At 71.8% G+C, this 54,535-nt stretch carries 59 protein-coding genes, 1 pseudogene and 1 riboswitch (2 of these 61 only partly in view); of the genes and pseudogenes, 32 read left to right on the top strand and 28 right to left on the bottom strand.

The annotated features are described in order from the left end of the window. Positions 1-274, top strand: the end of a protein-coding gene (locus tag HHX40_RS14245) for an MFS transporter (RefSeq protein ID WP_182880965.1). The gene continues 1,112 nt to the left of window position 1, outside the view; 274 of the gene's 1,386 nt are visible here — the last part of the coding sequence; its start codon lies off the left edge, out of view; its stop codon occupies positions 272-274. Between the two features lie 4 nt (positions 275-278). Further along, complete coding sequence (locus tag HHX40_RS14250; RefSeq protein WP_310738096.1) at positions 279-1,661, top strand: serine hydrolase domain-containing protein; 1,383 nt, start codon at positions 279-281, stop codon at positions 1,659-1,661. Between the two features lie 25 nt (positions 1,662-1,686). Here HHX40_RS14250 and HHX40_RS14255 read toward each other — a convergent pair whose 3' ends face one another. The 4 genes from HHX40_RS14255 to HHX40_RS14270 are packed head-to-tail and all read right to left on the bottom strand — an operon-like array spanning position 1,687 to position 5,268. Next, a complete protein-coding gene (locus HHX40_RS14255; protein ID WP_111697781.1) occupies positions 1,687-2,895 on the bottom strand; it encodes an ABC transporter permease in 1,209 nt (402 codons plus the stop codon). Further along, a complete protein-coding gene (locus HHX40_RS14260) occupies positions 2,892-3,656 on the bottom strand; it encodes an ABC transporter ATP-binding protein (RefSeq protein WP_310738097.1) in 765 nt (254 codons plus the stop codon). Before HHX40_RS14260 ends, HHX40_RS14255 begins: the two co-directional genes overlap by 4 nt. Then, entirely contained in the window at positions 3,653-4,741 is a 1,089-nt protein-coding gene (locus HHX40_RS14265) for an efflux RND transporter periplasmic adaptor subunit (protein WP_310738098.1), read from the bottom strand. Before HHX40_RS14265 ends, HHX40_RS14260 begins: the two co-directional genes overlap by 4 nt. After that, the gene (locus tag HHX40_RS14270) at positions 4,738-5,268 is read right to left on the bottom strand and encodes a hypothetical protein (protein ID WP_138460697.1); all 531 of its coding nucleotides are present in this window, start codon (positions 5,266-5,268) and stop codon (positions 4,738-4,740) included. Before HHX40_RS14270 ends, HHX40_RS14265 begins: the two co-directional genes overlap by 4 nt. Positions 5,269-5,431: 163 nt before the next feature. Between HHX40_RS14270 and HHX40_RS14275 the strand changes: the two genes are divergently transcribed. From HHX40_RS14275 to HHX40_RS14305, 7 genes are all read left to right on the top strand, one after another. Next, positions 5,432-6,085, top strand: coding sequence for a response regulator transcription factor (locus tag HHX40_RS14275; protein ID WP_182880966.1), 654 nt, complete (start codon positions 5,432-5,434; stop codon positions 6,083-6,085). Further along, positions 6,082-7,314 (top strand): HAMP domain-containing sensor histidine kinase, encoded by a 1,233-nt coding sequence (locus HHX40_RS14280; protein WP_310738099.1) that lies wholly within the window; start codon positions 6,082-6,084, stop codon positions 7,312-7,314. The genes HHX40_RS14275 and HHX40_RS14280 overlap by 4 nt, the downstream gene beginning before the upstream one ends. Positions 7,315-7,855: 541 nt before the next feature. After that, positions 7,856-9,064, top strand: coding sequence for a hypothetical protein (locus tag HHX40_RS14285; RefSeq protein ID WP_182880967.1), 1,209 nt, complete (start codon positions 7,856-7,858; stop codon positions 9,062-9,064). Between the two features lie 575 nt (positions 9,065-9,639). Continuing rightward, positions 9,640-9,774: riboswitch (cyclic di-AMP (ydaO/yuaA leader) on the top strand. Positions 9,775-9,787: 13 nt separating this feature from the next. Further along, positions 9,788-10,462: a CHAP domain-containing protein gene (locus tag HHX40_RS14290; protein ID WP_182880968.1), complete on the top strand. Its 675-nt coding sequence runs from the start codon at positions 9,788-9,790 to the stop codon at positions 10,460-10,462. Between the two features lie 168 nt (positions 10,463-10,630). Beyond that, on the top strand, positions 10,631-11,047 hold the full coding sequence (locus HHX40_RS14295; RefSeq protein ID WP_220499112.1) for a hypothetical protein: 417 nt from the start codon (positions 10,631-10,633) through the stop codon (positions 11,045-11,047). 85 nt (positions 11,048-11,132) lie between these two features. Next, on the top strand, positions 11,133-11,972 hold the full coding sequence (locus HHX40_RS37685) for a helix-turn-helix domain-containing protein (RefSeq protein WP_220499113.1): 840 nt from the start codon (positions 11,133-11,135) through the stop codon (positions 11,970-11,972). Between the two features lie 65 nt (positions 11,973-12,037). Continuing rightward, positions 12,038-12,619: a dihydrofolate reductase family protein gene (locus HHX40_RS14305; protein WP_182880970.1), complete on the top strand. Its 582-nt coding sequence runs from the start codon at positions 12,038-12,040 to the stop codon at positions 12,617-12,619. Between the two features lie 109 nt (positions 12,620-12,728). Here HHX40_RS14305 and HHX40_RS14310 read toward each other — a convergent pair whose 3' ends face one another. The 3 genes from HHX40_RS14310 to HHX40_RS14320 all read right to left on the bottom strand — a co-directional run bounded on the left by HHX40_RS14310 (position 12,729) and on the right by HHX40_RS14320 (position 15,748). Then, on the bottom strand, positions 12,729-13,475 hold the full coding sequence (locus HHX40_RS14310; protein WP_220499114.1) for a class I SAM-dependent methyltransferase: 747 nt from the start codon (positions 13,473-13,475) through the stop codon (positions 12,729-12,731). 19 nt (positions 13,476-13,494) lie between these two features. Continuing rightward, the gene (locus HHX40_RS14315; RefSeq protein WP_259403588.1) at positions 13,495-14,070 is read right to left on the bottom strand and encodes a TetR/AcrR family transcriptional regulator; all 576 of its coding nucleotides are present in this window, start codon (positions 14,068-14,070) and stop codon (positions 13,495-13,497) included. A gap of 262 nt (positions 14,071-14,332) precedes the next feature. Further along, entirely contained in the window at positions 14,333-15,748 is a 1,416-nt protein-coding gene (locus HHX40_RS14320) for an FAD-binding oxidoreductase (RefSeq protein ID WP_182880972.1), read from the bottom strand. A gap of 137 nt (positions 15,749-15,885) precedes the next feature. Between HHX40_RS14320 and HHX40_RS14325 the strand changes: the two genes are divergently transcribed. Then, positions 15,886-16,347, top strand: coding sequence for a MarR family winged helix-turn-helix transcriptional regulator (locus HHX40_RS14325; RefSeq protein WP_182880973.1), 462 nt, complete (start codon positions 15,886-15,888; stop codon positions 16,345-16,347). A 350-nt stretch (positions 16,348-16,697) separates the two neighbouring features. Here the strand turns inward: HHX40_RS14325 and HHX40_RS36640 are convergent, their stop codons facing one another. Then, positions 16,698-17,795, bottom strand: a complete 1,098-nt coding sequence (locus HHX40_RS36640) for an SRPBCC domain-containing protein (protein ID WP_182880974.1) — start codon at positions 17,793-17,795, stop codon at positions 16,698-16,700. Next, the gene (locus tag HHX40_RS14335) at positions 17,792-18,136 is read right to left on the bottom strand and encodes an ArsR/SmtB family transcription factor (RefSeq protein ID WP_111697771.1); all 345 of its coding nucleotides are present in this window, start codon (positions 18,134-18,136) and stop codon (positions 17,792-17,794) included. The genes HHX40_RS36640 and HHX40_RS14335 overlap by 4 nt, the downstream gene beginning before the upstream one ends. 187 nt (positions 18,137-18,323) lie before the next feature. Here HHX40_RS14335 and HHX40_RS14340 point away from each other — a divergent pair, with 187 nt between their 5' ends. Continuing rightward, a complete protein-coding gene (locus HHX40_RS14340) occupies positions 18,324-20,429 on the top strand; it encodes a HelD family protein (protein WP_259403589.1) in 2,106 nt (701 codons plus the stop codon). Position 20,430: 1 nt separating this feature from the next. On the opposite strand, the gene helR is transcribed toward HHX40_RS14340, so the two are convergent. Together helR and HHX40_RS14350 are read right to left on the bottom strand one after the other, a co-directional pair. Continuing rightward, a complete protein-coding gene (gene helR / locus HHX40_RS14345; RefSeq protein ID WP_182880975.1) occupies positions 20,431-22,578 on the bottom strand; it encodes an RNA polymerase recycling motor ATPase HelR in 2,148 nt (715 codons plus the stop codon). A 231-nt stretch (positions 22,579-22,809) separates the two neighbouring features. After that, positions 22,810-23,460 (bottom strand): TetR/AcrR family transcriptional regulator, encoded by a 651-nt coding sequence (locus tag HHX40_RS14350; RefSeq protein ID WP_310738100.1) that lies wholly within the window; start codon positions 23,458-23,460, stop codon positions 22,810-22,812. A gap of 210 nt (positions 23,461-23,670) precedes the next feature. Here HHX40_RS14350 and HHX40_RS14355 point away from each other — a divergent pair, with 210 nt between their 5' ends. After that, positions 23,671-25,350 (top strand): ABC-F family ATP-binding cassette domain-containing protein, encoded by a 1,680-nt coding sequence (locus tag HHX40_RS14355; RefSeq protein WP_182880976.1) that lies wholly within the window; start codon positions 23,671-23,673, stop codon positions 25,348-25,350. 10 nt (positions 25,351-25,360) lie between these two features. Here HHX40_RS14355 and HHX40_RS14360 read toward each other — a convergent pair whose 3' ends face one another. Next, positions 25,361-26,560 (bottom strand): hypothetical protein, encoded by a 1,200-nt coding sequence (locus HHX40_RS14360; RefSeq protein WP_182880977.1) that lies wholly within the window; start codon positions 26,558-26,560, stop codon positions 25,361-25,363. A gap of 150 nt (positions 26,561-26,710) precedes the next feature. Continuing rightward, complete coding sequence (locus HHX40_RS14365) at positions 26,711-27,856, bottom strand: FAD-dependent monooxygenase (RefSeq protein ID WP_182880978.1); 1,146 nt, start codon at positions 27,854-27,856, stop codon at positions 26,711-26,713. A gap of 86 nt (positions 27,857-27,942) precedes the next feature. On the opposite strand from HHX40_RS14365, the gene HHX40_RS14370 reads away from it, so the two are divergent. The 3 genes and pseudogenes from HHX40_RS14370 to HHX40_RS14375 all read left to right on the top strand — a co-directional run bounded on the left by HHX40_RS14370 (position 27,943) and on the right by HHX40_RS14375 (position 29,481). Further along, complete coding sequence (locus tag HHX40_RS14370) at positions 27,943-28,479, top strand: TetR family transcriptional regulator (protein ID WP_182880979.1); 537 nt, start codon at positions 27,943-27,945, stop codon at positions 28,477-28,479. Positions 28,480-28,534: 55 nt separating this feature from the next. Next, positions 28,535-28,648, top strand: a pseudogene (locus HHX40_RS36645) (VOC family protein); the annotation flags it as partial. 293 nt (positions 28,649-28,941) lie between these two features. Beyond that, positions 28,942-29,481 carry a DUF1062 domain-containing protein gene (locus HHX40_RS14375; protein WP_310738101.1) on the top strand — a complete coding sequence of 180 codons (540 nt, stop codon included), beginning with the start codon at positions 28,942-28,944 and terminating at the stop codon, positions 29,479-29,481. A 39-nt stretch (positions 29,482-29,520) separates the two neighbouring features. On the opposite strand, the gene HHX40_RS14380 is transcribed toward HHX40_RS14375, so the two are convergent. After that, positions 29,521-30,081, bottom strand: a complete 561-nt coding sequence (locus HHX40_RS14380) for a hypothetical protein (protein WP_182880981.1) — start codon at positions 30,079-30,081, stop codon at positions 29,521-29,523. A 177-nt stretch (positions 30,082-30,258) separates the two neighbouring features. Here HHX40_RS14380 and HHX40_RS14385 point away from each other — a divergent pair, with 177 nt between their 5' ends. Together HHX40_RS14385 and rox are read left to right on the top strand one after the other, a co-directional pair. Beyond that, entirely contained in the window at positions 30,259-30,867 is a 609-nt protein-coding gene (locus HHX40_RS14385; RefSeq protein ID WP_182880982.1) for a TetR/AcrR family transcriptional regulator, read from the top strand. A 315-nt stretch (positions 30,868-31,182) separates the two neighbouring features. Further along, complete coding sequence (gene rox, locus HHX40_RS14390; protein ID WP_220499172.1) at positions 31,183-32,607, top strand: rifampin monooxygenase; 1,425 nt, start codon at positions 31,183-31,185, stop codon at positions 32,605-32,607. Between the two features lie 46 nt (positions 32,608-32,653). On the opposite strand, the gene HHX40_RS36650 is transcribed toward rox, so the two are convergent. Continuing rightward, entirely contained in the window at positions 32,654-32,776 is a 123-nt protein-coding gene (locus HHX40_RS36650) for a hypothetical protein (protein WP_259403591.1), read from the bottom strand. A gap of 19 nt (positions 32,777-32,795) precedes the next feature. Continuing rightward, on the bottom strand, positions 32,796-33,218 hold the full coding sequence (locus HHX40_RS14395) for a VOC family protein (RefSeq protein ID WP_182880983.1): 423 nt from the start codon (positions 33,216-33,218) through the stop codon (positions 32,796-32,798). Positions 33,219-33,320: 102 nt separating this feature from the next. Here HHX40_RS14395 and HHX40_RS14400 point away from each other — a divergent pair, with 102 nt between their 5' ends. Continuing rightward, a complete protein-coding gene (locus HHX40_RS14400) occupies positions 33,321-34,274 on the top strand; it encodes a helix-turn-helix transcriptional regulator (protein ID WP_182880984.1) in 954 nt (317 codons plus the stop codon). A gap of 51 nt (positions 34,275-34,325) precedes the next feature. Here the strand turns inward: HHX40_RS14400 and HHX40_RS14405 are convergent, their stop codons facing one another. Next, the gene (locus HHX40_RS14405; RefSeq protein WP_182880985.1) at positions 34,326-35,252 is read right to left on the bottom strand and encodes a quinone oxidoreductase family protein; all 927 of its coding nucleotides are present in this window, start codon (positions 35,250-35,252) and stop codon (positions 34,326-34,328) included. A 165-nt stretch (positions 35,253-35,417) separates the two neighbouring features. On the opposite strand from HHX40_RS14405, the gene HHX40_RS14410 reads away from it, so the two are divergent. Together HHX40_RS14410 and HHX40_RS14415 are read left to right on the top strand one after the other, a co-directional pair. Next, positions 35,418-35,831, top strand: a complete 414-nt coding sequence (locus tag HHX40_RS14410; RefSeq protein ID WP_111699630.1) for a MarR family winged helix-turn-helix transcriptional regulator — start codon at positions 35,418-35,420, stop codon at positions 35,829-35,831. A 237-nt stretch (positions 35,832-36,068) separates the two neighbouring features. After that, a complete protein-coding gene (locus tag HHX40_RS14415; RefSeq protein ID WP_182880986.1) occupies positions 36,069-36,452 on the top strand; it encodes a TIGR03618 family F420-dependent PPOX class oxidoreductase in 384 nt (127 codons plus the stop codon). Here the strand turns inward: HHX40_RS14415 and HHX40_RS14420 are convergent. Continuing rightward, a complete protein-coding gene (locus tag HHX40_RS14420; RefSeq protein WP_182880987.1) occupies positions 36,445-37,215 on the bottom strand; it encodes an alpha/beta fold hydrolase in 771 nt (256 codons plus the stop codon). The genes HHX40_RS14415 and HHX40_RS14420 overlap by 8 nt on opposite strands. Before the next feature lie 50 nt (positions 37,216-37,265). Between HHX40_RS14420 and HHX40_RS14425 the strand changes: the two genes are divergently transcribed. The 4 genes from HHX40_RS14425 (at position 37,266) to HHX40_RS14440 (ending at position 40,662) form a co-directional block, all read left to right on the top strand. Further along, the gene (locus tag HHX40_RS14425; RefSeq protein WP_182880988.1) at positions 37,266-37,643 is read left to right on the top strand and encodes a winged helix-turn-helix transcriptional regulator; all 378 of its coding nucleotides are present in this window, start codon (positions 37,266-37,268) and stop codon (positions 37,641-37,643) included. 225 nt (positions 37,644-37,868) lie between these two features. Further along, positions 37,869-39,074 carry a tryptophan synthase subunit beta gene (gene trpB, locus HHX40_RS14430; protein WP_182880989.1) on the top strand — a complete coding sequence of 402 codons (1,206 nt, stop codon included), beginning with the start codon at positions 37,869-37,871 and terminating at the stop codon, positions 39,072-39,074. Beyond that, positions 39,071-39,898, top strand: a complete 828-nt coding sequence (gene trpA / locus HHX40_RS14435; protein WP_182880990.1) for a tryptophan synthase subunit alpha — start codon at positions 39,071-39,073, stop codon at positions 39,896-39,898. Before trpB ends, trpA begins: the two co-directional genes overlap by 4 nt. Then, positions 39,895-40,662 carry a GntR family transcriptional regulator gene (locus HHX40_RS14440; protein ID WP_182880991.1) on the top strand — a complete coding sequence of 256 codons (768 nt, stop codon included), beginning with the start codon at positions 39,895-39,897 and terminating at the stop codon, positions 40,660-40,662. Before trpA ends, HHX40_RS14440 begins: the two co-directional genes overlap by 4 nt. 22 nt (positions 40,663-40,684) lie before the next feature. Here the strand turns inward: HHX40_RS14440 and HHX40_RS14445 are convergent, their stop codons facing one another. The 5 genes from HHX40_RS14445 to HHX40_RS38195 all read right to left on the bottom strand — a co-directional run bounded on the left by HHX40_RS14445 (position 40,685) and on the right by HHX40_RS38195 (position 42,736). Continuing rightward, on the bottom strand, positions 40,685-41,770 hold the full coding sequence (locus tag HHX40_RS14445) for a hypothetical protein (RefSeq protein WP_182880992.1): 1,086 nt from the start codon (positions 41,768-41,770) through the stop codon (positions 40,685-40,687). 64 nt (positions 41,771-41,834) lie between these two features. Further along, on the bottom strand, positions 41,835-42,023 hold the full coding sequence (locus HHX40_RS37690) for a helix-turn-helix domain-containing protein (RefSeq protein ID WP_310738102.1): 189 nt from the start codon (positions 42,021-42,023) through the stop codon (positions 41,835-41,837). Next, positions 42,011-42,223: a hypothetical protein gene (locus tag HHX40_RS37695; protein ID WP_310738103.1), complete on the bottom strand. Its 213-nt coding sequence runs from the start codon at positions 42,221-42,223 to the stop codon at positions 42,011-42,013. Before HHX40_RS37695 ends, HHX40_RS37690 begins: the two co-directional genes overlap by 13 nt. Beyond that, positions 42,220-42,429, bottom strand: a complete 210-nt coding sequence (locus HHX40_RS38190) for an ATP-binding protein (RefSeq protein WP_396787891.1) — start codon at positions 42,427-42,429, stop codon at positions 42,220-42,222. The genes HHX40_RS37695 and HHX40_RS38190 overlap by 4 nt, the downstream gene beginning before the upstream one ends. After that, on the bottom strand, positions 42,395-42,736 hold the full coding sequence (locus HHX40_RS38195) for a histidine kinase (RefSeq protein WP_396787892.1): 342 nt from the start codon (positions 42,734-42,736) through the stop codon (positions 42,395-42,397). Before HHX40_RS38195 ends, HHX40_RS38190 begins: the two co-directional genes overlap by 35 nt. Positions 42,737-42,858: 122 nt before the next feature. Here HHX40_RS38195 and HHX40_RS14460 point away from each other — a divergent pair, with 122 nt between their 5' ends. From HHX40_RS14460 to HHX40_RS14470, 3 genes are read left to right on the top strand one after another with little or no spacing between them, the layout of a single operon-like run. Next, on the top strand, positions 42,859-43,185 hold the full coding sequence (locus tag HHX40_RS14460) for a PadR family transcriptional regulator (protein ID WP_111699650.1): 327 nt from the start codon (positions 42,859-42,861) through the stop codon (positions 43,183-43,185). Next, on the top strand, positions 43,182-43,538 hold the full coding sequence (locus HHX40_RS14465; protein ID WP_182880993.1) for a DUF1048 domain-containing protein: 357 nt from the start codon (positions 43,182-43,184) through the stop codon (positions 43,536-43,538). The genes HHX40_RS14460 and HHX40_RS14465 overlap by 4 nt, the downstream gene beginning before the upstream one ends. 1 nt (position 43,539) lies before the next feature. After that, positions 43,540-43,866 carry a DUF1048 domain-containing protein gene (locus HHX40_RS14470; RefSeq protein WP_138460728.1) on the top strand — a complete coding sequence of 109 codons (327 nt, stop codon included), beginning with the start codon at positions 43,540-43,542 and terminating at the stop codon, positions 43,864-43,866. Here HHX40_RS14470 and HHX40_RS14475 read toward each other — a convergent pair. After that, positions 43,835-44,842, bottom strand: a complete 1,008-nt coding sequence (locus HHX40_RS14475; RefSeq protein ID WP_182880994.1) for a hypothetical protein — start codon at positions 44,840-44,842, stop codon at positions 43,835-43,837. The genes HHX40_RS14470 and HHX40_RS14475 overlap by 32 nt on opposite strands. Before the next feature lie 132 nt (positions 44,843-44,974). Here HHX40_RS14475 and HHX40_RS37700 point away from each other — a divergent pair, with 132 nt between their 5' ends. The 3 genes from HHX40_RS37700 (at position 44,975) to HHX40_RS14490 (ending at position 47,680) form a co-directional block, all read left to right on the top strand. Next, entirely contained in the window at positions 44,975-46,129 is a 1,155-nt protein-coding gene (locus HHX40_RS37700) for a sensor histidine kinase (RefSeq protein ID WP_182880995.1), read from the top strand. Beyond that, the gene (locus HHX40_RS14485) at positions 46,117-46,779 is read left to right on the top strand and encodes a response regulator transcription factor (protein WP_182880996.1); all 663 of its coding nucleotides are present in this window, start codon (positions 46,117-46,119) and stop codon (positions 46,777-46,779) included. Before HHX40_RS37700 ends, HHX40_RS14485 begins: the two co-directional genes overlap by 13 nt. An 82-nt stretch (positions 46,780-46,861) precedes the next feature. Then, complete coding sequence (locus tag HHX40_RS14490) at positions 46,862-47,680, top strand: FCD domain-containing protein (RefSeq protein ID WP_182886858.1); 819 nt, start codon at positions 46,862-46,864, stop codon at positions 47,678-47,680. Here HHX40_RS14490 and HHX40_RS14495 read toward each other — a convergent pair. Continuing rightward, positions 47,664-48,356, bottom strand: a complete 693-nt coding sequence (locus HHX40_RS14495; protein ID WP_182880998.1) for an isochorismatase family protein — start codon at positions 48,354-48,356, stop codon at positions 47,664-47,666. The two genes, HHX40_RS14490 and HHX40_RS14495, sit on opposite strands and share 17 nt — an antisense overlap. Before the next feature lie 140 nt (positions 48,357-48,496). On the opposite strand from HHX40_RS14495, the gene hydA reads away from it, so the two are divergent. Continuing rightward, a complete protein-coding gene (gene hydA, locus HHX40_RS14500) occupies positions 48,497-49,912 on the top strand; it encodes a dihydropyrimidinase (protein ID WP_182880999.1) in 1,416 nt (471 codons plus the stop codon). A 112-nt stretch (positions 49,913-50,024) separates the two neighbouring features. Here hydA and HHX40_RS14505 read toward each other — a convergent pair whose 3' ends face one another. The 3 genes from HHX40_RS14505 to HHX40_RS14515 all read right to left on the bottom strand — a co-directional run bounded on the left by HHX40_RS14505 (position 50,025) and on the right by HHX40_RS14515 (position 53,598). Continuing rightward, complete coding sequence (locus tag HHX40_RS14505) at positions 50,025-51,455, bottom strand: amidohydrolase family protein (protein WP_182873395.1); 1,431 nt, start codon at positions 51,453-51,455, stop codon at positions 50,025-50,027. A 34-nt stretch (positions 51,456-51,489) separates the two neighbouring features. Further along, positions 51,490-52,272, bottom strand: coding sequence for an FCD domain-containing protein (locus tag HHX40_RS14510; RefSeq protein ID WP_182881000.1), 783 nt, complete (start codon positions 52,270-52,272; stop codon positions 51,490-51,492). A 114-nt stretch (positions 52,273-52,386) separates the two neighbouring features. Then, entirely contained in the window at positions 52,387-53,598 is a 1,212-nt protein-coding gene (locus HHX40_RS14515) for an MFS transporter (RefSeq protein WP_182881001.1), read from the bottom strand. A 133-nt stretch (positions 53,599-53,731) separates the two neighbouring features. Here HHX40_RS14515 and HHX40_RS14520 point away from each other — a divergent pair, with 133 nt between their 5' ends. Further along, positions 53,732-54,535, top strand: partial view of an Lrp/AsnC family transcriptional regulator gene (locus tag HHX40_RS14520; protein WP_182881002.1) — the 5' portion only. It continues 138 nt past the right edge of the window; only the first 804 of its 942 coding nucleotides appear in the window; it begins with the start codon at positions 53,732-53,734; the stop codon falls past the right edge of the window.

Below are 54,535 nucleotides of genomic sequence, written 5' to 3' on the forward strand. Positions count from 1 at the left end.
CGAGCGGGTGCCGCGCGCCCTGCTGGGCCGGGTCAACGGGCTGGGCGACGCGCTGGCGTGGGCGGGCATCCCCATCGGCGGGCTGGTCGCCGGGGCGGCGGTGGCCGCCTTCGGCCTTGCCCCGGCGCTGGTGGCGGGCGGCGTCGCGTACTTCCTGACCACCAACCTGGCCGGGCTGCGCCCCGAGTGGCGCGAGATGGACCGCTCACGGAGGCCTGGTTTCCGGCCGGTGGCCTGCGCCGATGCGGAGGCCGCGCGGGCGGTGGAGCGCTAGCCTGGTGCCGATCACGGAGCGGGAGGGGTGGGGCATGGTTTCGGAGGGGACGGCCCGGGCGCTGCTGGCGAAGCTGGCGGCCGAGCAGGCGGAGTCACGGGTGCCGTCGCTGGTGGCGGCGATCGTGCGGGGCGGCGTGGTCGCCTGGTTCGGGGCGCGCGGCCGGGTCGGCGACGAGCCGCCCACTCCGGACACCCAGTATCGCATCGGCTCCATCACCAAGACCTTCGTCGCGACCGCCGTCATGCGGCTGCGCGACGAGGGCCGGCTCGACCTGCTGGACCCCCTCGGCAAGCATGTGCCGGGCACCCCGCTGGGTGACGTGACGGTCGCGCAACTGCTGTCGCACACCGGAGGGCTGACGGCCGAGTCGCCCGGCCAGTGGTGGGAGCGCACGCCGGGGACGCCGGCGGCCGACCTGCTCGCCGCGCTCGGCCCGGAGACCGCGCGGCACCGGCCCGGCCGCCGCTACCACTACTCCAACCTCGGGTACGCCCTGCTCGGCGAGCTGGTCGCGCGCAAGCGGTCGGCGCCGTGGGAGCAGGTGGTGCGTGAGGAGATCCTGCTGCCGCTCGGCATGCGCGACACCACCCCCCGGCCGAGGCCGCCGCACGCGACCGGGTACGCCGTGCATCCGTGGGCCGACGTGCTGCTGCCCGAGCCGGAGAACGACCACGGCGCCATGGCCCCCGCCGGGCAGATGTGGTCCACCCCCGCCGACCTGGCCCGCTGGGCGGCGTTCGTCGCCGGTGACACCGGCGAGGTGCTGCGCCCGGCCACGCTGGCGGAGATGCGCGAGCCGGCCACGGTGGAGGACGGCGACGCCTGGGCCCGCGGCTACGGCCTGGGCCTGCAGCTCGCCCGGCACACCGGGCCCGGCGGGCCGCGGCGGCTGGCCGGGCACACCGGGTCGATGCCCGGCTTCCTGGCCACGGTGTGGGCCGATCCCGCCGACGGAGTGGCGGTGCTGTGGATGGCCAACACCACCTCCGGGGTGCGCCCCCTCGACACCGCGCTGCTGGACATCCTGGCCGAGCACGAGCCGCCGCTGCCCGCCGAGTGGCGGCCGTCGCCGGTGGACGAGGACCTGCTGGAGCTGACCGGGCCGTGGTACTGGGGGCCCGCGCCGTACGTGCTGCGGGTCCTGCCGCGGCGGGGCCTGTCGCTCGGCCCGGTCAACGGGCGGGGCCGGGCGTCCCGGTTCGCGCCCAACGCCGACGGCACCTGGGTCGGGCTCGACGGCTACTACGCCGGGGAGACCCTGCGGGTGGTCCGCTCCCCCGGCGGCGTCACGCATCTCGACCTCAACACCTTCGTCTTCACCCGTGAGCCGTACGACCCGGCGGCCCCGGTGCCGGGCGGGGTCGACCCCGACGGCTGGCGGTGACCCCACCCGGCCAGGTGGCCGGTCATCAGGTGGCCGACAGCGCGGCCGTCGGCGGCAGCCGGGCGGCGCGCATCGCCGGGTAGAGACCGGCGATCGTGCCGATGACCAGCGCGGCGCCGGCGGCCCCTGCGAACGCCCAGGGCGGCACCACCGGCGGCCAGCCCCGGGCCAGCGCGTAGGCGATGGTCGCGAGGCCGCCGAGCACCGTCCCCGCCAGCCCGCCGAGGGCCGACAGCAGCAGCGACTCGGTGAGGAACTGCAGGCGCACCTGCCCGCGGGTGGCGCCGAGCGAGCGGCGCAGGCCGATCTCCCTGCGCCGCTCCAGCACCGAGATCACCATGGTGTTGGCGACGCCGACCCCGCCGACGAGCAGGGCCACCGCGCCGAGGCCCAGCAGCAGGCCGGTGAAGGCGCTCGCGGCGGCCGCCCGGGCGGCGAGCGCGTCCGAGGGCCTGCTCACCGTCACCTCCTCCGGGTTCTCCGGGTTGACCGTGCGCGGCAGCACGGCCCGTACGGCCTCCACCGACTCCTCGGCCGACCGTTCGTAGATCGTCGTCGGGTGGCCGTCGAAGCCCAGGTAGTCGGCGGCGGCGGGGAAGCCGACCAGCGCCGAGCGTTCGATCTCGGGGGCGAGCGGCATCGGGCCGAGGATGCCGACGACGGTGAACCACCGCTCGCCCATCCAGACCCGTACGCCGGTCCGGGTGACGCCGAGGCGTTCGGCGGCCCTGGCGCCCAGCACGACGGCGGGCCGCGTCTCGGTGGCGGCGTTCAGCCAGGTGCCCGCGGTCACCCGGCCCTCCAGGGTGGCGAGCAGGCCGGACGTGGCGGCCTGGACGGCGATGCCGCCGGTCACCGCCTCGGGGATGTGGTTGGTGCGCCGGATCGTCGTGTCGACCACCCCGGTCGCCGACGCCGTGCGGACCGGTCCGATGCGCCGGACCATGCGCAGCGCCTCCTCCGGCAGCTTCGCCTGCTCGCCGAACAGCGTGCGGCCCGGCGAGACGGTCAGCAGGTTGGTGCCGAGCCGGTCGAGGCGGCGCAGCAGCTCCTCCCGGGAGGAGGCCGACACGCCCAGCACGGCGATCATGGTCGCGATGCCGATGGCGATGCCGAGCGCGGACAGGATCACCCGGGCGGGGCGGGTGCGCAGCCCGGCCATACCGGTCCGCAGGACGTCGGAGGGCCCGAGCCGGGCGGGGACGAGCCGCCCGCCGGTCGTCTCGCCGGTCATCGTGCTGCTCCCTTCGCGGTCGCGGGGACGGGCCCGGGCGGGCGGCGGCCCGTTCCCGGGCCGTCGTCGCCGGCGATCCGCCCGTCGCGGACGCGCACCTGGCGCGGGCACCACGCCGCGATCTCCGCGTCGTGGGTGATGACCAGGATCGTGGTGCCGGAGGCGTGCAGGTCCCGCAGGACGGCCAGCACCTCGGTCCCGGCCGCCGAGTCGAGGTTGCCCGTCGGTTCGTCGGCGAGCAGCAGCGGCGGATCGCCCGCCACCGCGCGGGCCACCGCCACGCGTTGCTGCTCGCCGCCCGACAGCTGGTGGGGACGGTGGCCGAGGCGGTGGCCGAGGCCCACGCGTTCCAGCGCCGCGGCGGCCTTCTCGCGCCGGGCCCGCGGCGGGACGCCCATGTAGAGGAGCCCGTCGGCGACGTTGTCCAGCGCGGCGACCCCGGGCGCGAGGTGGAACTGCTGGAAGACGAACCCCAGGTGGCGGGCGCGCAGCGCGGACAGCTCACGGTCCGACAGCCCCGGCACGTCGTGCCCGGCGATCCGCACGGTGCCGGTGGTGGGCCGGTCGAGCGTGCCGATCAGGTGGAGCATGGTCGACTTCCCCGACCCGGACGGCCCGGCGACGGCCACCAGCTCGCCCCGCTCGACGAGCAGGTCCACTCCGCGCAGCGCCCGCACGCCGCCGTAGGTCCGGGTCACCTCGCGCAGTTCCACGACGTACGGCCCGCCGGTGCGGGTGGGCTCGTTCGGTGGCCGGTTCACGGGGCGGGCACCCCGACCTTCATGCCCTCGGCGAGCCCGGCGCCGGTGATCTCGACCATACCGCCGCCGAAGGCGCCGGTCTCCACCGGCACGATCCGGGTCGCGGCGCCCTCGGCCACCTCCACACCGAAGCCGCCCTCGCGCAGCGCGAGCAGCGCCTCCACCGGCACGGCCAGCACGTCGCGGCGGCGTTCGCTGACCAGCTCCACCTGCACGGGCGCCCTGTCGAGCCGGGTTCTGGGGGTCTTGGCCAGCGTGATGTCCACGTCGACGGTGCTGTCCTCGTCCTGTCCCTCACCCTGCGAGGCCGCCTTGGCGACCGTGCCGACCGAGGTCACCCTGCCCCTGACGTGTTCACCGCCGGGCAGCTCCACGGTGACTTTGGCGCCCTTCCGCACTAGCGCCTGGTCGCTCGTGGACAGGTCGACGTGGACGAGGCGGCGCAGGCCCGACACGACCAGGGCCGGTTGTCCCGGGGCGGTCCTGGCGCCGACCTCGGCCCTGGCGTCGGTCACCCGGGCGGCGGCGGGCAGGAACACCACCTGGGTGGCGTCCACCTGCCCGGTCCGCGGCAGCCCGGCGTCGTCCTGCCACTGCCTGACGGCGAGGTAGGTGGCGTAGCTGAAGTGGTCGTCCACCGTCAGGTCGCCGCCGTAGCCGAGGACCTTGAGGTTGCGTTCGAGCTGCTCGACGTCCGGCCCGTCGGCGACGCCCTGCCGGAGCGTACGGTAGAGCGGCAGCGTGCCGTACATCAGCACGACCGGGCGGCGGGCGACCCGCAGCAGCGGGCGCCCCCGGCGGACGACCGCTCCCTCGGCGGGCACCCAGGTCACGACGCCCCGGGCGTCGGTGACGATCCGCCGCTCCCCGGAGTAGGTGAGCGATCCCTCCACGGTCTTGGTGTCCACCAGGTCCTGCCGGGTGATCGGGGTGGTGGCGGGGACGGCCGGCGTGGAGGGCCCGGCCGCGCCGGCTCCTCCACCCGGCCCTCCGGACGGGCCGCCGCCCGCCATGGCGACGGCCGTCCCCGCTGCGGCCAGCGCCAGGACGCCCGCCCCGGCGAGCACCAGGGCACGGCGCGTCACGGCCGCTCCCCCGGCGCGAACTCCTCGCACGCCTTCTGCGCCGCCTCCATCGTCTTCTCCTGGCCCGGCTTGACCTTGACGAGGAGTCCCTCGCCGGGCTTGGGGTCGGCCATGTCGATGCCGTGTTCGCGCATGCACTGGGCGAACTTGAGCATCCGGTCGCGTTCCCGGGGGTCGTCGGCGCCCGCCCGGTCGCCGACGGCGTTCTTCATGAAGTGCTCGCAGGCTCGCATGGCCTCGCGGGTCGTCGCCTCCTCCCCCTTCCGGGCGCGGATCTGGACGCGGCCCTGGGCGTCGGGATCGGGCATGTCGACGCCGTGCTCGCGCATGCACTGGGCGAACTTCAGCTGGGCCTCGCGCAGGTCTGTGCTCGCCGAGGCGGACGGCGCGGCCGTGGTCCCGGTCGCGGCGCCGCCGCCGGCGGCGGCGATTCCGTCGCCGTCCGGGGCGTCGCCGCAGCCGGCCGCCGTCACCAGAGTCGTCGCCAGGGCCAGGCACAGCCCCGCCCGTACGGGTCGTGAGCGCATGGTCGTTCCTCCTCCCCCGGGGCCTTCGCCCGGGACGGGGCCCAACTCCAGCGCAGCCGGTGCTAAACACGGATAAGGAGGAGCCCGCTGGGCGTCCGGGAGGCTTCGCTTATCCGCGCCTAACACCGCGTGCGTCACTGTCGGTGCCGAGCGGGAGGCGAGGATGCGGGTGCTGGTGGTCGAGGACGAGGAACAACTGGCCGACGCCGTCGCCCGGGGGCTGCGGCTGCACGCGATCGCGGTGGACGTGGCCTACGACGGCCGGGAGGCGCTGGAGCTGACCGCCTACGTGGACTACGACGTGGTGGTGCTCGACCGCGACCTGCCCGACGTGCACGGGGACGAGGTGTGCCGGGAATTGGTCGCCGCGAGCGGCGCGAGCCGGATCCTCATGCTGACCGCGGCGGGGCGCGTGCGGGACCGGGTCGGCGGTCTGGCCCTGGGCGCCGACGACTACCTGGTCAAGCCGTTCGCGTTCGCCGAGCTGGTGGCGCGGGTCCGGGCACTGGCCAGGCGCTCGCCCCGGGCCGCGCCGCCGGTGCTGGAGCGGGCCGGGATCCGGCTCGACCCGGCCCGCCGTACGGTGACCCGGGACGGACGGCAGGTGGCGCTGGGCCGCCGCGAGTTCGACGTGCTGCGCGAGCTGATGCGCGCCGGCGGCGGACTGGTCAGCTCGGCGCGGCTGCGCGCGAGCGTGTGGGACGAGCACGCCGGCGCCGGGACGGGCGTGCTGCGCGTCACCCTCACCTCGCTGCGCAGGAAGCTGGGCGACCCCCCGGTGATCGAGAACGTCCCGGGCCGGGGGTACCGCCTGTGACCCGGCGTCTGCTGGTGTGGCGCAGGCTGGGGCTGCGGACACGGCTCACCCTGCTGTACGGCGGGCTGTTCTTCGTCGCGGGCTCGGTGCTGCTGTGGTTCACCCACCTGCTGACCGCCCGGGCGCTCAACCAGCGGTTCGTCGTGGCGGTGGACAAGGTGACCGGCGGCGCGCGCCCCACCCCCGCGGTGTCCGGCTCCGCCCTGCCCGGCTCCACCCTGCCCAGTGACACGCTGCCAGGTGACACCCTGCCCGGCGGCGTGCTCGGCACGGACGTGGTCGCGCGGCGCATCCGCACCGACGTCGAGCAGGGCGCGGCCGACGTGCTGGACGAGGTGCTCCGATCGTCGCTGATCGTGATGATCCTCGTCGGGGTGGTCGCGGTGGTGCTGGGCTACCTGGTGGCCGACCGCGCGCTGCGCCCGCTCGACCGGGTGACCGAGACCGCGCAGCGGCTGTCGGAGAGCACGCTGCACGAGCGGATCGCCCTGCGCGGCCCCCAGGACGAGGTCAAGCGGCTGGCCGACACCTTCGACGCGATGCTCGACCGGCTGCACCGCGTCTTCGACGCCCAGCGCCGCTTCATCGCCAACGCCTCCCACGAGCTGCGCACCCCGCTGGCGGTCAACCGCACGGTGCTGGAGGTCTCGCTGGAGGAGCCCGCGGCGTCGGAGGACCTCAAGGCGCTGGCGCGGGCCCTGCTGGGCGCCACCGCCCGGTACGAGCGGCTGATCGACGGGCTGCTCATGCTGGCGCAGTCGGAACAGGAGATCACCACCCGCAGACCGGTGGACCTGCGGGAGGTCGTCCGTACGGCGATGGAGCAGATCGGCCCGCAGCCGCGCCGCGGGAAGGTAACCGTCCACGAGGACCTGTGCCCGGCCGTCGCGCACGGCGATCCGCTCTTCCTGGAACGCTGCCTGGTCAACCTGCTGGAGAACGCCGTCAAGTACAACGTGCGGGACGGGGAGGTCTGGGTCCGCCTGCGTGAGGACGACGCCGGGGCGTGCCTGACCGTGGAGAACACCGGGCCGCCGGTGCCGCCGTACGAGGTCGGTGACCTGTTCGAGCCGTTCCGGCGGCACGGCGGCGACCGGATCCGGTCCGCCCGCGGCGCCGGGCTCGGGCTGTCCATCGTCCGCGCCATCGCGGTCGCGCACGGCGGCACGGCCGACGCCCGCGCCCGCCCGGAGGGCGGCTTGGTGGTCACCGTACGTCTGCCCAGGTAGGGGCGACCGGAGTGCGAGCGAGACGTGTCGCACGCCGGCGGCCGGTACGTCGCAGGCGCGAACCGGTGTCGTAGGCGGTACAGCACCCCTCACCCGTGACCGTCACGCGAATGCCGCGGGAACATGAGAAGGAATCCAGCGCGACGTGATTTCCCCTATGAGCTGGGCCGTCGCCGCTCAGCGTTGTTTTTTCGGCGAGAACCATTGGGACGCATGAGGATCGCGGGATTGGCCCGGTCTGTGACGATGCCCGGTTGCGGGCGTGCATATCAGGCCGGTAATGAGATGCCGGAAGACGTAATTTCGGGCCTCGGGTCGGTGCGGTATCCGCCGAAAATCCAGCGCATATCTCTGAGCAGCGGAAACGTCGAGGTCATGGAGTGAGACGCCCGGTGGGATTTTGCGGAGACTCGGCCGCCTGTCGCAGAACCCTTGTACAGGCGCATCACCGCTCATAAACTCGATGTAATGACAGCCGTGTGATTTGTCGTATCTCGCGCGCTGCCGAGCGCACGTCCGTGACGGTCCTGGAGGAGACGCCATGCCGCTTCCCGATCAACCTGTCGATGGAACGCTCGTGCACCGCCCGCGTCCTCGCAGGGCCGACACCGGGAATGCCGACATCAGCGGAGACGTCTACACCGAATTGGACGGCCTTCGCTACACCATTCACTTGAGCAAACAGGCGGTCATCTGGATCGACGGCATGGAGAAGCTCTTCGATCAGCTTCTGAACGCGTCCATGGAGGCGATCGAAGAACTCGCGCCGCTCTTCGAGGCGATAAGTATCTATATCGACGCCGAGGCGGAGTCGATCAAGGTGGTGTCGAACGGCGTATCAGACGGAAGGGTCAAACTGGTGGGATATATCCCCGATCCTACCGTGATGCCGGAGCCGGACGAGGGCTACGTCCCCCCGGGAGGATGGGACCCCCCGGCCACCGTGAACGGCCTGCGGTGGTGGACTGTCAACTCCATCAGCCTCTACAACAAGCGTTGGGCCTTCACCGCCACCAATTCGAATCCGGACGAGTCCTCGGTGTCGTCGATCTACTTCTCCACCGAGTACGACGGGAACTCCATGCACGTCAACCCCCGGGATTTCCGGAGTACCTACGGATGGCCCTGCCTCCAGGGCCATGCGGAGTTCGACAGCGGGCTGGACACGTGCACCTTCGTCCCCCGCACCGGAATGTGGTGGCTGTTCAACGGCCCGTACTGCGCGAGAACGAACGGCTACGGAGACTCTCTCACCTGGTCGCCGTCGAGACTGACGGAGACGTGGGCCGGGCTCGGCCGGATCGACCGCGGAGACTTCGGTCAAGAAGAGAAAGACCACTGGGCCAACGGAATCTCCTGCGCCACGACCGACGGCAACGGCTACTACTGGCTCACCGCGGGAAACCGGGTCGCCGTCCTCGAACCGAACAGCGGAGATTTTCTGCCCATCGCCGGCTGGGACCGTCCCAGGGATCTGACTGAAATATGGCCGGCTCTCCAACACCTGGAGGAGGCCGGCATCATGGGCGACCAGACCCTGAAAGCCCTGTGCTGGGCACACAACGGCAACAGGGCGAAATGGTTTCTGGTCTTCCACAGCACGCTCTTCACCAATTACCCCGACGACGGCTCGGGCAGTTTCGGTTACAACTTCATCGCGTGCCAGTCCGACACGGAGGACTGGTACTACAGCTGGAACGCCATGTTCAACTACCTGAACGGCCCATGGCCGTACCCGTCCTGCGATTGACCGCACCGCCCGGGGTGACGCCATGAAGACGATGGTCATCTCCGAGCCGGCGGCGCCGCGCCGCCTCGTCCCCGCGCGCGGGCGGCGGCGTACACCGGCGTGAACAGCGCTGCCCGGCGCGACTTGTAGTACTGCTCGCACAACGGCAGGTGGTTGTGCGGATCTTGGCCGCCATCCGGTCCGGCGTGGTGTAGCCGGGCGACTCCCGACTGGTGCGGTCGATCGATGCCAACGCGCACCTCGAAGGTCACGGGGCCGCGTGTACTTCACCCCAGGCGCTCAGCCATGCCACCAGCACGTGGTTCGGCCTCCCCCCAGGTCAGCGAGGCGCGTTCGCTGTGAGCGAACAGAGGTGTGAGCAGAGGAGAAGAAGGGGAACGCGGCAACCCCGGCGGGGCGGGCGGACCCGTTCTTTGCCCCCGCCCGCCCGGCATCTCACCAGGTAAAACCCGACTTGTCATGACTTGACTGGTTTGGACGTGTCTATTACGTTTTGGGCAACTCGGGGCCCACTTGCTCATCTCAGTGGTCAAGAAAGCCCACCTCACACCGACGCGGCCGGCCGATCTCGGCCTGCCGTTCGGCTGCCTAATCCGCGCGAGCGGAGCCGGGGACCCAACCTCTTCCTGGGGTGAATCGGCATACCTGCCGTAGGGCGACTTCCAGCCCGAACCCGTCAGCTAACCCGGTCGGCAGCATGGAAGCAAAGGGAGTCCGCCCATCATGCACGCCCTCACGACCTGTCTGCGCACGGCCCTCGCCGGCGGAGTCCTCGCCTCGGCCGTGGCGATCGCCCCGCCCGCCGCGCAGGCGGCGGACAACCCGGCGGCCGGCAAGGGCACGGCCGCCGTAGCCGCGCCGTCCCTGACCGAGATCGCCGCCCGGCTGCCCAAGGTCGGCCCCCAGGACGTCATCAAGCTGGCCGCGAGCCAGGTCGGCATCAGCGAGGACGCCGACGGCGGCGGGACCAAGTTCCAGGAGTGGTACATGACCAGCCCGCGCGCCCGCGAGACCCTCGCGCGGGACGGCGGGGCGCTGGAAGAGTACGAGAACGCCCCCTGGTGCGACATGTTCGTCTCCTGGGTCGGCCAGCAGCTCGGCATCCAGCCGGTCATGGGTTCCGACGCCTACACCGTGGAGCACGCCCGCTGGTTCGCCGACCACGGCCGCTGGGGCCGTACGCCCAAGCCCGGGGCCGTGGTGTTCTTCAGCTGGAGCGGCAGCAAGAAGATCGGCGACATCCAGCACGTCGGCTTCGTCGTCAGGGACAACGGCAACGGCACGATCCGCACCGTCGAGGGCAACACCGGGAACGGGGCCGTCGAGGCCCGCACCCGCCCCACCTGGCAGGTCGCCGGGTACGGCTACCCGGTCTACCCCGCCGAACTCGCCTCCTGACGAGATCCCCGTAGGAATACTCGACCAAGAAGCCTCAGAGCCGCGGCGAACCCGAGCCCTTATGACCGGGGTCTCGTGTTCACGACCGCGGCTCTCGGCTTGTGGCCGGGTCAGTGACCAGCGGGTTCCCACCACGTCGGATTGGCGGCTGCCTGCGCCACCGGCTCGATGATCTCCCACGCCTCCGCGATCAGCCCGTCGCAAGGCGCCAGACATCGCCGCCGACGTCTCAGTCCGTCACGTCAGCCTGGTGGAGACCGCGAGCCGTACCCGGCGCTGGTCATCGATCGTGGATGGAGCATCGAGATGGCCAACCGAGCCATCGACCCGTTCCTCGCGAATGTCGCCCCCGACCTGCTGCGGCCGCCGATCGACATGGTGCGGCTGGGATTGGACCCGCGCGGGTTCGCTCCCCAGATCGTCAATCTGGCCGAGGTGCGCTCGCTGCTTCGTACCCGCATCGCGCGTCAGCTCGCCACCGCTCCCGACCCCGAACTCACGGCGGACGCGGAGAGCGCCGCCTACTTCACCATGTCCGACGTCGGTGCCGACACGAGGAGTCGTACCGACCTGCCGACTGCGTAACGCCGGACGCTCACCCGTTCCGGCGGCAGCGCGGCTGGACCGTCTCGGCGCTCGATGCCGGCGGGGCGTCGGCGATACTGTCGACGTGGAGTACGTGTCCAGAGTGCCGCGACCTCCGCTGGACAGGCTGATCGACGACCTTTACTACCTGGAGGGTGCGCCGCCGTACGCCCGGCTGACGTTGCCGCCGATGCCGGCGGCGTTGCTCATCGTCAACCTCGGGGCGCCGTTCCGCATCCGCGCCGGCACCGACATCGAGACGGCCGAGTACGCCGACGGCTGCGTGGTCACCATGCCCACCCGCGCCTTGGAGTTCGGCTACCCACTCCGGACCCGGTCCGTCGGCGTGCACGTCAAGCCGTGGGGGCTGGCGCCGTTCCTGCCGATGCCCGCGGCCGAGCTGTGTGACCGGCCGGTGACGGTAGAGCAGGTTTGGGGCCGGCCCGCCGTCGCCGAGCTGCGAGACCGGCTGGCCACGGCGGGCGGACCGCACGAGATGCTGACGCTGCTCGAGGAGGAGCTGATGCGACGGCTGTCCGAGACCACCGGCCTGGGACTGGTCCGCCATACGAGCAGCGTCATCGCGGCGACCAGCGGGGCGGTGGCGATCGGCGACCTGCGCGTGGCAGCGGGTGTCAGCAGCACCCATCTGACGCAGCGGTTCAAGGAGCTCATCGGCGTCACGCCGAAGCGGCTGGCCCGCACCTACCGCTTCGCCGCCACCGTGTTCGCGATCGACCCCGCCGGACCGATCGACTGGGGCCACCTCGCCGGTGGCGCGGGCTACTTCGACCAGGCCCACTTCGGCCACGAGTTCCGGGCGTTCACCGGGCTCACGCCGACCCGGTACGTCGAAGTCCGGCGGCGGTTCCTGCGCGAACATCCCGGCCACGTGATGGACGGCTGGCCGCTGCCGGCCGATTGATTTCTTACAAGAGTGACAGCTCACGACACGCTAATTTGGGGCACCCCAAAGCAGAGGAGAGCCCCGTGGGCAAGGTGGTCATGTACAGCTCGGTGTCGGTGGACGGCTTCGTCGCGGACGAGAATGACCAGCCCGGGCCGCTGTTCGACTGGTTGTCCAGCGGTGACGTCCCATTGGACGAGAGCGGCGAGCTGAAGGTGTCGCAGACGTCCTACGACTACACCCGGGCGTACTGGGACCAAATCGGAGTCACGATCGTCGGCCGCCACGTCTTCGACCTGACGGACGGCTGGGACGGCAAGCCGCCGAGCGGCATCGACCACGTTGTCGTCGTGTCGCACCGGCCGATGCCCGAGGGCTGGGACCCCCAGGCGCCGTTTCACTTCGTCGACGGCGTCGAGGCAGCCGTGGCCAAGGCGCAGGAGCTCGCGGGTGACCGCTTGATCGAGGTCGCCGCCGGCGACGTCGGTGGCCAGGTGCTTGCCGCAGGCCTGATCGACGAGGTGCGCATGGACGTCGTACCCGTCGTGTTCGGGTCCGGCAAGCGCTACTTCGGGTCGATCCACGCGCAGCACCTGTTGGAGGATCCTGACGTGGTGATTCAGGGCAACCGGGTGCTTCACCTGCGCTATCGGGTGCGCCGTTGACCGATCTGAGCGGGTCCGCGAAGAAGCTGCACGAGTCTTACCGACACCCCGACTCGCCGCGTCGCCGCCGACGTGGTGGCTGTTCTCACGGGCTGGAGACTGCGGAGGTTCAAGCGACCAGCAGGCGAAGGCCAAGCTCGGCCGCCTCGAGATCGAGGAGTTCTCGGTTGCGCTCGGCCCACCGGCCGGATGCGAGGTCGTCACGGAGGCTGTGCACCGCACGCCGCTCGGCATCCGGCCCGACCCTGGCCCAGACCGATATCCCGCGACGGACGTTCTCGTCCAGGTACGCCTCCGGCCGGCGCCAGTACGCCTCGAAGAAGCCGTCGGCGCAGTCCCACGGAATGAGCACCGGCTCCATCCGGGCACCGATCGCACCGGCCAACTCGGTCACCGAAGGCCGGCCGGTGCGGAGGTCCGCGACCTCAGGCAGGTAGTCGCGGGTGAGCCAGAACCGGCGAAGCCATCCGGCGTCACTGGTGTCGTGCGTGAACACCACCACCCGGCGCGCGACCCGCCGCATCTCGCGCAGGCCGGCGATCGGGTCCTGCCAGTGATGAACGGAGGAGACAGCCATCGCGGCGTCGAAGGACCGGTCGGCGAACGGCAGGTTCTCGGCAGACCCGGCCAGGCACGGCGCCGCGTCCGGAGGGCGCTGCGAACGCATGAGCGCCGACGGTTCCACCGCGAGCACATGGCGGTCGGGGGGTTCGTAGGACCCGGTCCCCGCCCCGACGTTCAGGATGGTCCGGGCATCGCCGAGCGCGGCCCATATCCGCTCAGCGATGCGCGGTTCGGTGCGCCGTGTCACCGTGTAGGCGGCACCGATGGTGTCGTACAACTGCGCGCCGGACATCGGCACCGCCCTTCGGTCGTCACCCGTCGTCCCCGCCATGGTGCGCGGTGCCGCGGCCTCGCACCAGAGGCAGGTACACCTCGTCGACGATCTCGACGAGGACGTCGTCGGGCGCGGTGGGCACCCCGCGTACGACGAACTCGTTGCGCAGCAGGACGACGGCCACCGTGGCGACGCGGGGATGGAGCGCCTCGGGGGACGCCTCGCCGCGCGCGACCGCCCGCCCCAGGATCGTCAGCCAGGCGGCGGCCGCGGCGTCGCCGGACTGCTCCGGCAACTGCGTGAGGAACTCCTGCGCGCCGCCGGCGGCCGATATCAGCTCGCGCAGGATCGCGCCGAGGGGGGAGCTCCAGTGGCGGTTGGCCCGGCGCAGCATCTCCAGGACGTCGCCGCGCACGTCGCCGGTGTCGGGCGGTTGCACCGCCGTGACCAGTTGCCGGTAGGCGGCGATGCCGAGCGCGAGACGGCTGGGCCAGCGGCGGTAGATGGCGTTCTTGTTGGTGCCGGCGCGGGTGGCGACCTTGTCCATGGTCAGCCCGGCGTACCCCGATTCGAGCATCTCGTCCACCGCGGCGCGCAGGATCGCCTCCTCCAAGGAGGCGCCGCGCCGCCGTGTCCGCCCCGCCCCCGGAGGTTTGACCGAGTCGTTCACCGCGAGCCTTTCACTTACAACCGCGCGTACCTTACCTGTGGATCTGGTGGGAAGGTTAGCGAACCAGCAAGGTACCCGGCGTACCGCGAAGCGAGAAGACGGCTGATGGTGCGGGCGTTGCGGCGGGTGGAGGACATCGCCCGGTTTCGGTTGGGGCGGGGGCGGGTCAGGGTCTCGTCGCCAACGCGGTCGCGCTATGCGGGGTTCACGGCTTGGCAGGTGGGATGTTGTGATTGAGCCGGAAAGTGTTTTCAGGATCGTAGACGGCCTTGATTTCGGTAAGGCGCTGGTAGTCCTCGCGCTCGTAAGCTGAGCGCACCTCCTTGGCGGCGTCCTCGCCGTTCATGAAGTTCAGAAGGCGGCCGCCGGTGCTCCACGGGGCGAGCGCTTCGAGCATGCGTTTGTGCGCCGGCCGGATTTCGGTGATGTCGGCTCGTTCCAGCCGGGAGACCACGTTGAACAGGTAGCGCGCGTCTCGGTGGCCCACGGCGTTGGCGACGGTCGGCGGGAGGGCAAGTCGGCCGCCGAGGTGACGCAGTTCGAAGATGTGCGGCAGCGGCGCGTGGGGTGGGGCCAGATCGAGGATGGTGCGTACGGCCGTGGTGTCGAGCTCGCCGAGCAAGGTGGTGCCGGCCTCGATGAATCCGGGAAAGGGTGGATCGGCGTAGATGGACCCGGCTTCCGTGTAGGGCAGTACGCCGAGGGTGTCACTCATCGGGCCGAGCGCCCGCAACGGCTTGACCAGGTTCTCGGCGGCATCGAGTACGTCCGCGGCGTAGGCGATGCGGACGTGGACAACCTGCCGGCCTCGCAAGGCCTCCGGGAACGCAGGGATGTCCGGGTAGGACATCTGCATGATCGACGAGCTCATCTCATCGGGCACAGTGGCCGTCCAGCGTAGGTAGGTGTCGAACACCTTGGCGGCCACTTCACCGGGGAACTGCAGTGATCCGCCGTAGAGGGTGGTGATCGGCACGAGACCGATCTCGATGCCGGTCACCACACCGAAGTTGTCCCGGCCGCCGCGCAGTCCCCAGAACAGGTCCGGGTAGGACTTCTCGGTGACATGCCGTAGTCGGCCGTCCGCTGTGACGACGTCGATGCTGCGTACGTGATCGGCGGCGTAACCGTAGCGCCGGGAAAGCAGACTGAGCCCTCCTGCCAGGGTGTAGGCCACCACGGCGAGGCCCGGATAGGAGCCTGACAACGGCGCCAACCCGGCAGGCGCGGCCTCGTGGATCACTTCGTCCCATCGGGTTCCGGCTGCCACCCAGGCCGTGTTCGCCTCGAGGTTCAATCGGACACCCGTCATCCGAGTGGTGTTGATCAGCACTCCGCCCTCACCGGCGATGCCGGCTGACGCATGTCCGGTGCCCTGCACGGCCACCGGGAGCGCGTGACTTCTCGCGAATTCCACCGCAGCCCGCACGTCCGCGGTTCCGGTCGCGCCGACCACGAGGTCGGGCCGATGCTGACGAGCGAGCTGATACCCGGCCCGTTCGGCGTCGTAGCCCTCGGCTTCGGGTGTGAGCACCGGACCTCTCACCCGCTCATCCAGGGCCTTGACCTCGGCTGGGTCTATGTCGGCGGGCTGGAAGCGTTGGGGCCTTGAACTGCTCATGATCATTTCCTCTGGGTTGTCGCCATTGGCGCTCGGATCAGCCGGAGCGGACGCAAATAGTAAGGCGACCGTACTATCGATCGGCACGGTATTGTCAAGTCGCCTGACCAATCGCGGCGGAAGAAGGGGCACTCGGGATGACGACGCGCACCGGAAGGCAGGGCGACCAAGGTGCGAGCGAGATCCCACTTCCCGCCTTGTTCACGCAGGCCAAGGAAGTCACGCTCGCGGAGCTGCACCGGCGGCTCGATGCGGAGGGATTCGAGGGGATCCGTTACAGCCACGGCGCCGTTTTCCGGTTCATCGATGCCGAGGGCTCGCGGCTGACCGTGCTCGCTGAACGCTCGGGGCTCTCCAAGCAGGCACTCGGTGAGGTGGTTACCGAGCTCGAACGGCACGGCTACGTCGAGAGGACGATCGATCCCGACGACCACCGTGCCAAGATCATCCGACTGACCGAACGGGGAATGAAGGCGCGGGTTGCCGCCGCGCGGATCCTCGGGGACATCGAGCGGCGGTGGGCGCAGCACCTCGGCCGGGATCGGATCGCCGGCATGCGCATGGTGCTGGAAGAGGTCGTCCGCTTCGAAAAGGGCTAAGCAGGGGGCGGGGACAAGCAGCCCAAACCGCCCGAACCCGCCCCAGCATGGCCAGTCGATCGAAGACGCCGCCGTCCTCGCCGCAGGCGGTTCCGTGCCCGCGGCGCTGGACGCCTACGATGCCCGGCGCCGCCCCCGCACCCAGGCCGTCGCCCGCTCCGCCCGCCAGGCCGGTCATCAGATGGTCAACGCTGGACCGGTCACCATGCCCTGACCGTTCTCGCCCTCCGGCTCACGCCCTCAACGCTGTGGGCACGTCTCGCGCCCCGTACGCTCGGTGCCCTGTGGGGCTGGACACCCCCTGCCCTGCCTGAACCGCACAGCTGACCCGCCGTGTCATCCGCCTGTCCTCACTTGACCACACGGTAGGTCAGGTGCTCGGCGGCCGGGGTGGACACGGACTCGAGCGGCTCCAGGCGCAGGGACTCGGGCATGCCCTCGGGGAACAGCGACGTGCCGCCGCCGAGGATGATCGGGGCGAGGTGGATCCGGAGGACGTCCACCAGGCCGGCGCGCAGGAACGCGTCCGCGATCGTGCCGCCTCCCAGGATCACGATGTCCTTGCCGCCGGCGGCGGCACGCGCCTTCTCCACGGCGCTGTCGAGGCCGTCGGTGACGAAGCGGAACCGTTCGCCCAGCCGCACCTTCTCGGGTCGCGAGTGGGTGACGACGAAGACGGGCGGGGCGGCGATCTGGTCCTGGTCGTGGCCGTAGCCCACCTCGTCGTTCCATCCCTTCGGCCCGTCGACGATGTCGAAGGTGCGCCGGCCCATGATGACTGCGCCGGTGTCGGTGAAGGACTTGTGGAGGATCTCCGCGTCGCGCGGCGTACGGTCGTCCGTCACCCAGGCGTGCAGCGGTTCGCCGCCCACCCCCAGGCCGTGTTCGAGGTCGACGCCCGGCGCGCTGACGTACCCGTCCAGCGACATCGAGATGTCCACGACGACCCGGCTCGCCTCCGGGCGGCCCTCGGCCGGGTCGTGGGCCAGCTCGCCGAGGCGGTCCATCGCGTCGCGGATGCCGCGCTCCATCCCGCTGGCGATCATGGCGTCACGGGCCTCGACGGTCGGGAACACGGACCGGGTCCACAGCCGGGTGCGTCCCCCGAGGTCCTCGAACGTCGCCGAGTCGAGGCTGACGACATCGGGCGTGCCCTCGTGCTCGAAGGTCTGGACGATCCGCTCGCCTGGGGTGACGGTGTGGAAGACGCCGCGGAAGACGTGCTCGTTGCCCTCGACGTCGCGGTGCACGTAGCGGTACGCCCCGCCCGGGCGCGCGTCGAACTCGATGAGGCGCATCTCGATGTCACGCGGGCCGAGCCAGCGGGTGACCAGCTCGGGGTCGGTGTACGCGCGGAAGAGCCGCGCGGGCGGCGCGTCGAACTCGCGGACGACCTCGATGAACGGGCTGCCGGGCTGGGCCGTGATGGTGGTCGGGTTCTCGATCATGGTTCCTGCTCCCTAATCTCGCCGAGTACGTCGTCGAGGCGCCGGAACTGCCCCTCGCGGGTCAGCCGGTAGGTGTCGATCCAGCTCGTCAACTCCTCGAGCGCCGCCGGGTTCAGACGGCACGGACGGCGCTGGCCGTCACGGCTCCGCGTGATCAGCCCGGCCGCCTCCAGCACCTGGATGTGCCGCGACACGGCCTGCTTGGTGATCGGGAACGGCTCCGCGAGCTCGTTCACGGTCGCCTCGCCCCGCGACAGCCGGGCGATCAGCGCGCGCCGGACGGGGTCGCCCAGTGCGGCGAACGCCCGGTCCAAGCGATCCTCCGCCTCGTCAATCGACATCTTTATCAACCAACCTCTTTATCAACCGATAGGTTGATAATAGGCACGGAGCCGTGGCCGGGACAAGGGGTGGCGGCGTGAAAATCGCGAGCAGTGGTGGGCGGTCGGCTCGGATAAGTAAGTCAAGCCTTACTTTCGCGGGAATCGAGCCGCATAGTGGAGGGCCGAGCCGAGAGGAGGGCTGCTGTTGCCGCAGTTCGACGAGGATGCCGCAGGACAGGTCGAGGTGGAGCAGGCCCATGTGGCCGCCATGTACGGGCTGCTCGACGAGCGGCTGGCGGATGTGCGTGCCCGGCTGGCGGACGTGTTGAGGTCGTCGGCCGGCAGCGCGGGCGAGGCGTACGCGCGCGATGTCGAAGCGGAGCGTCTGGCGCGCCGGCTTCGCCGGCTGGAGGGGGCCGAGGAGGGGCTGGCGTTCGGCCGGATCGACGGCGCGGACGGAACCGTCCTGCACGTCGGACGGCTCGGCCTGCACACCGGCGATCGGGAGCTGCCGCTGCTCGTCGACTGGCGAGCGGAGGCGGCGCGGCCCTTCTACGCGGCGACGGCCGTCCACCCGATGGGCCTGCGGCGGCGCCGTCATCTGCGGGTCGAGGGCCGTACGGTCCGTGCGGTGAGCGACGAGCTGCTGGACGGATCCGCGCCCGCGGTCGGCGACGTCGTCGGCGACGGTCCGTTGACGGAGGCACTCGAGGCGCGGCGGACGGGGCGGATGCGGGCCGCCGTGGCGACGCTGCAGGCGGAGCAGGACGAGATCGTCCGGTCCCCGCACCGGGGCGTGACGGTGGTGCAGGGCGGCCCCGGCACGGGCAAGACCGTCGTCGCGCTGCACCGGGCGGCGTACGTGCTGTACGCGTTCCCGGGCGCCGCCGCACGCGGGGTGCTGGTGCTCGGGCCGAACGCGCGGTTCCTCGACTACGTCTCCCGGGTGTTGCCCTCGCTCGGTGAGAACGACGTGCTCCTGGCGACCTGCGCGGAGCTGGCCGGGGTGGTGCCCGCCGCCACGGAGCCGTTCGATGTCGCGCGCCTCAAGGGGGATTCGGCGCTGGCCGGGGCGCTCGCGGACCTGGTGCGCTCCCGGCAGGCACCGGGCGGCGGGTTCGCGGTGCGTGCGGGGCAGGAGTGGGTCCGCCTGACGAGCGTGGACGTCGCGGCGGCACGGCGGGCCGCGGTGGCGAGCGGCCTGGCGCACAACCGCGCGCGGGAGGTGTTCAAGGAGCACCTGGTCGACATGGTCACGGACGCCCTGGAGCGCGGCGCCGTCGAGGCCCTCGAACTCATCGACGCCGAGGTCGCCGAGAGCACGGGCATGGATCTCGACGCCGCGGCCGCGGCCGATCTGCGGGCTCTCGGCTTCGACGACGCGCCGGCCGCGGATTCGGCCGAGGTGTTCGACGCGGATGCCGTCCGCGCGGACCTCGCGGGCGACGCCGGCGTCGACCGTGCGGTGGAGGCCCTCTGGCCGCGGCTGGCACCCGAGACGGTCGTACGGGCACTGCTGGCGGACGCTCCCACGATGGAAAGGCATCTGCCGTCGCTCTCCGGTGACGAACACTCCCGGCTGGCGCGCTCCCCCGACGCCCCGTGGACCGATGCCGACGCACCGCTGCTGGATGAGGCGGCGGCCCTGGTGGACGGGCCGCCGGAGCGGACGTTCGGGCACGTCGTGGTCGACGAGGCTCAGGAGCTGACCGCGATGCAGTGGCGGATGGTGATGCGCCGGTGCCCGGCCAGGTCGATGACGCTGGTGGGCGACTTCGCCCAGGCGGGCCCCGCGACCGCCGCGGGCGACTGGTCCCAGGCGCTGGGCCCGCACCTGGGCAGCCGGTTCGCCCTGCACACCCTGACCGTCGGTTACCGCACGACCCAGGAGATCCTGGCGACCACCCACGGCCTGCTCGCCCGGATCGCCCCCGGCCAGACGCCGAGCCGGTCGATCCGCAACGGCGAGCCTCCCCGCGGCCTCGCCGCATGTCCGCACACACTCGCCGGCACGGTGGCCGAGGAACTCCGGGCGCAGGCCGCGGCACACCCGGGCGAACTGCTGGCCGTGATCTGCGCGGATGACCGGGTCGAGGAGATGGCGTCCGCGGGTGTCGCACAGTGGGCGCGTCTCGTGCCGGCTTCCGAGGCCCGCGGCCTGGAGTTCGACGCGATCGTCGTCGTCGGCCCGGAGGAGATCGTCGCGGCCCGTCCCAGCGGGGAGCGTGACCTGTACGTCGCCCTCACCCGTGCCACCAGGAGACTGTGCACGATCGCCGTACACCGACGCGGGGCACCCGGCGACGGCTGAATCAGGGGCTGGTGAGGATGACGAGCTGCCGGGTCGCCCGGGTCATCGCGACATAGCGGTCGACCGCTCCTTCGACGCCGTCGCCGAACGCGCCGGGGTCGACGAGCACGACCAGGTCGAACTCCAGCCCCTTCGACAGCTCCGGGGTCAGCGACCGGACGCGTGGCGTCTCCTCGAACGTGGGGTCGCCGATGACGCAGGCGATCCCCTCGGCGTGCTCGGCGAGCCACGTGCCGAGCACCGTGCCCAGCTCCGACACCGGGCCGTACACGACGGGGACGCCGCCGCTGCGGATCGAGACCGGCACGTTCGCGTCGGGGAGCACGGCCCGGATGACCGGCTCGGCCTCCGCCATGACCTCCTCCGGCGTCCGGTAGTTGATGCTCAGGGAGGCCAGGGTGATCCGGTCGAACCCGATCCGTTCCAGCCGTTCCCGCCACGACTCGGTGAACCCGTGCCTCGCCTGGGCGCGGTCCCCCACGACGGTGAAGCTCCGGGACGGGCAGCGCCGCAGCAGCATCCGCCACTCCGCGTCGGTCAGTTCCTGAGCCTCGTCCACGACGATGTGCGCGAACGGGCCGGCGAGCTGGTCCGGATCGCCGGTGGCCAGCCCGGCCTCGTCGACCAGGGCGTCGCGCATGTCCTGCCCGCGGAGCATCGACATCACGAGCATCTCGGAGTCGTCGGCCTCGATCAGGTCCTCGACGACCCGGGTCATGTGCTCGCGCTGGGCGGCGACGGCGGCATCGTTCCGGCGCCTGCGGCGGGACGCCTCCGGGTCGCCGAGCCGCTGCCGCGCCGCGTCGAGGAGCGGCAGGTCGGACACCGTCCAGGCCTGCGCGTCCGTGCGCTGCAGGACGCGGATCTCCGCCACGCTCAGCCAGGGCGCGCACATCCGCAGGTAGGCGGGCACCGACCACAGGTCTCCGACGAGGTCGGCCGCCTCGATCAGGGGCCAGGCCCGGTTGAAGACCGTGAGCAGCTCCCTGTCGCGCAGCAGCGACCGGCGGACCAGGTCGGGCGGGGCGTCGCCGTCGTGCCGGTCCACCAGGATCGTGACCAGCTCCTCCCAGATGAGGTCGCGGGCGTCGTTGTGCGGGGTGCCGGGTTCGGCCGCCTCGAACGCCTCGGCCCAGTCGTCGGGGCTCAGCCACACCTCCGACCAGGGGGTCGTGACCGTCATCCCCGTGGCCGGCGGGTTCTCGTAGAACCTGACGGCCGGCTCGATCGCCTCCACCAGGCGGGCGGACGACTTCAGGCGGGCCGCCTCGGGGTCGGTCTCGGTCCCGGCCGAGGCTCCCTCGGTGACCAGGTCCCGCAGGGTGCAGGTCCGTACGCCGTCCTCCCCGAGGCTGGGCAGGACGTCGGAGACGTAGGCGAGGTAGGGCTGGTGCGGGCCGACGAACAGCACGCCGCCCCGGCGCCGGCCCAGGCGGGGATCGGCGTACAGCAGGTAGGCCGCGCGGTGCAGGGCGACGACGGTCTTGCCCGTGCCGGGACCGCCGTCGACGACGAGAGCGCCGCGCGATCCCGCGCGGATCACGGCGTCCTGGTCGGCCTGGATGGTGCCGAGCACGTCCCGCATCCGCGACGACCGGCTGCCGCCCAGGCTGGCGATGAACGCGGACTGGTCGTCCAGCGCGGCGTTCCCCTCCAGCCCGTCCGGGGTGAACACCTCGTCCCAGTAGTCGCTGACGCGGCCCCCGGACCAGCGGTACCGGCGGCGGCTCGCCAGGCCCATCGGGTTGGCGTGGGTGGCGCCGAAGAACGGCTCGGCCGCCGGGGAGCGCCAGTCGAGCAGCAGCCGGCGGCCCGCGCTGTCGGTGAGGCCGAGCCGCCCGACGTACACGGGCTCGGAACCGTCCGCGCCGACCATGCGCCCGAGGCACAGGTCCAGGCCGAAGCGGCGCAGCGTACGCAGGCGGGCGGTCAGCCGGTGGATCTCCAGGTCGCGGTCCAGCGCCTCGCGGCCCTCGCCGCCGGGCGCCCTGAGCTCGGCGTCGAGACGGCCGGACAGCTCGGCGACCGACTGATGCAGGCTCTCCGCGATGGCCGCGAAGTGCCGCTCGTCCTCGGCGATCAGCTCCGGGCCGGTCTTGTGGGACAGGTGGTCGGGAAGGTCGAACGCGCTGGTGGTCAAGGGGTTCACGGCATCAGCTCCGATCCGGTCCGGTGGTGCGCCGGCGTCCCCCGTGGGCGCAGGCCCGGCCTCGGCCGACGATTGTGCGGCACGACCGGGGTCTTGTGGCAAGCCCCCCGGTGCGCTATAGGTTGAGAGTGGAAAGGTGCGGACAAACCCCTTTCCGCCCGATCGCCGACCACCTGGATCGCGTCTGTGTGCGCCCACCGGGTCGGCACATACTCCCCGTGGGCGGCTCCCTCACTCTCCGGAAGACCCGCGGCCACGACGGGCGTGGCGTGCGGCGCTGACAGATGCCTCGACGGTGGCGTGGATACCGTCGAGGAGCCAGGTGAGGCCGAGGGCGAAGCTGGAGTCCCAATCGCTGTCCGCGGCGAGAGGGCCATGGGCGGCGAGGATTGGGTACCGCTCACGGTCGGCGCGGAAGCGATCCTGAGCGGCGGCTCGCGTGGCCTGCTCTCCCCCGGCCGTCCAGGTCGCCTGCATGAGCGCGGAACCGATGACGTAGTTGGACAGGCCGTACGCGGCGGCGGTCAGCTGCGGCCCGGTCACCCCGGCGTCCAGGAGGGTGGCGTACAGGAACTCGCTGCGGGCGAGCACGTTGGGGCCGAGCATCGGACGGCCGAGCAGCGCCGCCGACCAGGGATGTTCCAGCAGGACGGCACGCCACCCGCTGACCAGCGCGGTGATGCCGGCACGCCAGTCCTGGCCGTCCGCGTGCGGGATCTCGACCGCTGCGAAGATCGCGTCGAGGGCGAGGTCGAGGACGTCGTTCTTGGTCTTGACGTGCCAGTACAACGTCGTGGAGCCGGTCCCGAGGCGCTCGGCGAGCCGTCGCATGGTCAGCCGGTCGGCGCCCTCCTCATCCAGGAGGGCTATGGCCTCGGCCACGATCCGGTCGCGACTCAGCGGCGGAGCTTCGCGCGCCGCCCGTGCAGGCGGTCGCAGCCACACGTCCCCTGGCGAACCCGAGTGCTTCGTTCCCAACTCGTCCCTCCTCGTCCTTGCGCGGGCCAGTCTAGTATCGTGGTCGAGGACCGGATCAATGATCCGGTGGTCGAACGTCGTTCCAGAGGGAGTCGTCCGGCAGGGAGGAACACGGTGGCGGGACATGTCGAGGTGGACCGGCTCACCTACGTCCTGCCGGACGGGCGACTGCTTCTTCACGAGGCGTCGTTCCGCATCGGCGACGGCGTCAGGGCCGGGCTGGTGGGACCGAACGGTGCGGGGAAGACCACTCTGCTGCGGCTGATCGCCGGAGACCTGCGACCGGATGACGGCCGGGTGGCCTGCTCGGGTGGGCTGGGGGTGATGCGGCAGTTCATCGGCAGCGTCCGCGACGACCGGACCCTGCATGATCTGCTGCTGTCAGTGGCCCCCGACCGGGTCCGCGCCACCGCCGTGGCAGTGCGACGGGCGGAATCGGCGCTGGCGGAACGCGGCGACGAGACGACGCAACTGGCCTATGCGCAGGCGATCAGCGACTACGCCGACGCGGGCGGCTACGACATGGAGGTGGTGTGGGACACCTGTGCGACAGCGGCCCTGGGTCTGCCCTACGACGAGGTCCGGGAACGCCCGGTAGGCACCCTGTCGGGCGGTGAGCAGAAGCGCGTCGTCCTGGAGGCGCTGCTGCGCGGACCGGATCAGGTCCTGCTTCTGGACGAGCCGGACAACTACCTCGACGTGCCCGCCAAGGTATGGCTGGAAGACCAGCTGCGCGGCACCTCCAAGACCGTGCTGCTGGTCTCCCACGACCGGCAGTTGCTGGCCAACGCGACAGACCGCATCGTGACCGTGGAGTCGCGCGGCGTCTGGGTCCACGGCGCGGGCTTCGCCACCTACGCCGAGGGCCGCCGGAACCGCATCGACCGGCTGGAGGAACGGCGCCGCCGCTGGGATGAGGAGCACACCAGACTCAGGCGCCTGGTGCAGACCCTCCGGCAGACGGCGGCCAACAACGACGCCCTCTCCTCCGCCTACCGGGCCGCCCGTACCCGGCTGTCGCGGTTCGAGGAGGCGGGCCCGCCCGAGCGCCCGCCCAAGCGGCAGAACGTGCGGATGCGGCTGCGCGGCGGCCGGACCGGCAAACGCGCTGTCGTCTGCGAATCCCTGGAACTCACCGGACTGATGCGGCCGTTCGACGTCGAGATCTGGTACGGCGAACGCGTGGGCGTCCTCGGGTCGAACGGTTCGGGCAAGTCTCATTTCCTGCGATTGCTGGCCGAGTCGGCCGACGGCGGGGTCCCCTCGGTGCGCCACAGCGGCTCCGTACAGCTGGGCGCCCGGGTCGTGCCCGGCCACTTCGTGCAGACCCACGCCAGGCCCGACCTGCACGGCCGTACCCCCGCCGGGCTGGTCACGGCCGGGCATGCCCTCACGCTGAACGAAGCCATGGCCGCACTGGCCCGCTACGAACTCGCGCCGGCGGCCAATCAGCGGTTCGAGACCCTGTCCGGCGGTCAGCAGGCCCGGCTGCAGATCCTGCTGCTGGAACTGTCGGGAGCGACGCTGCTGCTGCTCGACGAGCCGACCGACAACCTCGACCTGGCCAGCGCCGAGGCCCTGCAACAGGGGCTCGGGTCCTTCGCCGGCACCGTGCTGGCCGTCACCCATGACCGCTGGTTCGCCGCCGACTTCGACCGCTTCCTCGTCTTCGGCGCCGACGGAACCGTCTACGAGAGCGGCGAGCCGGTCTGGGACGAAGCTCGTGTCACGCGTGCCCGCCCGGGCCGTCCGTCGGCTTCGGCCGAGGAACCGATCCGGCGCGCCCGGACCTGATCGCCGTACGTCACCGGTCCGGCGGCGGGGCCTCCCCCGCGGCCCGCAGCTCCGCGGCGACCGCCCGCTCACGCAGCTGGGCGGCCTCGGACCTGGCCACGTCGAGCTGCGAACGCAGGTCCGCCAGCCGCGCCCGTTCCAGTGACAGCTCCAGCGACAGCTCGGCCTGGACCCGATCCCGATCGGCCGCCGCCGACCGGGACTCCCCCGCGGCGCGCTCCGCCTCCGCGCCCGCGGCCCGGGCACTCGCCTCGGCCTGCGCCGCTTCGGCGCGCAGGCGGGCGGCCTCCGCGACCACCTCCTCGCGGGCCGACTCGGCGGCCTGCGCCCGTGACAGCGCCCGGTCGCGTTCGTCCTGGGCCTGGGCGACGGCCCGGTCGCGCTCGGCCTCCGCCCGCGCCACCGCGCGGTCACGCTCGGCCTCGGCCGACTGGGCCCGGGCCAGCGCGGCGGCGCTCGCCTGCTCCGACTCCCGGTGCGCGCGGCGGGCCAGCTCGGCCTCCGCCCGCGCCTCCCGCGCCTCGGCCTGCGCCTGGTCGCGTTCCGCACCGGCCCGCGCCGCCCGTTCCCGCACCTGCCGCACCTCGGCCGTGGCCTTGTCCACCCGGTCGGCGAGCTCGCGGACGGCCTGCTCGCGGGCGGCCTCGGCGGCCTCGGCCCGCCGGCCGGCCTGGTCGGCCTCCTGCCTGATCCGCCGTTCGGTGGCGGCCGCCTCGCGCAGCGCGGCCAGGGCCTGCTCGCGGGCGGTCTCCGCGTCGGCGAAGGCGGTGTCCCGCTCCGTGTAGGCCTCGTCCATCCGGCGGCGGGCCTCCTCCGCGTCCCGCCGCGCCTCCTCGGCGGCCTCCCGGGCGAGCCGCACCTGCTCCAGGGCCTGCTCCCGCTCGGCCCGGGCGATGGCGACGCTGGTGTGCGCCTCCGCCTGGACCGCGCTCAGCTTGGCCTCCACCCCCGCCGGGCTCAGCTCCTGCTCCAGCACCCGCGCCAGCGGGTCGATCGCCGCGGCGAGGCCCTTCTCCATCCGCTCGTACAGGTCCTCCACCCGCGCCAGCGCGCCCTCCAGGCCCGGGGTCGCGCGGCGCAGCTCCCGCTCCCGCTTGGCCGCCGCCTGGCAGTCGCCGTCCGGGCAGTACTCCCGCGGCCTGCCCCGCCGTACGGGCTGGTCGATGGGCGCCCCGCAGTGCTTGCACGCGGTGGTCACGGAGATCGTCACGACGGGCAGCCTAGCGATTTTCTGAATTTCTGGAAACAGAAAACAGAAAGACTCGATCCGTTGCGTGACATCCGCCCACGGATAACTTGGGAGATGGGTAATTCTCGCAAGTTATCTTCTGGCGGCTCCGCCTGAGGGCCGGGCCGGGGTTCACGCGGCTTCCCGCCTGTTCAGACCGGACAACTGCCAGGCCAGCCGGGTGCGGACGGCGGGGACGCGGCCGGCCAGGGCGAGGACGAGGTTGCGTAGCACGCGGCGGCCGTCGGCGGCGGTGGCCAGCCTGGTGAGCCGCCCGGCGAGGGCGACCACCTGCTCGGCTTGTGGGCGGCGGGTGGCGGCGTAGGAGTCGAGCAGGATGTCCGGTTCGCCGCCGAGCACCCGTGCCAGCGTCTCGCCCAGGTGTACGGCGTCGTCGACGCCCAGGTTCATGCCCTGGCCGCCGGCGGGCGAGTGCACGTGGGCGGCATCGCCGGCCAGCAGGAGGCGGCCCCGCCGGTAGGTGTCGGCGATGCGGTGGTGGACGCGGAAGCGCGAGCTCCAGATCAGCTCCCGCACCCGCGCGGGCTCGGCCTCGGGGCCACGGGTGTCGAGCAGGTGCTGCACGAAGGGGATGCCGGGTTCCTTGGGGGCCTCGTCCACGGTCGCGACGATGCGGTGCAGGCCGCCGGGCAGCGGGGCGACGACGACCAGTCCCGCGGGCGAGAAGTACAGGGTGACCTCGTTCTGCGGCACGCCGCCGGACAGGCGGACGTCGGCCAGGACGAACGACTCGGCGTAGGTGCCACCGGTGAAGCCGATCCCGGCGCTCTGGCGGACCGTGCTGTTCAGGCCGTCGGCGCCGATCAGGTAGGCGGCGCGGATCCGCCGCCCGTCGTCCAGGGTGGCGGTGACGCCGTCGGCGTCCTGCTCGACGCTGCTCACCCGGGCGGGCCTGATCACCTTGCCGCCGAGCTCGTGCAGGCGGGCCAGCAGGTGGGCCTCCGTGTCGGCCTGGGAGATCATCAAGGTGTAGGGGTAGGCGGTGGGCAGGCCGCCGAAGGGCACCGGCACCAGCATCTTGCCGCGGTCGCGGATGGCGAAGACCGGAGTGTGGAGGCCGTGCGCGGCCAGCCGGTCCGCCACGCCGTACGGCTCCAGGACTTCCAGGGTGCGGGGATGCACGACGGCGGCGCGGGAGGTGTTGGCGCCCTCCCCCAGCGCGTCGACGATCATGACCTGTCGGCCGTGCTGGGCCAGGACGATCGCGGCGGTGAGCCCGGCGGGTCCGGCTCCGACGACGAGCACTTCGGCGTTCATTGCGCCTCCTTGGTCAACGGTTGTTGGCATGAACGTAAGCCCGCCGCGAGTGGAATGTCAACGGTCGTTGGCCTACAATTGTTGACATGAGGAGATCCTCCGCCGAGACCAAGGCCGTGATCCTGGCCGCGGCCCGCGAACGCTTCGCCGCCGACGGTTACGACAAGGCCACCATCAGGGCCATCGCCGCCGACGCGCGGATCGACCCGGCCATGGTGATGCGCTACTTCGGCACCAAGGAGAAGCTGTTCGCCGCCGCGGCCGAATTCGACCTGGAACTGCCCGAGCTGGCGGCGGACCAGGCAGGCGCCGGGCTGGTCCGGCACTTCCTGCGTAAGTGGGAGGCCGACGAAGGCCTGCAGGTCCTGCTCCGCACCGGCGTGACGAACGAGGCCGCCGCCGAGCGCATGCGGACGATCTTCGGCGGCCAGGTCATGCCGCTCGTGATCGGCCTGACCGGCGATCCGGAGCGCGCTCCCCTGCGGGCTTCCCTGGTCGCCTCGCAACTACTGGGCCTGGCCCTGTCCCGCTACATCCTGAAATTTCCGCCGATGGTGGCGGCAACGGAGGAAGAGCTCGTCGCCTGGCTGAGTCCCACGGTCCAGCGCTATCTCACCGAGTGACACCGCGGGGTCTTCGCGCTCCTCTCCGCCCGGAGCCGCCGGCCGGTGCCCGGACAAGGCTCGGGACGACTCGGCCCTCGGCCGGTTCTGGGCGGAGGCGCTCGGCTGGGGCGTCTCCAGCGAGGGGCCCGGCGTGACCAACGTCGAACCGGTGGGCTTCGCCTGGCCGCCCGGAGGGCAACGAGTTCTGCGTCCTCGCCCCGGGCTGAGGCGGAAAACCGGTTGAGCCGTCCTTCCGTGTTCCCGTAGTTTGCCTGCGGCCCGTAGCAGTGAGGACAGAGGACGGAACCGCGTGACCCCGCCTGCTCTTCAGACCTGACACCTTCTTCCGCTCACCCGTAGCCGACGCTCCCGTCGGTCTCGCCGGGCTGCCCTCGCGCGCCCGGTCGCACGGCGTATGAGGCCGCGCGTAATCGGCCTCGTGTCAGGTCTAGAGAGATCATGTCTTCACAACCTCATATCGTGCTGCCCTGGGTCGTCCGCCGGACCAGGCTGCCTCTGCTGACGGTGCGTTGCGTGGGCTGCCCGTCGGAGTCGGCCACCACCGGCGAGGGCAGGTTCCGCGTCAACGCCAACGGCAAGCTGCTGGACGTGTGGCTGCTGGTCCGCTGCGTGTCCTGCGATCGGACGAGCAAGCTCACCGTGCACGAGCGGGTGCCGGTGAGATCCCTCGATCCGGCCGAACTCCACGGCTACCGCGTCAACGATCCGGAACTGGTGGCGTCCAGGCTGTTGGATCCGCTGCTCGCCCGGCGCAACCGCTTCACCCTGGACTGGACGGGGGCCTGGCGGCTGGACACCCCGGCGGCACGGGTCGACGGGGCGTGGCCGGTCCAGGTCGAGGTCGTCTTCGAGGACCCGGTGCCGGTGCGCCCCGACCGGCTCATCGCCCAGGGACTCGGCCTCAGCAGGAACGAGGTGCTCCGCCGGATCAAGTGCGACACTCCGCTGCGCCGTACGACGAGCAGCGGATTCGCGTTCGTCGTGATGGCCGGAGACTAGGGAATGCCGCCGTGGCGGGCCACCCGGCCCGCCACGGCTTCAGTCTCCCTTCGCGGCGCGGCCGAGACGGAGGGCCGAGATGAGGAAGAAGACGCCGCCGGGGATGGCGTAGCCGGCCGCGTTGATCAGCGTCGGGCCGGCCGAGGCGGCACCGACGATGAAGGACGCACCGGCGAGTACGGAGATGCCGCCGCTGATGATCATCGGCCAGTGGCCGCTCATCCTGCGGCGAGTGACACCCACGAGCAATTGGACCAGCCCCGCCACGACCGCCCAGGCGCCCCACACGCGCAGCACCGCCGGGATGCCGGACGCGCAGGCGATGGCCACGCCGATGGCGGTGACCAGGCTGACGGCGATGTTCACGTACAGCAGGGCCGATGATCCGGTGCTGCGCGACGCACGGGCGTCGACGATGGCGGCGGCCACGTCGAACAGCGGGTAGAGCACGAGCAGGGTGACCGCGAGCGGACCCAGGTTCGAGGCGGTCGTGAACATCGCGAGGGCCCAGACGACGGCGAACGCGAACCGGACGAAGTACAGCCGCCGCAGTGCGGACGCGGTCCCGGAAATACCCGGCGAAGCGGCGATGGTGCTCATGGTGATCCTTCCAGCGGATGAGCGACGAGGAGAGCGGTTCGACGCGTCCGGCCTCTGCGATCAGGGGGCGACCGGCAAGGGCCGCGCTTGGTAGACCGAACGTTCTATCGCGGCTCAGCATGGCAATCGGCGACGCAGGCTGTCAAGACCGAACGTTCTACCCACTAGGATGGCGGTATGTCCCGCCAATCCGAAGGCCGGCCGTCCGAAGCGCGGTCCCGGCTGCTCAGCACGGCCACCCGGCTCTTCTACGCGGAGGGCATCCACGCCGTCGGCATCGATCGCATCGTCGCCGAAGCGCAGGTGACGCGGGCCACCCTCTACCGGCACTTCCCCGGCAAGGAAGACCTCGTCCTCGCCTATCTGAACGAGGTCGACCGAGCCATACGGGGCCAGGCGGACGAGGCCATGGCCGCCGGACTACCGGCCGCCGGCACCATCCGGGCCCTCAGCGAGTCCATCGTCCAGGGCATCCAGTCCCCCGGCTTCCGGGGATGCGCCTTCCTCAACGCCGCCGCCGAGTATCCCGACCCCGAGTCCCCGGTCCACAGGGCCGTGCTCGCCCACCGCCAATGGTTCCTGGAGACCGTCACGGAACTGCTGGCCAAGATCCAGGAGACCGGCGCCGAGCCCGCCGCCCGCCACTTCGTGATGATGCGCGACGGCGCCATGGCCGCCGGCTGCCTGTTCGACCCCGTGCTGATCAGCGAAACCTTCCTCCGCGGAGTCGAGAGGCTCCTGGAGGTCTACGCCGGCACCGACTACAGCGGACCGGCGGGCGCCTGAAGCCGCGGGCCTGACGCGGTCAGGCCCCTGATCACGGATGCTCCGCACAGCCGTCCCGGCTCGGAAAAGGATTGGACGGGATGATGCTCGGGCTTGTAGCTTGCGGTCGACCGTGACACCGCCCGAGGAGGTGAGACCCATGAACGCTGTATCGACGTGGGTGCTCCCCCTTCCCGTCACGGCCGGCCGATCGACGTAGGTGTCGCCGGGAGCGCCTCGCCAACAAGGCACTCCCGAAAGGCAACACCTATGGACTTTCCGTTCGCCTCCGAGCCGTCGTCGGACGATGTGACCGAGCGCGACCGCGCGCCGTTCATGTTCGATGTGATCATCGCCGGGTGCGGTCCGACCGGTGCGATGCTGGCCGCCGAACTGCGGCTGCACGACGTACGGGTCCTCGTCCTGGAGAAGGAGACCGAGCCCGCGTCGTTCATCCGCATAGTCGGTCTGCATATCCGCAGTCTCGAACTGATGGCGATGCGTGGACTGCTCGAGCGCGTTCTCCCGCATGGAAGACAGCGTCCGGCCGGCGGTTTCTTCGCCGCCATCCCCAAACCCGTGCCCCAGGGCCTGGACTCCGCGTACGCCTATCTGCTGGGCATCCCGCAGCCGGTCATCGTACAACTGCTCGAAGAACACGCGATCGAACTGGGCGCGCAGGTCCGGCGCGGTTGCGCGGTCACCGGTTTCGAGCAGGACGACGAGGGTGTGACCGTCGAGCTGACCGACGGGCGACAGCTGCGTTCGCGCTACCTCGTCGGCTGTGACGGCGCGCGCAGCACGGTGCGGAAACTGCTCGGCGTCGGCTTCCCGGGCGAGCCCTCACGCAACGACACGCTGATGGGCGAGATGCACGTGAGCGCGTCGCGGGAGGAGATCGCCGCCAAGACGGCCGAACTCCGCGAGACCCAGCGGCCATTCTGGCTGCGGCCCTTCGGCGATGGGGTCTACAGCATCGTCGTCCCGGCCGCGGAAGTCGGCGACCGGGCGAAGCCGCCCACCCTGGAGGACTTCCAGCAGCAGTTGCGCGCCGTCGCCGGAACCGATTTCGGGGTGCACTCCCCGCGCTGGATGTCCCGCTTCGGGGATGCCACGCGGCTGGCCGAGCGCTACCGGGTCGGGCGGGTGCTGCTGGCCGGCGACGCGGCACACATCCACCCGCCCATCGGCGGACAGGGCCTCAACCTGGGCGTTCAGGACGCGTTCAACCTCGGCTGGAAACTGGCCGCGCAGATCCGCGGCTGGGCGCCGGACACACTGCTGGACACCTACCAGGCCGAACGTCATCCGGTCGCCGAAGCGGTGCTGGACAACACCCGCGCCCAGATGGAACTGCTGTCCGCCGAACCGGGCGCGCAGGCCGTGCGCAGGCTGCTCACCGAACTGATGGACTTCGACGAGGTGAACCGCCACCTGATCGAGAAGATCACCGCGATCGGCATCCGCTACGACTTCGGCGAAGGCCCCGACCTGCTCGGCCGCCGCCTGCGCGACATCGGCGTGAAACAGGGCCACCTCTACGGGCTGCTGCATCGCGGCCGCGGCCTGCTGCTGGACCGCACCGAACGCTTGACCGCCGGCGGCTGGTCGGACCGGGTCGACCACCTCGCGGATCCCACCGCGGCACTGGATGTTCCCTGCGTCCTGCTACGCCCCGACGGCCACGTCGCCTGGATCGGCGACGACCAGCGGGACCTGGACGACCACCTCTCCCGCTGGTTCGGCAAGCCCACCGGCTGATCGTGCCTGGTGCGGGCCGGCGCGGCCGGCGCCCTCGCGAGCCCGCTCATCGAGCGCGGCTCGCCGTCGGCGATGACCGCCCGGCCCGCCGCGCGAGCTCGTCGAGGTTCACCCCGGCGAGCTCGCGGCGGTGTTTCGGGTCGAGCGCGCGGGTGCCGAGTACGGTCACCGGGTCGCGCCCCCGCTGCTCAGCCCGTGTATTCGACGGCGACGTCCACGACCCAGACGACGCCGAAACGGTCGGTCAGCATGCCGTAGAGCGGAGCCCACTGCGCGGGTTCCAGGGGCTGCGCGATGACGGCCCCGTCGGAGAGCTTCTCCCAGTACGCGGTGATCTCCTCGGTGGTCTCGCCGCGGAGGGAGAGGAAGAACGAGTTCTCGCCCCGGTCCCACGGCTGCCGCGAGGGCACGTCGTAGGCCATCACGTGGAAGCCGTTGCCGGCGACCACCTGGCCCCACATCACCTGGTCCGCCTCGGCCGGGTCCTGCACGTTCCCGGCGTCCTTGTAGGTGACGACGGCGAGATGACCGCCGAAGACGGACTGGTAGAACTCCAGCGCCGCGCGGGCGTCGCCCCGGAAGTTGAGATGAGTGACGGACTTGACGGACATGCCGCTCCTATCGGTTATGGACGCTGTGCAGCGCCTGATGTGGGATAACCGTCGCAGGAGTAGCGGTCAGGATGTGGCCACTACCTACGGCACACTGAATCCATGCCGAAGACCTCAGCGCGACTGCTGGCGTTGCTCTCGCTGCTCCAGACACGCCGAGACTGGCCGGGAGCGCTGCTGGCCGAGCGGCTGGAGGTCAGCCCGCGTACCGTGCGCCGTGACATCGACCGGCTGCGCGAGCTCGGCTATCCCATCACGACCTTCAAGGGACCCGACGGCGGGTACCGGCTGGACGCCGGCACGGAGCTGCCCCCGCTGCTGTTCGACGACGAGCAGGCCGTCGCCCTGGCCATCGCGCTCCAGACCGCCGTCACCAGCGGCGTCGGCATCGAGGAGGCTTCGGCCCGGGCGCTGAACACCGTACGGCAGGTCATGCCCGCACGGCTGCGCCACCGGATCGACGCCCTCCAGGTCACCGCGGTCGGGCGCGCCGCGCCGAGCCCGGCCCCACAGGTCGGCACCGAGGTGATCATGGCCATCAGCGCCGCCGTCCACAGTCGTGAGGTGCTGCGCTTCGACTATGCGCCGGGGCCTGCGCCGCGGCGGGTGGAGCCCCACCACCTCGTGACGTGGGGCGGGCGCTGGTACCTCGTCGCCTGGGACCTCGACCGGGAGGAGTGGCGCACCTTCCGCGCTGACCGGATCACCCCGCGCATCCCGGCCGGGCCCCGCTTCACCCCGCGTGAGCTGCCCGGAGGAACGGTGGCGGCATTCCTGTCCGCCAGGTTCCGGGGCTCCGACGGCTCCGGCGACTGGCCCTGCCGCGGCGAGGTGATCCTCGGCGTGGGCGCGGCCGAGGTGTCCCCCTATGTCCGCGACGGGGTCGTCGAGGAGCTCGGCCCGGACCGCTGCCGGCTGGTCCTGGGCTCGTGGTCGTGGACCGGGCTGGCCGCCGCCGTCGGCAGGTTCGACGCCGACATCGAGGTCGTCGGCCCGGCCGAGCTCAAGGACGCCTTCGCCCACCTGGCCCGCCGCTACGCCAACGCCTCCGCATAGGCCGTACCGGACCGAACAGGACCGGCCGGAGGGCGATCTCGGGCGTGGGGGCTACGGGACGAAGACGATGCGGTCGTCGGTCTCGGCGGTCCACGCCTGCGCGACCTGGGCGAGAGGCACGGCGCGGGCCCGTACGTCGATCGCGCCCGCGGCCACGGCCGAGGCCAGCTCCGGCAGTTCGGCGAGGATGTCCCGGGCGGGGACCGAGCCGATGCCGCTGCCGACGATCTGCAGGCGGGCGGAGCGCAGCGCCACGGAGGGGATCGGCGCGGTCTGGCCGGCGACGGACCCGATCTGGATCCAGGCCAGCGGGGCGGTGCGGTCGGCGCGGGCGGTGAGCATCGGAATCATCGCGCCGGCGGCGGGTTCACCCCATACGTAGTCGATGACCACGTCGACATCGGCCGCGCGGCCGATCTGGTCGTAGGTGATCGTCTCGTCGGCGCCGAGCGCGGTCAGCGCCCTCAGACGGGCGGTGTCGCGGCCGGCGGCGACGACCTGGGCGGCGCCGAAAAGCTTGGCGATCTGGACCGCCATCCGTCCGGCGTTGCCGGTGGCGCCGAGGACGAGGACGCGCTGACCGGCGTGGAACTCGACGCGCCGCCGTAGCGCGATCCAGGACGACATGGCCGGATTCATCGCGGCGGCGATCCGTACGGGGTCGATGCCGTCGGGCAGGATCACGCTGCGACGGGGGTCGATGAGGGTGCGGTCGGCGAAGGTCCCCAGAGCCGTGTCGTCCAGGACCACGTACCGCAGGTTGCCCTCCGTGTCGCGCACCACGCCGTCGACGCCGGGGACGAGCGGGTGCACGCCCTTGCTGGAGTAGTGCGAACCGTTCGCCTTCGCCCTGGTCAGATGGTGCAGGCCGGCGGCGAGGACCTCGACGACCATCTCGTCGCCGTGGCGCTCGGCCGGGTCGGGGTGGTCGCGGTAGACCGGCGGGGCGTCGGCGGTCTGGATGACGGCGGCGTGCATGGTGGTCTCCCTAGAAGTGGTTTGCATTACCAACCATCGCCATAATGGTTGGTAATACGAACCATGTCAACGGGGCGGCGTGATCCAGGTGGAGCCAGTCGCCGTACGCGCGGGCCGGCTCCGGCTGGTTGGGATCGCCAACCATGCCGGAGCTACCATGACGGCATGACCGCCGCCGACGATGCCCTGGACGCCCTCGTCCGGACCACCTTCGAGGTGGCAGGCGTGCTGACCCGCGTCGGCGGCGAGAACGACCTGTCGCTCACCCAGCTGCGGGTGCTCGGCATCCTCCGCGATCGCCGCGCCCGCGTCACCGAACTGGCCGCCTATCTCGGCCTGGACAAGTCCACGATGTCCGGCCTCATCGACCGAGCCCAGCGCAGGGGGCTGCTGATGCGCGGCAAGAATCCCGATGACGGCCGGGTCGTCGATGTCTACATGACCCCGGCCGGGCTCGAACTGGTCGAGCGAGTGCACGACGAAGTCCGGCGCGCCCTGGCACCCAGGACCGGACGTCTTGACCCGGACCAGCTCGATCAGCTCGTCAACCTGCTCGAAATCGTCTCGACCCGCCCGTAGCGAACCCACCGCCCCGGTCGGGCGGCGCCCGGGCCCGGCAGTGGGTCGACATCGCCGGCGTGCGTCGACTGGCCGCAGTGCGCACTTTGGGGTTCCCTGAAGGAACTCGACGTGTTACGGTCATGGAGTCTCTTCAAGGAACCAATCAGCACCGGCGTTGAGAACGCGGTCGCGGCGGTGCGCGAGGGCCGCCGGCCATGCCGTATCACCCACCGACAACCCCGCAGGGAGAAGAAGATGCTCAACCCCGACGTACGCCGCGCCTTCGACGGCACCTCGCTGGCCCACCTCGCCACCGTCCTGCCGGACGGCTCGCCCCACAGCGTCCCCCTCTGGGCCGGCACCCACGGCGAGCACATCGTCTTCCTGACCGGCCCGCACTCGCGCAAGGCCCGCAACCTGCGCCGAGACCCCCGGGTGGCGCTCTCCCTGACGGCCGCCGACAACCCGTTCGAGCCCGTCATCGTCCGCGGCCGGGTCGTCCGATGGCTCGAGGGCGACGCGGCCTGGGAGATCATCGACCAGATCTCGGCGAAGTACATCGGCCGGCCCTACTCCCGGACGGAAGAGCGCGTCGTCGCCGTCGTCGAACCCGAACGGCAGACCGTCGGCGTCAGCTGAACGATCGATCGCGACCGACGACCAGGGTCGTATCCAGCAACAATTCGGCGAGTTCGCCCGGCACGGTGACCATGCAGTCATGGCCGCTTCGCAACTCCCACACCCGCGACGGAGTGCCGTTGGGCTGAACGGGGGGCACGGGACGGCGGGTGACGCCCTTCGGTGCGCCGCCGACGCAGTGGATGTGCGTCCGGGGAATCGCGTCCATGGCCGGATTGCGCAGCCGGACGGGCTGCTGGAAGCAGCGGACCGACTCGTCGCCGAGCATCGTGCGCAGCCACGCCGTGTCCGCCGGATCGGTCACCCCGAACAGGCCTATGGGCGCCGGCCCCTCCGGCATGGGCGGGATGCGCCAGGGCGCTTCGGAGGCGGCGGCCGCGTCGATCAGGTGCTGGGTCAGGGGCATGACGTCGAGCACGGTCTCGCCGTCGGCCGGGACCATCGCGTCGAGGTAGACCAGCCCCGCGATCCGGTCCGGGACCTGGTCGGCCACGGCGGATATGACCATCCCGGCGTAGCTGTGCCCGACCAGTATCACGTCGGTGAGTTCTTCCCCGACGAGGACGGCGACGATGTCGGCGACATGGGTGTCGAGGCCGACGCCGGGACCGAGCAGGTGCTCCTTCTCGCCGTGGCCGGTGAGCGAGGGGGCGAACACCCGATGCCCGGCCCGCGTCAGCAAGGGGACGACCCGATCCCAGACGCGCCCGCTGTGCCAGGCGCCGTGGACGAGAACGAAGGTTTTCGTGTGTGGCGTACTCATGGAAAAGGACGCTAATGAGCCGTCAGGTACCTCTTGGTAACCTTCGGCTCATGCGCGACTCAGCAGGAAGCGTCTTCCTCGCCGACTGCCCCGCTCGGCTGGCCATCGAGATCATCACCGACAAGTGGGCGGTCGTCGTCCTGTTCGCGCTGAGTCGCAGGCCGTGCCGGCACGGCGAACTTGTCGATCTCGTCGGCGGCATCTCGCGCAAGGTGCTCACCCACACGCTGCGCAGGCTGCAGGGTTACGGCCTGGTCGAGCGCCACTCCTACGCCGAAGCGCCCCCGAGGGTCGAGTACAGCCTCACCGACCTCGGCCTGACCCTCGTCGAGCCCATCGCGGTCCTGACGGACTGGGCGAGGACGTACGGCGACGCCGTGGTCAGCTTCCAGGAGGCGGCGGAAGAGCAGTCCGCGTCCGGCGGCTGACCTGCGGACCTTCCTTCGGCTCCACCTCAGGCTCCCCACCGGCCTCTCGTGAGACGACCGGCGACGACCGGCCTGGAGACGCGGCGGCCGGGCCGCCGCTCAGTGCCGCACGCCGACTGACGCAGCCGTACGAGAACGGAACCGTGGTGGCGTGCCCACGCTGCCCCATGTCACACTCACTGTTATAGAACTCACTGAGGAGTTATAGAACGATAGGAGCGTGGCATGCGAGACGTGTCGCTGTGGCGGGAGCCGGTCCCGCCGGACGGGACGATGGGCGAGCCCGGGGCGCGGGGCCGGTTCGGCGAGTACGGCGGACGGTACGCGCCGGAGTCCCTGGTGGAGGCGTGCCGCGAGGTGGCCGAGGCGTTCCGGGAGGCCTGGGCGGATCCGGGGTTCCGCGGCGCCCTGGCGCGGCTCCTCGCCGTGCACGCCGGGCGGCCGACCCCGCTCACCCCGGCCGGCCGGCTGTCGGAGGCGCTGGGGGTGCGGCTGTACCTCAAGCGCGAGGATCTCACCCACACCGGATCCCACAAGATCAACAACGTGCTGGGCCAAGCCCTGCTGGCCGCCCGGATGGGACGGCGCAGGCTGATCGCCGAGACGGGAGCGGGCCAGCACGGGGTGGCCACCGCGACCGCCGCCGCGCTGCTCGGGCTGGAGGCCACGGTGTTCATGGGTGAGCGCGACATCGAGCGGCAGGCGCTGAACGTCTTCCGGATGCGCATGCTGGGCGCCGAGGTGGTCCCGGTCACCACGGGCAGCCGCACCCTCAAGGACGCGACCAGCGAGGCCATGCGGCACTGGGTGGGCGCGACCGGGGACTCCCACTACTGCATCGGCTCGGTCGTCGGGCCGGATCCGTACCCCTGGATGGTCAGGGAGCTGCAGCGGGTCATCGGCGACGAGGCCCGCGGGCAGTGCGCCGCCGAGCTGCGGACCGGCGTCCCCGACTACGTGGTCGCGTGCGTCGGTGGAGGCTCCAATGCGGCCGGCACGTTCGCCGGGTTCGCCGACACTCCGGCGCGCCTGGTCGGTGTCGAGGCGGAGGGCGGCGCCGGGGCGGCCCGCGGCCGGCTCGGCGTCCTGCACGGCTGCCGCTCGCTGTTCCTGCAGGACGACGACGGGCAGATCACCCAGCCGCACTCCATCGCCGCCGGGCTCGACTACCCGGGAGTCGGCCCGGAGCACGCCCACCTGCGCGACCTGGGCCGGGCCCGCTACGTCACCGTGACCGACGACGAGGCGGTCGGCGCGGCGGTACGGCTGGCGCGCACCGAGGGCATCGTCCCGGCGCTCGAATCGGCGCACGCCCTCGCCTGGGTGATCCGCGCGGCCGGCGACGGCGATCTGCCCGCGGGATCGACGGTGCTGATGACGTTGTCCGGCCGCGGTGACAAGGACGTCTCCACTTTGAAGGAGCTGCTGTGACGAACCACAGGACGAACCCCACCCTGACCGCGGGCGCGGTCGAACGCCATCTGCGGGCCCGCCGGGACACCGGCCGCGGCCTGCTCATGCCGTACGTCACCGGGGGGATCACGCCCGGCTGGACGGAGTACCTGCGGGCGTTCGCCGACGCCGGGGCGGACGCGATCGAGGTCGGCCTGCCCTTCTCCGATCCGACGCTGGACGGCGTCACCATCCAGCGGGCGAGCGACACGGCACTGGCCCGGGGGGCGAGCACCCGCCGGATCCTCGCCGACCTGTCCGGCCTGCCGGACCCGGGCGTGCCGCTGGTCGCCAGCACCTACTACAACCTGGTGCTGCACGACGGCCCCGAGGCGTTCTGCGACGCGTTGCGGCGGGCCGGCGTCGGCGGCCTGATCGTGCCCGACCTGCCGGTGCACGAGGCGGACGAGCTGGCGGACGTGGCCGCCTCCGCCGGGATCGAACTTGTCCTGCTGGCGTCGCCGGCGACGCCGCAGCCACGGCTGGCGGAGATCTCGCGCCGAAGCCGCGGATTCGTCTACGCGGTGTCGCTGATGGGCACCACCGGTGAGCGGGCCACCCTCGCCGCCTCGGCGGCGGAGCTCACCGGGCGGATCAGGCGCGTCACCGACCGGCCGGTCTTGCTAGGATTTGGCATTTCCACCCCGGACCAGGCCCGTGAAGCCCGCCGGCACGCCGACGGCGTGGTGGTCGGCGCCGCGGTCATGCGGCGGGTGCTCGACGGGGCCGGGCCGGACGACCTGCGGGACTTCCTCGCGCCCCTGCGGCAGGCCCTCGACCAGGAGTGTGACCGACCACGATGACCTCCGACGGGACCCCCGACGCCGGGCACGAGGCGAGATACCGCGTCATCGCCGCCGACCTCGCCGCGAAGATCCGGTCGGGACACTACGCCCCCGGTGAGGCCCTGCCGCCGCAACGGGAGCTGAGCGCCTCCTACGGGGTGACCCTCATGACGCTGCGCCAGGCGTTGCGGGAGCTCAGCGACGAGCGGCTGATCGTGCAGCGGCCCGGCAAGGGCACGTTCGTCGCCCCGCCGCATCTGGCGTACCAGCTCGACTCGCTCCGCAGCCTGGCCGACGACCTGCGTAAGCAGGGCCACGACGTGCGGACCGTGGTGACCGGGCGGGCCGTGCGCCGGACCCCCGCCCGGATCGCCGCCGAGCTGCGGCTGCGGCCCGGCGACACCGCCCTCCGGCTGGAGCGGGTCCGCGAGTTCGCGGGGCGTCCCGCGGTGCACCAGGTGTCCTGGGTCCGCCGGCCGGTCGCCGACCGGATCCGCGACCGCGACTTCACCGCCGTCTCCCTCTACACGGCCCTCGCCGACGCGGGGGTCGCGGTCGCCCGGGCGTCCGAGGTGGTCCGGCCGGGACTGCTCGACCCCGCCGCCGCCCGCCACCTCCAGGAGCCGCAGGGCAGCCCGGCGCTCGTCAGCACCCGGATCACCTACACGCTCGACGCCACGCCCGTGGTGTCCGACCACGCCACCATCCTCGGCAGCATGATGGAGATCCGTACCGAACGCGCCGCCACCGGCCTCTCGCTCACCTGGGGCGCCATCAGCTGAGCACCTGTGCGCGGTCTGGCCATCAGCGCCGTCGCGGCGTGTAGGGAGCCAGAGCAGCGATGTCCACATCCGCGTCGGGCCAGCGAGAACGCAGCGTCTCGGCCAGGCGCCGGCACAAGCCCGTCAGCTGCGGCAGGGCACGGTGCGCCCGAGCGGTGTCGGCGGCGGCTTCCAAGGTCGTCACGAGTTGGGCGCGGCTGTCCTCCCCCGCCGGCCGCCCGTCCAGTGCCGGCAGACGCGAGAGACGGGTCAGCGCGAATGCCACGCATGCCGCCGCCAGGGCGACACCGTAGAGCCGATCGTCCTCAGCCTGCGGCACCCCGGTCGCCAGAGCCCGCCGATAGGTCTCGGCGACTTGCGGCAGTGGCGCCGAGCCACCGGGCTGTGCGGGCATGCTCACCCACATCCAGGCCGGACCCGGCACATGCAGGCAGACGGCATCGTGCAGCGCATGGGTGAATCCGGCGAACTCGAAGTCGATCAGGCGTGCATCGGTCGGCCCATCCGCGCGGACCAGAACGTTGTTGGTTTCCGGATCGCCGTTGCTCAGCGCCAGAAAGGGCCCCGGATCGGCCAGCTCCGAAAGGGCAAGGGCAAACTCGCGTTCCACCGCCCCGCTGATCGTTACTCCCAGGGCCTCGGCCTGCGACAAACCCTCTTCGCGCAGCCCGGCCACACGCCCAAGCCGGTCGGCCTCCGGATCGACCTGCCCCAGGTTCGCTCGCCGCCGGTAGTACAGCCCCGCCTGTCCGGCGGTCAACGCGCCGAGTTCGCCACGGGCACGAGCGAAGGCCTCCAGGCGTACGGCATGCGCGGCGATGCCATCGCTGCGCAACAGTCCGTCCAGTGCGACCCGTGGCGCGAGATCCTGCAGAATGACGCGTCCCGCAGAGATGTCCGCCGCCAGCACGCGTGGTGCCAGATCGACGCGGAGGTCCTCCGTCAGAAACCGCAGTGCGGCTACTTCCGTGCATAACCGCCACGCCTCGGCGTGCCTGCCATCGGCATGAGGTCCCATCCACTTGACGATCACTGTCTCACCGCGGTCGGTCCGAGCACGGGCCACCCGCCAGGGCTCCAACCTCGTCCACTCCACCAGCTTGATCACTGGCATCAGCCTAGTGCGGCGGGCTTGCCGGCCTCGGCGGTCGGCGTTTCCGATGGCACGACGTTCACGGAGGCTCGGGAGCACCGAGCAGGCCGCGGTTGTGACCCTCCGCGACCGCGGCCGCACGGTCGTTGACGTCGAGCTTCGCATAGATGTTGAGCAGGTGCGTCTTGACTGTGGCCTCGGTGATGAACAGCCGGGCGGCCGCCTCCCGGTTGGTGTGGCCGGTCGCGACCAGGCTCAGCACTTCCACTCACGCCGGCTCAACAGGCCGGTCGACGGCGCCGGAGCGCGCAACCGGCTCATCAGGCGGGCGGCGACCGACGGAGAGAGCGCGACCTCCCCGCGGGCGGCCGAGCGCACGGCGCGCAGCAGCTCGGCGAACATGCTGCTCAGCCCGTCCCGTACCACCGGGTGGTCGTCGGCCACGAGCAGCTTGATCGGGCCACTCACGAACGCACCTCCGGCGCCTTGGCAGGCGGGCAGGCCGAGATCCCGGTCCCGTCCCCCACCTCCGATTCGATCTGCAACGTGCCCGACAACGCCTCGATCCGCTGCCGCATCGCCACCAACCCGAAGCCCCCGTTGCGCTCGATCCGGGAGGCCGGGTCGAAGCCACGGCCGTCATCGCGTACGTTGAGCGCCACCTGCCGGTCCATGCAACTCGTTCACCGAGCGCCGCGCCTCGGTCAGGCTCTCCCGGGCCAGCGCGGTCGCCGCGGCGTGGTGCCGCCGCCACGCGGCCGGGTCGTCGGCCGCGTGCTCGGCCGCCTGCAACTGGGTGACGATGCCGGTCAGGCCCTGGGCCGGTGTGTCGTGGATCTCCCGAGCCATCCGGGCCCGCTCGTCGAGGACGCCGGCCGCGCGGGCCTCTTCGTTCCTGACGGGATTCAGCGTCGCGACGGAGGCACCCCATGCGGATCGCCCGATCTCACGAGCGGGCGGTGGAATCGGTCGCTCGCCCACGGGTGGAGCGGCTCCACCGATCGGTGGATTCAGGGGTGTGGAGGCAGGGCGGGGCTACTCGGTGATACCGTATAGTGGTACTCGGTAGCACGTAGTACCGAAAGGGCTGAGGAGCACCTGCGATGGACGACCTGACGGAGATGTTGAAGGGCACCCTCGAAGGGTGCGTGCTCCAGATCATCGGCAGCGAGGAAACCTACGGGTACGCCATCACCCGTCAGCTGAACGAACTCGGCTTCACCGACGTCATCGAGGGGACGGTGTACACCATCCTGCTGCGGCTGGAGCGGAACGGGCTCGTCCAGGTGACGAAACGACCGTCCGGGGTCGGTCCGCCGCGCAAGTTCTACGCCCTCAACGACGCCGGACGCGAGGAACTCACGAAGTTCTGGGCGAAATGGCAGTACCTCTCATCACGCATCGACAGGCTCAAGAAGGGCGGGACATGAACTTCTGGGAGAAGGTCACAGGCAGCGATCTCACCAGGGAATGGAAGGCGTTCGAAGCCCGGGCCGAGGCCCTGCCGGACGACTACCGGGCGGCGTGGGGACAGATCATCGCCCACCTCCTCCCCTACGGGGACTTCACCGGCCGCAACCTGATGCCGATCCTCGACGCCGCCCTGGGGCTGCTCGAAGTAGCGGCGGCGGACGGGCAGAGCGCCCATGACGTGCTCGGCGAGGACATCCGTGGCTTCTGCACCGCGCTTGCCGGTGGAGAAGGGGCGCGAACCTATCGCGACCGGTGGCGCGAGCAGTTGAACAGGAACGTCGCGAGGAAACTGAGCCGGCTGGGAGGCTGACGTGAGCATCCACGACATCGTCGAGGGCAAGAAACAGTGGCGGGCGCACGTGGCGCGGGTCAAGGCTCTCCCGCCGGACTACCAGATCGTCTACAAGGAGATGCAGAAGTACCTGTTCAAGGTCGGACCGATCGACCTGCCTGACGGGCCCCTGCTCCCCGGGATCGTCGACTTCTTCGAGGAGGGTGTCGCCGCAGGCAAGGGAGTCGTGGAACTCATCGGCACCGACGTCGCCGCGTTCTGCGACGACCTGGTCAAGGACTCCCCTACCTACGCCGACGTCTACCAGGAATCGATCAGCGCGAAACCCGGCGCGGACGAGAAGTGACGCCGGCGACCCGGCGGCCCAGTACGGCCAGCAGGCCCGCCATGACCACGCCGACGGCCGCGAGGCCGGCCCGGTCGGCCGCCGTGTCGGTGTTGGAGACCAGGCCGAAGGCGGTGTGGGCGACCAGGGCGCCGGAGGCCAGGGCGAGACCGTGCCGGTCGGTCCACCGGTCACCGGCCGTCCACCGGCGCAGTGACCACGCGGCGGCCACCGCCACGACGGCGGCGGCCGACATGGGCACGACCACCCACCCGCCGTGCGTGAAGGCGGGCCGGGTCGCGCCGCCGAAGGGGAACAGCAGAGCCAGGAATCCGAAGACGGCCACCGCGCCGGCCATTCCCGCCACCGCGGGGGCGGGCGGCCTGATCGCGGGCGCGCCGGGCCGGGACCTCAGCCGCAGCCCGGCCGCCACCAGCAGGGCCACGGCGACGGCACAGCCCACCAGGATCGCCGGCGGCGCCTGGTATCCGGGGTCGATGGAGGTCACGACCGTCACCCGCAGCAGCAGCGCGCCGAGGACGAAGACCGCCCCGGACACCCACGTGCCGAGTCCGCCCAGGTAGGGCCGGTCGCGCAGGGACGGGACGATCAGGTCGGTCAGGAGGATCGGGATCGCGGCGCTGAAGACCGCGTGGTAGGGGATCTGCAGTTCGGCGTAGGCGCTGTTCAGGCCCAGGATTCGCGGCGCCCACCCGGCGGCGCCGTACATCGTGGGGCTGCTCAGCGCCTGCAGCGCGAGGCCCTCCTCGACGATGCCGTACGCGGCGCCGAGCAGCAGCACCCCGGTCCAGCCCGTCCCGGCCCGGCGTACGAGTTCGCGCACCAGGACGACGCCCGCGCCGTAGATCGGGATCCACAGCAGCAGGAGCCAGGCCATGCGCAGCGGCGGGTTGCCGAGGGTGAACTCGGCCACGAGCGGTGTGATCACCGCGAGGAGCAGTGCGGCCAGGCGGCCGCGCGTCTTGTTCGCCGTCATGCGGCCAGCGTGTGCGGCGCGCACCGCCCGCGTCTGCCGCCCCGGGTCCCGTCCGTGGCAACCCAGGTGACAACCCGGCGTCGACTTCGGTTGCTGCCGCCGCCCGGCCCGCCGTCACTACGCTGGGCGTCCGTGACGGCAGACGTACGGCCCGGCCCCGCGCGGACCCGGCGGGACCGGGCGATCCGGGCGGGGAGCGTCGCCTGCGCGCTGGCCGCGGCGGCGGTCGTCGTGCGAGGCGACCTCGGCGCGGCTTCCGGATGGCACCTGATCGCCGACACGGCCGGCGGTGCGGTGGCGTGCGGGGCGCTGTGGCTGTCGCGCCGGTGGCCGGCGACCACGGCGCTGGTCGCCGTGGCGCTGGCGGTGCCCGCGGCCTCGGCGTCGGTCGCGGCGGGCATCGCCACGCTGATGACCGCCCTGTACCGGCGTTCGGCCGTCGCGATCGGGATGGGCGCCGCGTGGGTGGCGGCGACGCTGGCCCGGTTCTGGCTGCGGCCGCCGGGGCTGGCGCCGTACCCGGTGTGGGCGCTGGTCGCGGTGCTGTCCGGGGTGGCGTTGACCGGGTGGGGGATGCTGGCGCGGGCCCGCCGTCAGCTGGTGCTGTCACTGGAGGAGCGGCTCCGCGGGGCCGGGGAGGAGCAGCGGCGGCGCGTCGAGCAGGCCCGCCACGCCGAGCGCCTGGCCATCGCCCGCGAGATGCACGACGTGCTGGCGCACCGGCTGTCGCTGCTGGCGCTGCACGCCGGGGCGCTGGAGTTCAACGCGCGGGCCGACCCCGCAGAGGTGGTCGAGGCGGCCGCGGTGATGCGCTCCAGCGCGCATCAGGCGCTGCAGGAGCTGCGCCAGGTCATCTCGGTCCTGCGCGAGGCGCCCGTCCTGGCCGTCCTCGACCTGCCGGCCCTGGTGGAGGAGGTACGGCGGGCGGGCGTGCGGGTCGAGATGCACGACGGCGGCCTGCGCCTGCCCGACCTGCCGGGCGCGACGGCGCGGGCCGCCTACCGGATCGTCCAGGAGGGCCTCACCAACGCCCGCAGACACGCCCCGGGCCGGCCGGTGACCGTACGCCTCGACGGAGGTCCCGGCCGGGGGCTGACCATCGAGGTGCGCAACCCCGTCGCGACGTCCGTCCCCGGTTCCGTTCTCGTGCCCGGTTCCCCCGAGGGTGAGGGCGCCGGTCTGGCCGGGATGCGGGAGCGGGCCGAGCTGGCGGGCGGCCGGGTGGAGCGGGCCGGTGTGGTGGAAGACGAGTTCCGGCTGGCGGTCTGGCTACCATGGCCGGTGTGAGCGCCATCCGCGTGCTGGTCGTGGACGACGACCCGCTCGTCAGGGCGGGCCTGACGCTCATGCTCAGGGGCGCCGACGAACTCGTCGTGGTGGGCGGTGTGGCCGACGGCGCCGACGTCCCGGCCGCGGTCGACGCGCACGCGCCCGATGTGGTGCTCATGGACATCCGGATGCCGGGCCTGGACGGGATCGACGCCACCCGCCTGCTGCGGCGGCGGCCCAGCCCTCCCCACGTCATCATCCTGACCACCTTCGACGCCGACGAGCACGTCTTCGGCGCGCTGCGCGCCGGGGCCGGCGGGTTCCTGCTCAAGGACACCCCGCCGGAGGGCATCGTGGACGCGGTCCTGCGGGTCGTGGCGGGCGAGCCGATCCTGTCCCCCGACGTGACCCGGCGCCTGATCGCCCACCTGGCGCCGGAGGCGGAGGACCGCCGCCGCGACGACGCGCGCAGGCTCCTGTCCAGGCTCAGCGGCCGGGAGCGCGAGGTCGCCGCCGCGGTCGGCCGGGGCATGTCCAACGCGGACATCGCGGCCGAGCTCCACATGAGCGTCGGCACGGTCAAGAGCTACGTCTCCCGCATCCTCGCCAAGACCACCCTGGACAACCGTGTCCAGCTCGCCCTCGTCGCCCACGACAACCCGCTCTGATCAACGGCGTTCCGGGCGCTGGGCGGACCGATATCATGGGCGCTTCGTAGTGGGGTCCTTCGAGGATGGGGAGGCTCGCAAAGTGGCGAGGCGAGCGCGACCATCGGCTTCCGACGTCCCCGCGGTGAACGGCGCCGCTCCTGAGCTGAACCCCGAAGAGGAGCGGCTGCTCGGCATCGTGTGGCGGGCCGACGGTCCCGTGGGCGCCCGGCTCGCGGGCCGCCAGCTGCGCGAGAGCGGGCTGGAGATCAGCGAGGCGACCGTCTCACGGATCTTCAAGCGCCTGGACGACTTCGGCCTCACCATGCCGTCGGGGCGCAAGGGCCGCACGCTGACCGAGCACGGGCGGCGCTGCGCCGAGGCGATGTCCGCGCGGCAGCGCCACGAGGAGGAGTTCACCCGGGCCTTCGACATCCGCACGGTGGAGCAGCTTCTCGACCTGCTGCACGCCAGGCGGGGCGTCGAGCGGGAGATCGCCGGCCGGGCGGCGGCCAAGGCGACCGACGACGACGTCGCGGGGCTCGAGGAGATCCTGCGCCGTCACGAGATGAGCCTGGACGACGACGAACACGCCCGCCAGGTCGGCATGAACTTCCACCGGACGATCGCCCGCATCGCGGGCAGCGACCTGCTGGGGGCGCTGGCGGGCGCGGTGCTCAACGAGTCGCTCCTCCCGCTGGAGAAGGTGCTCGACGTGATCACCGGAGGTCACGGCACCGTGAGCCAGTCGGTGCCCGAGCACGTGGAGATCGTCGCCGCGATCCGCCGCCGGGATCCGGCGGCCGCGGAGGAGGCGATGGCCCGTCACCTCACCCGGCTGATCGACGAGGTCACCGACTTCTCCCGCAGCGACCAGGTCCGGATCTTCGACCGGTTGCTGATGTTCACCCGTCAGTCGTGACGGTGGCGGCCGCCCGCGGGCGCCGCCTGATGTGGTCGACGACCTCCTCGATGGGCAGCACGTCGGCGTAGCGGGCGTTGATGTCGAAGAGGGCGGCCTCGTGCGCCGAGGCGGAGCGGTCCCCCACGGCCTCGGCCGGGACGATGGCGCGGAAGCCGTGGTCGAGGGCGCTCTCGCAGGTGGAGCGGATGCATCCGCTGGTGCTGCAGCCGACGACGACGACCGTGTCGATTCGCTGGGCGACGAGGATGCTCGGCAGGTTGGTGTTGAAGAACGCGCTGGCCCGCGGCTTCTCGATGAGCGCCTCGTGCGGGCGGCGGTCCAGCTCGGGCACCAGCCGGACGCGCTCGGACCCCCGGATCATGCGCTCCAGGTGCGGGGTCTTGAGCCGGCTCGCGAGGGGAAGGTCGGAGTAGGTCTCGTCGTAGGCCATGGTGGTGAACACCACCGGAACGTCGTCACGCTCGCGCACGACCTCCAGAAGCCGCCGGATGCTGTCCAGCACCCCGCCGAGGTCGGTGCCGATCATCTCGTCCTGGCTCGTCCAGGCTCCGGCCATGTCGATGACCAGGAGGGCCACGCGCTCCCCCCATCCGACGCGTCCGGCGAACCCCGCCGCGAGGTACTGGTCGAGCAGGTCCCGGTTGCCGAGGCCATGGGTCTGCGCAGCGGTCATGTCGGCGTCACCTTTCACCACGGAGATTTACGATCGTCATAATACAAGCATCTTCCTCAAATTTGATAGAGCTAGACATTCGAGAGGTTGCTGAGATAGACATCGATCTGTATTGATGGATCACTGTCGGGAGATGTCTGGTGCGTGATGACTTCGACCTCGTTGTGAGTGGCGCTCTCGTCGTGGGCGAACACGACATCGAGGCGGCCGACCTCGGCGTCAGCGGCGAGAGGATCGCGGCGCTCGCCGCGCCCGGCACCCTGCGAGGGACGCGGATCATCGAGGCCTCTCCGGGCGCGGTCCTGGTGCCCGGGGGGATCGACACCCACACCCACATCGCCTGGCCGATCGCCGAAGGCGTCCGCAGCCTCGACGACTTCGGCTCGGCGACCCGGGCGGCGGCCGTCAGCGGCACCACCACGGTGATCGACTTCGTGCCGGCGTCCGGCGGGTCGCTCGTGGCCGCGGCCCGCGAGCGCATGGCCGAGGCGGCGCCGTCGGTGATCGACTACACCTTCCACCCGGTGATCGCCCGCATCACTCCGGAGCGGCTGCGCGAGATCCCCGCCCTGGTGGCCGAGGGCCTGGCCTCCTTCAAGATCTACACGACGTACGACGACCGGCTCGACGACGGGGAGATCAGGGCGGTGATGACCGCCGTGGCGGAGGCGGGCGGGCTCGCCGGTTTCCACGCGGAGAACCACGCCATCCTCGAACACGCCAGGTCCGCGGTGCTGGCCGACTCCGCCGCGGCCATCGACCGCTTCCCCCGCAGCCGGCCCGGCAGCGCGGAGAGCGCCGCGATCGGCCTGGTGACGCACTTCGCCCGGGAACTCGGCGCGCCGGTGTACGTCTACCACGTCTCCGGCGGCGAGGCGTTGTCCGCCATCGAGGCGGCCGGTGAGACGGGCGTCCTGGTGCAGGCGGAGACCTGCACCCACTACCTGGTGCTGGACGACTCCGTGTACCGGCGTCCCGACGGGTGGAAGTATGTGATCACGCCGCCCGTCAGGGACGCCGCCGCACAGGACCGCCTCTGGGACGCGCTGCGCAGCGGAGTCCTGGGCAGCGTGGCCTCCGACCACTGCGCTTACGGCCTGGAGCACAAGTTGCCGGGTGCCGCCGACTTCACCGCGCTCCCGCCGGGAGCCCCCGGCCTGGACGCGCGGGTCCCCCTGCTGTGGGACCACGCGGTCACCCGTGGCCGGCTCGGCCTGCGGGGGTTCGTCGAGGTGTCGGCCACCGGCCCGGCCCGGACGTTCGGCATGTATCCCCGCAAGGGGGTGATCCGGGTGGGCGCGGACGCCGACCTGGTGTTGTGGAACCCCGGACGGGAGTGGACCTGGCCGGCCTTCGAGGCGGGCTGGGGCAGCGACTACGAGCCGTACGAGGGCATGACCGGTGCGGGCCTGCCGGAGCTCACGATCTCCCGAGGCCGGGTGGTGGCCCGCGACGGCCGGTTCACGGGCTCGGACGGCGCCGGCCGCTTCGTTCCGCAGCGGATCGACGTCCGGCAGTGGCCCCGGATCGCTCCGGCGCCCCGGGAAAGGGCGTAGGCGAGGGCGCGGAGACAGGCGGCGAGCGGAGTGCGGTACGGCTCGCCGCCCATCGACGCGGTCGTGATCCGACGACGTTGCCGGAGAATCCTCCGGCGTGCCGGCAGGGCGGTCAGCGGAACGGGCGGAGGGAGGACGGCGCGACCTCTTCGAGGGTGCGGCCGAGCCGGTCGTGGTCCGGCACCCGGGCCCAGGAGCGCTCACCGGCCCGCTGCAGGCGCTCGGTCATCCCCTCCTCGTCCACGGTGAGCAGGGCGCCGTCCCGCATCACCCACGCGCCGTCGATCATCACCGACGCCAGATCCTCGCGCGTGGCGTAGTAGACGAGGTTCCTGATGGGATCGCGGACCGGTGACATGACGGGGGTGCCGAGCCGCCACAGCAGCAGGTCGGCCTTGGCTCCCGGCGCGATCCGGCCCAGGTCGTCGCGGCCCAGCAGCCGGGCCGCGTCGACCGTCGCGGCGTCGAGCAGATGGGTGGCGAGCCAGGAGTCGGCGCGCCGGTCGGCCACCTTGCCCAGGATCGCCGACCAGCGGATCGACTCGATCATGGACTGCGGCGTGGTGTCCGTTCCGAGCGTGATGTTGACGCCGGCTCTCCGGTAGGCGGGGAGGGATTCGACCATGATGCCGCGCCGGGCGAACGTCCAGGCGTTGTAGGAGATCGAGGCGCCGGAGTCCGCGATGCGCCGCAGGTCGTCCCCGGGCAGGTTCACCCACGAGGTGCCGGTGGTGAAGATCGCGTGACCCAGCACGACCCGGGGGCCGAGGAACCCGGCCGACTCCAGATACTCGATCGGCGTCATGCCGTGCGCCGCCATGAGGTCCATCACCTCGAACATCGCCTGGGCGGCGTGGATCGTCAGCGGCACCTCCAGTTCGTCCGACAGTCGCCGCGACTCCTTCAGCAGGTCCGGCGTGCAGGTGTTGGCCTGCCACGGGGACAGGAAGCCCCGCACGCGCCCGGAGCCGCGGCCGCGCAGGTCCTCGATCAGCCCCACAGCCCGTTCCAGGCCGGCGAACCCGCCGTCCTCGTCCCACTCGTACGCGACGCGGTTCCCGTCGGGGGTGAACCAGCGGCCCGACCTGTACCCGTCCGCGATGTAGGCGCGCAGACCGGCCCGTTCGCAGGCCTCGGCCACCCGCCGGCCCCGCAGCCCCTGGTGCATCACCGTCGTGGTGCCCGTACGGATGAGCTCGGACATCGAGACCTCGATGCAGGTGTCGACGCCCTCCTCGTCGATGGAGTTCTCCTGCATCGGCAGGGTCTCGACCAGGCCGGTGGAGAAGAACTGCCGTTTCCCGACGTCCTCCTGGAAGGACTTGTCCAGCGGGGCGGTCTCCAGGTGGGCGTGCGTGTTGATGAACCCCGGCGTGACCAGCGTGTCTCCGGCGTCCACCCGTTCGTCGGCCGGTCCCCGGTAGTCGCGGCCGGTGAAGACGACGCGGTCGCCGTCCACGACGACGGTGCCGTTCTCCAGCAGCCGGTGCTCCCCCTCCTGGAAGGCCACCACGTAGCGGGCGTCTAGGCGCAGGATCGGCATCCGCCTCTCCCCTTTCTTCTTCGTGCTTCTCGGGTCAGAGCGTGAGCTCGATCAGACGTTTGACGACGTCGGCGCCACGGTCCGTCGCGGCGCGCTCGGCCTCCTCGATCAGCCGGTCCACGTGGGCGAGCATCGTCTGCTCCGCCTCGTCGGGGTCGCGCGCGCGGATGGCCGCCAGGACGTCGACGTGCTCGGGCGCGGACTGGGCGAGCGTCCCGTGGCCACCGGTGATGACGTCCAGCACCAGTTCCAGGGGCTCCAGCGACTCGTCGAGCACGACGTCGCCGATCGCCTGGAGCAGGCCGTTGCGGGAGATGCGGAAGATCTCCCGGTGGAAGCGCATGCCGCACAGCCGGGCGTCGCCGCCGGCGTCGAGCGCCTCGCGATGCCCGTCGACCAGTGCTTCGAGCCGTTCGATGTCGTCCGGGGTGGCCCGTGTCGCGGCCCACCGGGCGGCCTCCCGCTCCACTCCGCGCCGGGCGTAGAGCAGGTCGAGCAACTGGCGCGCGTTCTGGATGTCCAGCGCCTGGTGCAGCCCCTTCGCCTGTCGCCGGGTGCGCCGGGTGACCTGGGCGACGCGGCGGCCCGCGTCCGTGACCGTGCGGCCCTTGCGTCCCGAGGAGACGGTCAGTCCCAGGTCGTCCAGCCGGGCCAGCAGCCGGGACGTACTCGCCTCGCTGAGCGCGATGCCGCAGTCGCCCAGGCGGCGCGTCGCGATGCGCGCACCGACGGGGTCGGCCGACTCGGCGACGATGTCGAGCAGCAGCAACTCCTGGTGGGACAGGTGGGAGGAGATCGGGTTGGGGACGTCGCTCACTGGTCAGGGATCCATTCGGACGGGCTCGGCTCGGAAAACATTGATCAGGAAAAGGGTATGTTCGTCAAATATGACAGAAGATACTCGATTGCGTCGAGCTGTGATTGACATCACTCATCCGGCCCAGCGGGTGCGCCGCAGCAGCAGCACGGCGGCGAGGACCAGCGCGAGCAGCAGGAACGCCGCGGACGACAGCAGGCCCACGGCGGCCGGCTCCAGGCGGCCGTCCAGTGCCCCGGCGAGGAAGTAACCTCCGGAGCCACCGGCGACCGCGGCCGACCCGAAATAGGAGAACGCCTCCGCCCGGCGGCGCAGGCCCATCCGTCCCTCGATCTCGGTCGCCATCAGGCCGTTGAGCGGCACCATGAACAGCCCGGCGGCGAACAGCCCCGCGGCGTACCCGAGGGAGCCGCCGGCGAGCCCGGGCGGCACGGCCAGGGCGGCGGAGGCGAGCAGCATGCCCAGTGTGGTGAGCAGGGCGCGGTTGCGGCCCAGCGGCCAGGCGCTGACCACGATCCCCCCGAGGCAGGCCCCGGCGGGCAGCGCCGCGGTGAACCACCCGGAGGCGCCGGAGCCGAGGCCGTACTGCGCCATGCGCTGCGGGACGTTGGCCATGAGCAGCCCGTACGCCAGGCCGATCCACAGCACCAGGGCCGAGACGAGCTGGGTGTCGCGCGGCGGGAGGAGGGTGTCCGGGCGCCGGGGCGCCGGAGGCAGCGGCGGCACCGCCCGCATGAGCCAGGCGCCCAGCAGCGACAGGGCCGCCATCCCGGCGAGCGCGGCGACGGTCCCGCCCGTCACCACGAGCAGGCTGACCATGACCGGGCCGACCACCGAGCACAGCTCGACGAGCAGGGACTCGGCGAAGTGGGCGCGGCGGAGCTGGACGGCGGGAACCGTCACCACGAGCAGGGCCCGCATGCCGCCCCACATCCCCGCCGTCGCCAGCCCGAGGACGACGGACAGGACGTACAGCGCCCAGACCGGCGCCCGCACCTCGGCGGCCACGACCAGGCCCAGCGTGACCAGCCCCGAGAGGGCCACCGTCACCCTCATCGCGCGGCGCAGTTCCAGCCGGTCGAGCAGCCGGCCGAAGAACGGGCCGGGCGGCCCGGAGCAGAGGTTGAGCACCCCGGCCAGCAGCGCGCCCTCCGCCAGCGAGCCGGTCACCCGCTCGCCCACGAGCATCAGCACCAGCCCCGCCATGGCCGTCGGCAGCCGGGCCAGCAGGGAGCCGAGGATCCAGAGCCGCCAGGGACGGTGTGCCACCAGCCCGAGGGGCCCCGGATGGGCCTCCGGTGACGACGGAGGATTGTCAGTTCGCATTGTTCATCGTTTCCGCGGAATTGATCGTGGATATTTGTCGTTCGGCTCCCGTACGCACGCGTTCATGGCTGTGCCACACTGTCCGGGGCGGGAGTGCCGTCGCGGGCGGGTGACGGGAACGGGAAGCGGATCCTTGACGCAGCGATACGAACTTGACGCGCAGGACCAGGCGATCGTCGGCCTGCTGCGGGAGGACGGCAGGGCTCCGCTGGCCCGGATCGGAGAGCAGGTCGGCCTGTCCGCCGACGCGGTCCGCGCCCGCATGGCGCGGCTGTCCGGTGACGGCGTCCTGCGCGTGATCGGGCTGGTGGACCCCGCCGTCCTCGGATACGACGTTCTCGGCATCGTCGGCCTGCGCTACCGCGGCCCGGTCGAACGGCTGCGCGGCGCGCTCAACGCCAATCCCCAGGTCACCTTCGCCGCCCAGACGATCGGCGCGTACGACGTCATGTGCGAGGTCGCCGCCCGCGACGACGCCGATCTCGCCGACGTCGTGCAGCGGATCGCCGGCACGGTCGAAGGCGTGGGGGACCACGAGGTCTGGCGCCAGCTCGACGTGGCCAAGTGGGAGAGCCAGGGCAGGCCGCGGCGGTCCGGGCCGCCCGCGCCGCGGCGGCCGGAGCTCGACGACCTCGACGTGGCGCTGCTGCGCCTGCTCGTCGACAACCCGAGGGCCAGCTTCCGGGAGATGGAGGACGAGCTCGGCGTCCCCTACTGGGTGGTGCGCAAGCGGGCGCAGACGCTGTTCCGGGACGGCACGATCCAGGCGACGGCGATGGTGGACCGGGTGTCCACCGATCCCGTCATCATGATGGCCTCCGTCGGGATCACCCTGGGCGGCTCCCCGGAGGCCGCCCTGGACGCCCTGGTCGCGCTGCCCGAGCTGCCGATCGTCACGCTGACGGCGGGCCGGTTCCACGTCGTGGCCGAGGCGGCC

The organism is Microbispora sp. H10949 (assembly GCF_014161435.1).
GTDB classification, from domain to species: Bacteria; Actinomycetota; Actinomycetes; order Streptosporangiales; family Streptosporangiaceae; genus Microbispora; species Microbispora triticiradicis.

What these genes read in the sequence shown, in the direction of transcription:
- HHX40_RS14415 (WP_182880986.1), top strand. Translation starts at nt 36,069, where the DNA reads ATGCTCAACCCCGACGTACGCCGCGCCTTCGACGGCACCTCGCTGGCC.
- HHX40_RS14425 (WP_182880988.1), top strand. Translation starts at nt 37,266, where the DNA reads ATGCGCGACTCAGCAGGAAGCGTCTTCCTCGCCGACTGCCCCGCTCGG.
- HHX40_RS14440 (WP_182880991.1), top strand. Translation starts at nt 39,895, where the DNA reads ATGACCTCCGACGGGACCCCCGACGCCGGGCACGAGGCGAGATACCGC.
- HHX40_RS36640 (WP_182880974.1), bottom strand. Translation starts at nt 17,795, where the DNA reads ATGATCGAGAACCCGACCACCATCACGGCCCAGCCCGGCAGCCCGTTC.
- rox (WP_220499172.1), top strand. Translation starts at nt 31,183, where the DNA reads ATGTTCGATGTGATCATCGCCGGGTGCGGTCCGACCGGTGCGATGCTG.
- HHX40_RS14400 (WP_182880984.1), top strand. Translation starts at nt 33,321, where the DNA reads ATGCCGAAGACCTCAGCGCGACTGCTGGCGTTGCTCTCGCTGCTCCAG.
- HHX40_RS14420 (WP_182880987.1), bottom strand. Translation starts at nt 37,215, where the DNA reads ATGAGTACGCCACACACGAAAACCTTCGTTCTCGTCCACGGCGCCTGG.
- HHX40_RS14460 (WP_111699650.1), top strand. Translation starts at nt 42,859, where the DNA reads ATGGACGACCTGACGGAGATGTTGAAGGGCACCCTCGAAGGGTGCGTG.
- HHX40_RS14325 (WP_182880973.1), top strand. Translation starts at nt 15,886, where the DNA reads ATGACGACGCGCACCGGAAGGCAGGGCGACCAAGGTGCGAGCGAGATC.
- HHX40_RS14275 (WP_182880966.1), top strand. Translation starts at nt 5,432, where the DNA reads ATGCGGGTGCTGGTGGTCGAGGACGAGGAACAACTGGCCGACGCCGTC.
- HHX40_RS14335 (WP_111697771.1), bottom strand. Translation starts at nt 18,136, where the DNA reads ATGTCGATTGACGAGGCGGAGGATCGCTTGGACCGGGCGTTCGCCGCA.
- HHX40_RS14395 (WP_182880983.1), bottom strand. Translation starts at nt 33,218, where the DNA reads ATGTCCGTCAAGTCCGTCACTCATCTCAACTTCCGGGGCGACGCCCGC.
- trpB (WP_182880989.1), top strand. Translation starts at nt 37,869, where the DNA reads ATGCGAGACGTGTCGCTGTGGCGGGAGCCGGTCCCGCCGGACGGGACG.
- HHX40_RS14515 (WP_182881001.1), bottom strand. Translation starts at nt 53,598, where the DNA reads ATGCGAACTGACAATCCTCCGTCGTCACCGGAGGCCCATCCGGGGCCC.
- HHX40_RS14290 (WP_182880968.1), top strand. Translation starts at nt 9,788, where the DNA reads ATGCACGCCCTCACGACCTGTCTGCGCACGGCCCTCGCCGGCGGAGTC.
- HHX40_RS38190 (WP_396787891.1), bottom strand. Translation starts at nt 42,429, where the DNA reads ATGGACCGGCAGGTGGCGCTCAACGTACGCGATGACGGCCGTGGCTTC.
- HHX40_RS14370 (WP_182880979.1), top strand. Translation starts at nt 27,943, where the DNA reads ATGAGGAGATCCTCCGCCGAGACCAAGGCCGTGATCCTGGCCGCGGCC.
- HHX40_RS14475 (WP_182880994.1), bottom strand. Translation starts at nt 44,842, where the DNA reads ATGACGGCGAACAAGACGCGCGGCCGCCTGGCCGCACTGCTCCTCGCG.
- HHX40_RS14285 (WP_182880967.1), top strand. Translation starts at nt 7,856, where the DNA reads ATGCCGCTTCCCGATCAACCTGTCGATGGAACGCTCGTGCACCGCCCG.
- HHX40_RS14365 (WP_182880978.1), bottom strand. Translation starts at nt 27,856, where the DNA reads ATGAACGCCGAAGTGCTCGTCGTCGGAGCCGGACCCGCCGGGCTCACC.
- HHX40_RS14465 (WP_182880993.1), top strand. Translation starts at nt 43,182, where the DNA reads ATGAACTTCTGGGAGAAGGTCACAGGCAGCGATCTCACCAGGGAATGG.
- HHX40_RS14295 (WP_220499112.1), top strand. Translation starts at nt 10,631, where the DNA reads ATGATCTCCCACGCCTCCGCGATCAGCCCGTCGCAAGGCGCCAGACAT.
- HHX40_RS14310 (WP_220499114.1), bottom strand. Translation starts at nt 13,475, where the DNA reads ATGTCCGGCGCGCAGTTGTACGACACCATCGGTGCCGCCTACACGGTG.
- HHX40_RS14410 (WP_111699630.1), top strand. Translation starts at nt 35,418, where the DNA reads ATGACCGCCGCCGACGATGCCCTGGACGCCCTCGTCCGGACCACCTTC.
- HHX40_RS14485 (WP_182880996.1), top strand. Translation starts at nt 46,117, where the DNA reads ATGGCCGGTGTGAGCGCCATCCGCGTGCTGGTCGTGGACGACGACCCG.
- HHX40_RS14405 (WP_182880985.1), bottom strand. Translation starts at nt 35,252, where the DNA reads ATGCACGCCGCCGTCATCCAGACCGCCGACGCCCCGCCGGTCTACCGC.
- HHX40_RS14505 (WP_182873395.1), bottom strand. Translation starts at nt 51,455, where the DNA reads ATGCCGATCCTGCGCCTAGACGCCCGCTACGTGGTGGCCTTCCAGGAG.
- HHX40_RS14385 (WP_182880982.1), top strand. Translation starts at nt 30,259, where the DNA reads ATGTCCCGCCAATCCGAAGGCCGGCCGTCCGAAGCGCGGTCCCGGCTG.
- HHX40_RS14380 (WP_182880981.1), bottom strand. Translation starts at nt 30,081, where the DNA reads ATGAGCACCATCGCCGCTTCGCCGGGTATTTCCGGGACCGCGTCCGCA.
- HHX40_RS14320 (WP_182880972.1), bottom strand. Translation starts at nt 15,748, where the DNA reads ATGAGCAGTTCAAGGCCCCAACGCTTCCAGCCCGCCGACATAGACCCA.
- HHX40_RS14495 (WP_182880998.1), bottom strand. Translation starts at nt 48,356, where the DNA reads ATGACCGCTGCGCAGACCCATGGCCTCGGCAACCGGGACCTGCTCGAC.
- HHX40_RS14255 (WP_111697781.1), bottom strand. Translation starts at nt 2,895, where the DNA reads ATGACCGGCGAGACGACCGGCGGGCGGCTCGTCCCCGCCCGGCTCGGG.
- HHX40_RS14270 (WP_138460697.1), bottom strand. Translation starts at nt 5,268, where the DNA reads ATGCGCTCACGACCCGTACGGGCGGGGCTGTGCCTGGCCCTGGCGACG.